The sequence below is a fragment of the Klebsiella sp. 141203 genome (assembly GCF_032601985.1).
GTDB lineage: Bacteria > Pseudomonadota > Gammaproteobacteria > Enterobacterales > Enterobacteriaceae > Klebsiella > Klebsiella aerogenes.
In genome coordinates this window covers 113,125-169,678 of sequence record NZ_JAQIRL010000003.1, presented here as the reverse complement: position 1 = coordinate 169,678, position 56,554 = coordinate 113,125, and the positions used below count along the sequence as shown (strand labels likewise).

The window sequence follows — 56,554 nt, the reverse complement described above, 5'->3', positions numbered from 1 at the left end:
AGCTTTTCGACGCAGGCTAAATAGTGCGGCGTCTTCTTATGCGCCAGCACCGCCTCATCGTCTTTATAGGCTTCGTAGATAAAAAAGCGGGTTTTCACCTCGGGATCCTGCAGGACATCAAAGCGCAGGTTGCCTGGTTCCCGCAGCGCGCCCTCGTGGTTGGCGCGAAACACCTCGAGAAACTCATCCACCCGCTCGGGTTTAATATTGATCTCCACCAGCGTCACGTTCATTTCAGCTCTCCCTGTTTCTCTTCCTGCCAGAACTGATACGCTTCGCGGGCGTTCAGATTCTCATGCACCACCTTTTTCACCGCCTTCAGCATCGCGCGCGGGGCGCTGGACTGGAAGATATTGCGCCCCATATCCACCCCGGACGCCCCCTGGTCGATCGCCCGCCAGCACATCTCCAGCGCCTCATGCTCCGGCAGTTTTTTACCGCCTGCGATGACGATCGGCACCGGACAGCTGGCGGTTACTTTTTCAAAGCCTTCCTCAACGAAATAGGTCTTCACAAACTGCGCCCCCATTTCGGCGGCAATCCGGCTGGCCAGCGAGAAGTAGCGCGCGTCGCGGGTCATCTCTTTGCCGACGCCGGTAACCGCCAGAACCGGCATACCGTAGCGATTACCGGCATCCACCAGTTTGATGATGTTATTGATCGACTGATGTTCGTATTCGCTGCCGATATAGACCTGCGCCGCCACCGCGCAAACGTTGAGACGCAGCGCGTCTTCCATCGCCACCGCCACGCATTCGTTGGAGAGTTCGCTCAAAACCGAATTACCGCCGGAGGCGCGCAGCACCACCGGCTTATTGGTGGCCGCCGGTACCTGGCTGCGCAATACGCCGCGGGTGCACATCAGCACGTCGGTGTCGGCAAACAGCGGCGCAATCGACAGGTCGATACGCTCAAGCCCGGTCGTTGGCCCCTGGAAGTAGCCGTGATCGAAGGCCAGCATCACCGTGCGATTGCTGTGCGGATTAAAGATGCGCGCCAGCCGCGACTGCATGCCCCAATCTAGCGAGCCGCAGCCTTTCAGGGTATACAGCGTGTTCTGCTGCGGGCGGTCGATACCGAAGTCCTTACCCTCTTTGATGTCGTCTAAATCAGCCATCTCATCCTCCGTCAGAAGTCGTAATTGTTGATGTTCTCTTTGCTGAACACCACGCGTTCCGGCAGCAGCACGATACCGTTGCCCTTCGCCTCATACTGGTAACCCTGTACGCTGTTCGGCTCGACCTTAAGCGGGCCGATATCTTTCACCTCAACGCTGTCGCCGACGTTAAGATCGCCCTTTTTCAGCAATCGATCGGCGACGTTAACCGCAATTTTGCCCTGCTGAACCACATCCCACAGACCAAAGGCTTTCACCGTGCCGCGCTCAACGTACGGGCGCATCACGTTCGGTGTACTAAAGCCGACGATCGCCACGCCCTGACGCTTGAGGTTCTCCGCCGCCTGCGCCGCCGCCGGCAGCGCATTGGCATCCGGCGCGATAATGGCATCGAGATCCGGATAGGCTTTTAAGATCCCCTCGGCGGTTTGCAGCGATTTGGGGGCATCGTTATAGCCGAACTGGGTGGTGACGATTTGCCACTGCGGATGCTCTTTTTCGATTTTGGCTTTGGCTTCCTTCACCCACTGGTTCTGGTCGGTCACCGTTGGGCTGGAGTAGAAAAACGCGACTTTGGCGGCAGGTTTGCTGACCTGCTTTTCCGCCATATCTACCAGCAGGCCGCCGAGCTGCTGCGGCGTGCCCTGATTGATATAGATGCTGCGGCACTCGGGTTTGGTATCGGAATCCCAGGTCAGGACCTTGACCCCGCGCTGCATCGCCCGCTTCAGCGCCGGACACAGACCGTCCGGCGAGACGGCGGAAACGATAATGGCGTTGTAGCCCTGGTTGACGAAGTTGTTGATTAGCTGCACCTGGCCGGAGACGCTGGGTTCGGTCGGGCCGTCATAGGTGACATCCACGCCCAGCGCTTTCCCCGCCTCTTTCGCGCCGTTGCCGCCGCTGGTAAAGAAGCCGACGCCGACCAGCTTAGGAATAAAGGCGATGCGGTCCGCCGCCTGGGCGGTGACTACGCTCATCGCCAACGCCAGCACGATCAGTTTTAATTTCATTTTATGCTCCGATTGTTTTATGCGAGAAAAGACGCCGCCAGGTCGCGCGCACCCATTCACGGTGCAGGCTCAGCGAGCGCCCCATCACCACCACAACCAACAGCGCCCCTGACAGCGCGCTCGACACCTGGTTGGGGATGCCGACCATCTGTAAACCCTGTTGCAGATACCCCACCAGCAACGCCGCCAGCGCGGTACCCAGTATCGATCCCGAACCGCCGTATATATTGGCCCCGCCGAGCACCGCCGCGGTCAGCGCCGGCATCAGCAGGTCGCGGCCTAAATCCGAACGCGCCGAACCGAAATAGGAGACCATCACCAGCGCCGCGACCGCCGAGGCGACGCCAACCAGGCCATACAGCACGTACGGGATGCCGTTCACCGACAGCGCGGCATAGCGCGCGGCGCGCGAATTTTGCCCGAGTAAAAAGAGATGGCGGCCAAAGCGACCGCGATGGGCCAGCAGCCAGAAGAAAAAGGTGATAATCGCGAACAGCACCAGCGGTAGCGGCAGTCCGGCGAAAGTTAAATTGGCGAAGGAGGTGAAGCTATCGGGGAAGCCGCCAATCCCCTCGTAACCGGTCGCGCCGGCCATGCCGGAAAGCAGCAGCGCGCCGCCGCCGTACAGATACAGCGTCCCGAGGGTGATCACCAGCGGGCTGATGCCGGTGTAGTGAATCAGCGCGGCGTTGAGTAACCCGCACAGCAGCCCCAATAGCAACGTCAGCGATACCGCGAGCCACAGCGGCCAGCCCGCCTGGGTCATCACCCCGAGGGCGATGGCGCACAGGCCGATGGTCGAGCCCAGCGAAATATCGATCCCGCCGCTGATGATCACCAGCGTCAGCGGCAGTGCGACGATGCCGATGCAGATAAAGTCGCTGGTGCTAAAGAGCAGCATATTGATATCCAGCATGCGCGGATTCAACGCGCCGAATAGCAGGATTTCCGCGATCAGCAACGCCAGCAGCGCGCTTTCCCAGTTAAGCTTCAGCTTCATTTAAGCCACCTCTTTGCTTTTGCGTTCGGGAAAGCGGGCAACCTGTTTGCTTCCTTTGTTACCGGGCTGGAAACGGCTGTACTTTAGCGCCCGTTGATGGCGGGCCAGCGCCTGGCGCAGGCGGCCATCAAGCACCAGCACGCCGAGCAGCACCAGGCCGGCAATAAAGTCATTCCACCAGGCGGGAAGGCGGAACAGCACCAGCACGGTGTCGATTTGGGTGAGGAAAAAGGCGCCGAGAAACGCGCCGAGCAGCGTACCGGTGCCGCCGAGCAGCGAGATCCCGCCCAGTACGCAGGCGGCGATGGCTTTCATCTCCAGCCCGCTGCCGGTCTGATTAGGCACAAAACCAATTTGCGCGGCGAAGACGATCCCAGCGCAGGCCGCCAGCATGCCGTTGAGGGTAAAGGCCAGCATCCGCGTGCGGTTGACCGCCACGCCCAGCTGACGCGCGGCGGCGAGATTATCGCCAACGGCGTAAAAATCACGACCAGAGGCGGTGCGCGACAGCAGCCAGCCGCCCGCCAGCAGCAGCGCCAGCACCAGCCAGCCCAGCGGCGACACGCCAATAAACGCGGGCTCCGAGAGCGATTTCAGGCTGTCGGGCAAGCCCTCGATCCATTTCCCGCCGGTCCACAGCAACATCACTCCGCGATACAACCCCAGCGTGCCGAGCGTCGCGACGATCGCCGGGATGCGCAGCCCCACGACCAGCAGGCCGTTAAAAGCTCCGGCCAGCGCGCCAATCGCCAGCGCGAAGGCGATAGCCGTCGCCAGCCCGTAACCGTTGTTCAGCGCCACGCCGACGGCGATGGCGCACAGCCCAACGGTCGAACCTACCGACACGTCAATATTGCGGGTCAGCATCACCAGCGTCGCGCCCAATGCCAGCAGGCAGAGGATCTGCGAGCTGGCGAAAATCATCGCCAGGGTCTGCAGGCTGAAATAGGCTGGATTGAGCGCCACCAGCACGACAAAGAGCGCCACGATGGCAAAGAAGGCGCTCAGTTCGCGATTCTTCAGTAACGTTTTCATGCCTGTCCTCCGAAGGCCAGGGTCATCATGCGATCGACGGTCACCGCCTGCCGCGCCAGCTCACCGCTGTAGCGGCCCTGATGCATCACCAACACCCGGTCGGCCAGGCCAACGAACTCATCCAGATCGCTGGAGATCATCAGCACCGCCACGTTTTGCGCGGCAACGCTTTTTAGCAGTTGATAGATATCAGCGCGGGCGGAGACATCCACGCCGCGCGTCGGCTCATCGACAATCAGCAGTAACGGATTAGCTTCCAGACAGCGCGCCAGCAGCACTTTTTGCTGGTTGCCGCCAGAGAGCGTGCGCACCGGCTGATCGCCATCGGCCAGCTTGATCCCCAGCGCCCGGTGATAGCGTTCAACCACCGCCGCCTCCCGTTTCCCCTGCTGCCACCATGACGGCTGATTGAACATCACTGTGTTCCAGCGCACCGGCGCATCAAGAAACAGCCCCGAGACCTGACGGTCTTCCGGCAGATAAACCAGCCCGCTGGCCAACCTGGCGCGGGTGCTGTCGCGGCTAATCTCGCGGTTCTCCAGCCAGATCCGCCCGGCGCGCGGTGGGCGCAGGCCGTATAGGGTTTCAGCAAATTCGGTGCGCCCGGATCCTACCAGCCCGGCCAGACCGACGATCTCTCCGGCGCGGATCTCCAGATTGAGATCGATAAAACCTTCTCCGGTGAGATCCTCCACCCGTAGCACGGGAAAGTCCTGCGGTTGCGTACGCCGGTTGCCCGGTAGCGACAGCCACAGCTTTTGCGTGTCGCTCAGCGTATGGTCGCGGCTGACCGGCGTCATCGCGTTAATCAGTTGCTCATCGCGGTATGCCGCGGTCTCGCCGCCCAGCACCACCGCGCCGTCGCGCATCACCGAAATATGGCTGGCAAGCTGGCGGATTTCGGGCAATTTGTGTGAGATAAAGACGATCCCAACGTCCAGCGCCTGTAACGCGCGGATCTGGCTAAAGAGTCTCTCGGTTTCACCCGGCGTTAAAGAGGCGGTGGGTTCATCCAGGATCAGGATCCGTGCCTCGCGCATCAGCCCGCGCAGGATCTCGACCATCTGTTGATCGGCTACCTCGAGCGTGCTGGCGCTGGCATCGAGGTTGATCTGGCAGTTCAGCTGCCGCAGTTTGTCCTGCAACCGCGCGGTGGTATCCGCCCGCTTCGGCAGGCGGAAAAGAATGTTCTCGCGCACGCTGAGGTTGGGAAACAGCATCGGCTCCTGCGGCACCAGATAGATGCCTAACTGATGAGCCAGCGCCGGATTGAGGCGCGCAAACGCGCGTTCGCCGATCGTCAGTTCACCGCTATCCGGCGTTTCGACGCCGGCGATGATCTTCATCAGCGTCGATTTACCCGCGCCGTTGCCGCCCATCAGCGCATGCACCTGGCCCGCGCCTAGCGTGAAATCAATGCCCTTGAGCACCGCAACGCCGGAGAACTGTTTGCAAATCTGGCGAGCTTCAAGCAGTGGCTTCATCATCGCGCCTCGATTGAACAAATGATTTTTAAATTTAATAATGTTCAAAAGCGTAGACGGTGAACTATATTTACAACCGTGCGAAGATCACAGTTTGGCGCTTTAGATCGTCAGGAAAAAAGGCGCCAGCGATGAAAGATCCGTTTTGCCAGTCGGCTCACACTTTCCGACCGCGCAATAGCGAACATATGATCTAAATTTTTATAAGAGTTCAATTTATGAGCGAAAAACGCATTACGGAAGAGAACCGCTACGCCGGGCTGGCGTTAGCCGAGGAAGAGCTGGTGGCGCGGGTGGCGTGGTGCTACTACCACGACGGCCTGACGCAAAATGACATCGGCGAGCGTTTAGGGTTGCCGCGACTGAAGATTTCTCGCCTGCTGGAGAAAGGCCGTCAGTCCGGGGTGATCCGCGTGCAGATCAACTCGCGCTATGAGGGCTGTCTGGCGCTGGAAAGTGAACTCCAGCAACGCTTTGGCCTCAAGCTTGCCCGCGTACTGCCAGCGCTCAACACTCCACCGATGAATACCCGGCTGGGGATCGGCGCGGCGCAGTCGCTGATGGGCATTCTGCAACCGGGGCAATTATTGGCAGTCGGCTTCGGCGAAGCCACCATGAGCTGCCTGCAGCACCTCAGCGGCTTTATTGGCTCGCAGCAGGTGCGGCTGGTGACCCTCTCCGGCGGCGTCGGCCCTTATATGACCGGCATCGGCCAGCTTGATGCCGCCTGTAGCGTCAGCATTATCCCGGCGCCGCTGCGGGTCTCTTCGGCGGATGTCGCCGAGATCCTGCGCCGCGAGTCGAGCGTGCGCGACGTGATGCTGGCGGCAACGGCGGCGGACGCGGCGGTGGTTGGCATTGGCGCCATCGATCAGCGGCGCGACGCCACCATTTTACGCTCCGGCTATATCAGCGAGGGTGAACAGCTGATGTACGCGCGCAAAGGCGCGGTCGGCGACATTTTAGGTTATTTCCTGCAGGCCGACGGCCGGCCGGTAGAAGGACTGGAGATCCATCGGGAACTCCTCGGCGTAACCCTCGATGAACTGGCGCAGCTGCCGACCATCGTTGGCGTCGCCGGGGGAGAACAAAAAGCGCAGGCGATTCATGCCGCTCTGATTGGCAAGCGCATTAATGGCCTGGTAACGGAAGAGACAACAGCACGCGCGGTGCTCGCACTGGCCTCCTGACGGCCTGGCGCCGCGCGACAACAGCGAGGCGCATGTCATGAGTTACCTGTTAGCGTTAGATGCCGGGACCGGCAGCATTCGGGCGGTCATTTTCGATCTTAATGGCCGCCAGTTGGCGGTAGGCCAGGCCGAATGGAAACACCTGAGCGTCGATAACGTCCCCGGCTCGATGGAGTTCGACCTTACCACCAACTGGCAGCTGGCCTGCCAGTGCATTCGCCAGGCGCTCGACGCCGCCCGGCTCTCCGCCGCCGACATTCAATCCATCGCCTGCTGTTCGATGCGCGAAGGGATCGTCCTCTATGACCGCAACGGCGAGGCCATCTGGGCCTGCGCCAACGTCGATGCCCGCGCCAGCCGCGAAGTGGCGGAGCTTAAGGAGATCCACGACTATCGTTTTGAATCCGAGGTGTACGAGGTCTCGGGACAAACCCTGGCGCTAAGCGCCATGCCGCGCCTGCTATGGCTGGCGCACCACCGCCCCGATATCTACCGCAAAGCGGCGACCATCACCATGATCAGCGACTGGCTGGCGGCGAAACTTTCCGGCGAGCTGGCGGTCGACCCGTCAAACGCCGGCACCACCGGCATGCTCGATCTGTTCAGCCGCGACTGGCGCCCGGCGCTGCTGGATATGGCCGGGCTGCGCGCCGATATGCTGTCGCCGGTCAAAGAGACCGGGACCCTGCTGGGCGCCGTCACCGAAGCGGCGGCACAGCAGAGCGGCCTGCGCGCCGGGACGCCGGTGGTGATGGGCGGCGGCGACGTCCAGCTCGGCTGCCTGGGCCTTGGGGTGGTGCGCGCCGGGCAAACCGCGGTACTCGGCGGCACTTTCTGGCAGCAGGTGGTCAACCTGCCGCAGGTGCGTACCGATCCGCAGATGAATATTCGCGTCAATCCTCATGTCATTCCCGGCATGGCGCAGGCGGAATCGATCAGTTTCTTTACCGGGCTGACCATGCGCTGGTTTCGCGACGCCTTCTGCGCTGAAGAAAAACTGATTGCCGAGCGGCTCGGCGTCGATGCCTATTCGCTGCTGGAGGAGATGGCCAGCCGCGTGCCCGCCGGTTCCCACGGCGTGATGCCTATTTTTTCCGACGCCATGCACTTTAAGCAGTGGTACCACGCCGCGCCGTCGTTTATTAACCTCTCCATCGATCCGGAAAAGTGCAATAAAGCGACCCTGTTCCGCGCGCTGGAGGAGAACGCGGCGATTGTCTCCGCCTGCAATCTGGCCCAGATTTCGCAGTTCTCCGGGGTAACATTCGAGAGCCTGGTGTTTGCCGGCGGCGGCTCTAAAGGCGCGCTGTGGAGCCAGATCCTCAGCGACGTCACCGGCCTGCCGGTGCGGGTGCCGGTCGTCCGCGAAGCCACTGCTCTGGGCTGCGCCATCGCCGCCGGAACCGGCGCCGGACTGTATGGCGATATGGCCAGTACAGGAGAACGGTTAGTGAGCTGGCACCGCGAGTTCACCCCAAATCCGCAGCATCGCGAGCTGTATCAGGAGATGATGAGCAAGTGGCAGACGGTGTACGCCGATCAGCTTGGCCTTGTCGATAGCGGGCTGACAACATCGATGTGGCAGGCACCGGGCCTGGAGCGCCGCCAGCGCGTAGCGTCTTCCCCGTCACCCTAACCACCGGTACCGATCCGCCTTTCCCCCCTCTCCCTTTGGGAGAGGGCCGGGGTGAGGGACAACGTGTTCCGTTCTTTGAATCCCATCACAATCACCGCACTCCCCTTTTCCCTTTTTCTCCGCGACGGCTAAATTAGTAACTCATCCGACCACATAACAATAATTTTACATTGGAAGCCACTATGAGCCGCTATCCGTCGCTTTTCGCCCCGCTTGAGCTGGGCTTCACAACGCTCAAAAACCGCGTGTTGATGGGCTCAATGCACACCGGCCTGGAAGAGTTACCGGACGGCGCGCAGCGGCTGGCGGCCTTTTACGCCGAACGCGCCCGTCACGGCGTGGCGCTGATCGTCACCGGCGGCATCGCTCCGGCGCCTTCCGGGGTGACCATGGCCGGCGGCGCGGTACTCAACGATGCCAGCCATCTGGCGCACCATCGCCATATTACCGACGCGGTACATCAGGAAGGCGGCAAAATCGCCCTGCAGATCCTGCATACCGGGCGCTACAGCTACCAGCCCGCGCTAGTGGCCCCCTCGGCGCTACAGGCGCCGATTAACCGTTTTACGCCCCATGAACTGAGCCACGATGAGATCCTTACGCTGATTGATGATTTTGCCCACTGCGCCCAGCTGGCGCGCGAAGCGGGCTATGACGGCGTTGAAGTGATGGGCTCTGAGGGCTATCTGATTAACGAATTTCTCGCCACGCGCACCAACCAGCGCGACGACCACTGGGGCGGCGATTATGCCAGGCGCATGCGTTTCGCCGTAGAGGTGGTTAAGGCGGTGCGCCAGCGCGCCGGCCACGATTTCATTATCATCTACCGCCTGTCGATGCTCGATCTGGTCAACGGCGGCAGCACGCTGGCGGAAGTCATCACGCTGGCCAAAGCGATTGAAGCGGCGGGAGCGACAATTATCAACACCGGGATTGGCTGGCACGAAGCGCGCATTCCGACCATCGCCACGCCGGTACCGCGCGGAGCTTTCAGCTGGGTCACCCGCAAGCTGAAAGGCGCGGTGTCGATCCCGTTGATCACCACCAACCGCATCAACGATCCGCAGGTCGCGGAGGATATTCTCGCCCGCGGCGATGCCGATATGGTATCGATGGCCCGCCCCTTCCTCGCCGACGCTGAATTTATGTCGAAAGCGCAGCGCGATCGCGCCGGGGAGATCAATACCTGCATCGGTTGCAACCAGGCGTGTCTCGATCGGATCTTCGCCGGCAAAGTCACCTCCTGTCTGGTCAACCCGCGCGCCTGTCATGAAACCCTGATGCCGGTCCAGCCCGCCAACGCGCCTAAACGGTTGGCGGTCGTCGGCACCGGGCCTGCCGGTCTGGCCTTCGCCGTTAACGCCGCCGCCCGCGGTCATCACGTCACGTTGTTCGATGCGCTCTCTGAGATCGGCGGCCAGTTTAATATCGCCAAACAGATCCCCGGCAAAGAGGAGTTTCACGAGACGTTGCGTTACTACCGCACCATGCTCGATCTTCATGGTGTCGATCTACGCCTGAACACCCGCGTCACGGCAGACGATCTGCTGGCGTTCGATGAGACGATCCTCGCCACCGGTATCGCTCCGCGCCTGCCGGCGATCGACGGGATCGAACATCCCAAAGTGCTGAGCTACCTGGATGTCTTGCGCGATAAAGCGCCGGTTGGCGCGAAGGTGGCGATTATCGGCTGCGGCGGCATCGGCTTCGACACCGCGATGTATTTAAGCCAGTCGGGTGCGGCCACCAGCCAGGATATCGGCGAGTTCTGCCGCGAATGGGGTATCGATACCAGCCTACAAACGGCGGGAGGGCTGAGTGCTGAAGGCCCACAGTTGAGTAAAAGCCCGCGACAGATTGTGATGCTACAGCGCAAAGCCAGCAAACCGGGCGAAGGGCTCGGCAAAACCACCGGTTGGATCCACCGCGCGACGCTGCTGGCGCGCGGCGTGAAAATGATCCCGGCGGTCAGCTATGAAAAGATCGATGATGAAGGATTACACGTCACTATCGGCGGCGAGCGCCAACTGTTGGCGGTCGATCAGGTTATTATCTGCGCCGGTCAGGAACCGCGCCGCGAGCTGGCGGAACCGCTGCGCGCGGCGGGGAAAACGGTGCATTTAATCGGCGGTTGCGACGTGGCGGCGGAGCTGGATGCGCGCCGAGCGATTGCCCAGGGCACAAAACTGGCGCTGGCGATTTAGCCGTGTCCCGGGGGCGGCGCGATGCGCCTTCCCCGGGCTACCCGCGGTGTCGTTTTTTGTCGGGTGGCGGCTAACGCCTTACCCGACCTACGGTCCTTGCGACCTGCCTTTAATGTCTTCACCACGCTGGCTGAAACTACCAGTCGGTAGCCCGGCTAAGGCGACAGCCGCAAGCCGGGGGAAGCAGCGACATGCATCAGCGCTGCTTACGCACCTTCGTTGCTTTCAAAATGACAAACTTATTGTTCGTCGCAATGGTCGTGCAATTACCAAAAGCGCGCTTCAGCTTACGGAAGTAATCAAGGTGGCGGTTGCCGACGACGTACAGCTCGCCGCCATATTTCAGGCTGCGGCGGGCATCGTTAAACATCTGCCAGGCAATATGGTCGGTAATAGCGTGCTGCTGATGGAACGGCGGATTACACAGAATCGCCGTAAAGCGGTCAGGCTCAATGCCGGAAAGCGAATTGTTGACCATGAATTCACAGCGTTCGATATCGTCCGGCAGATTGCGCTCGACGTTCAAACGGCTGGAAGCCACCGCCATGTGCGACTCATCGGTGAACATCACGCTGGCGTTTGGGTTTTGCGCCAGCGCCTGCAGGCCAATCACCCCATTGCCGCAGCCAAGATCGGCGATCTCGCCTTCTAAATCAGACGGTAAATGCTGCAGGAAGAAACGCGCGCCGATATCCAGTCCGCTGCGGGCAAAAACGTTGGCATGGTTATGGATGGTCCACGGCGTGCCGTCCAGCTTCCAGCTGTAGGTTTGCGGCGCTTCGGCAAGCTTAGGGGCGGTGAAAACGCAGTGGATCAGACGCGCTTTTTTCCACGCCAGCGAAGTGGTGGTGGTACCGAGGATTTTTTCAAACAGCGCCAGCGTCGAGTTGTGCACATCTCGGGCTTTCGCCGCGGCGATAATGCGGGTTTCCGGCGTCACCACTTCGCGCAGCGCGCGCAGCTGCTGTTCCAGCAGCGCCAGCTGTTTTGGCACCTTAATCAGCACCAGCGCCGGCGCGACCGGCAGCGGGCTCAGGCTATCCTGAAAGCGCACGCTCTCTTCATCGATACCGTTCATCCGCAGGTTGTGGCGAGTCGCCAGCTCGGAAATAAAGGAGTCGTTGATGCTGACCGGGTTGCGCTCCGCCAGCGCGCAGGAGAGCGCGCCGAAGCCGTCGTTGAAGATGAGCGTCAGGCCGTCGACGTCATTCACCTGTTGCAGCAGATATTCATCCGCCGCTTCCCACGCCTGAAGCGCTTCTTCTTCAGCGTTAGGTGGGAACCGCTCTAATGTGAATAACTCACCGTTTAACTCTACCTGGCTCATCGCCCCTCCGAAATGCTAAAATTCGCGCGTGTTATCGCTCAATTCTCCGGAGAAGTAAACTTTTTTCACCATGAACACGCTACCTTACCTTCAGGGTTACCCCGAATCGCTGCTGTCGCAGGTGACGACCTTAATCGAGCAAGGTCGCCTCGGCGAGGTGCTGCAAAAGCGCTATCCGCAGGGGCATGATGTCAACAGCGATAAGGCGTTATATCAATATACCCAGGATCTGAAGGCCCGCTATCTGCGCGGGGCGGCGCCAATCAATAAGGTGATGTACGACAGTAAAATCCACGTGCTGAAGAACGCGCTTGGTCTGCATACCGCTATTTCCCGCGTTCAGGGCGGCAAACTAAAAGCTAAAGCGGAAATTCGCGTAGCGACGGTATTTCGCGATGCGCCGGAAGCGTTTCTGCGCATGATCGTGGTTCATGAACTGGCGCATTTAAAAGAGAAGGATCACAACAAAGCCTTCTATCAGTTGTGCTGTCATATGGAGCCGCAGTACCACCAGCTAGAGTTTGATACCCGCCTGTGGCTGACGCATCTTGCTTTACCCTGATTCTGAAAAATTTTTGTCCCGATAGTTTTTTTATACGCTTAAATTTAGAATCAATTAGTTAAAGGAGTTTTCGTTTAATTTCAGCACAGGGAATGTGTCAATGAACTGGATGTTCATAACAGAGTTATATAACAAAATAAGCGGTACTTTTACTATCAGGACGGTCCAACTTATCCGTCGATTTATTTTCGCCGCTTGCATGTTGCTTACCGCCTGCGTGACATTAATCTTTTACGCCGACACGCTCATTATCAAAACAACACAACATCTTATCTGGAACGATATCAACACGCTTCCCTACAATAATGTTGGATTAGTTCTCGGCGCCAAGCCTGGCAATAAATTCTTTGTTCGCCGTATTAATACCGCAGCCGCGCTGTACCATGCCGGAAAAGTAAAGTGGCTACTGGTCAGCGGCGACAATAGCAAAAAAAATTATGACGAACCCTCGGCGATGCAGCAGGCGCTCATCCATCAAGGGGTGCCTGAAGAAGCGATTTTCTGCGATTACGCAGGTTTTTCGACGCTAGACTCGGTAGTGCGCGCGCAAAAAGTTTTTGGCATAACCGATATGACTATTATTTCCCAGGGCTTCCATAACCCGCGGGCGCTGTGGCTGGCCAGAGAATATGGTATTCGCGCTATTGCCGTTAATGCTCCCGATATCCCCCAAAAAGCGCGAATATTCACGCATTTTAGAGAAAAACTAGCACGAGTTAGCGCAGTTATCGATGCAAAGATATTACATCGACAACCTAAATATCTGGGTTCAGTAGTTAGCATAGGTCAAGAGGTTCAGCGAGGATGCCCCACCAAGAACTAGCAATTTACCAGAGTGCGTATTTGCGCACTCGTTTTGTCATCATGGCGTGCTAGAGTGACGAAAGGTCCCCTTTAACGGAGTTCGTCAACGTTTATGATACGTTTCGCAGTTGTTGGCACAAACTGGATTACTAAGCAGTTTGTCGATGCCGCCCATGAAACCGGTAAATTTAAACTCACCGCGATTTATTCCCGCAGCCTTGAACAGGCGCAAGCTTTCGCTAATGACTATCCGGTCGAGCATCTGTTTACTTCGCTCGATGAACTGGCGCAGAGTCCTGACGTTGACGCGGTCTATATTGCCAGTCCGAACTCGCTGCACTTCCCGCAAACTCGCCTGTTCCTGAGCCATAAAAAGCACGTGATTTGCGAAAAGCCGCTGGCATCAAACCTCCAGGAAGTCGAAGCGGCGATTGCCGTGGCTAAAGAAAACAACGTGGTGCTGTTTGAAGCCTTCAAAACCGCCAGCCTGCCCAACTTCCTGCTGCTGCGCGAAGCGCTCGATAAAGTGGGCAAATTACGTAAAGCCTTCATCAACTACTGTCAGTACTCTTCGCGTTACCAGCGCTATCTCGACGGCGAAAACCCGAATACTTTCAACCCGGCTTTTTCCAATGGCTCGATTATGGATATCGGTTTTTACTGCCTCGCCTCGGCGGTCGCGCTGTGGGGCGAACCGCAAGCGGTCCATGCCCGCGCCAGCCTGCTGGCGAGCGGCGTTGATGGCCAGGGTACGGTGGTGCTGAGCTACGGCGATTTCGATGTCACCTTGCACCACTCGAAGGTCAGCGACTCCACTATCCCCAGCGAAATCCAGGGTGAAGAAGGCGCGCTGGTGATTGAGAAAATCTCCGAATGCCAGAAGGTGGCCTTTATTCCACGCGGCGGAAAAGCGCAGGATCTCACCCAGCCTCAGCACATCAATACTATGCTGTATGAAGCGGAGGCGTTCGCGCGGCTGGTGGAAGCCAACGACGTCGATCATCCCGGGCTTGAGGTCAGCCGCATTACGGCAAAACTGCTTAGCGAAATCCGTCGCCAGACCGGCGTGGTCTTCCCGGCGGATACTCAACCTATACCCTAAATAATTCAAGTTGCAGGAAGGCGGCAAGTGCGCGAATCCCCAGGAGCATAGATAACTATGTGACTGGGGTGAACGCACGCAGCCAACGCACCTGCAGCTTGAAGTATGACGGGTATATCGCGTAAAGCAGTGTAAATGGGTCCTCGACCTCCATTGACGCCCTTTATAACTTGTAATACTTTGTTACGTGCAAAGGGGAGTAACTTCCTGGCCGGTCGATCGTCATTACGATGCGTGCAAAACCGCATCCGGTCGCCGGGCAACAAGACCAAGGGTCCAGTTCCCGTCTTGTTGTAAGTGAGACCTTGCCGGAAGGCGAGGTCTATGCATAAAAGCGCAGCGGCTGCCGTCTTCCGACGACAGCCGTTTTGTTTTTATGTAAGGAATAACGCAATGAATAGTGTCGGCACGCCGTTGTTATGGGGCGGATTCGCTGTAGTCGTGGCCATCATGCTGGCTATCGATTTACTGCTTCAGGGAAGGCGCGGTGCGCATACCATGACCATGAAGCAGGCCGCCGGTTGGTCCATCCTGTGGGTCACCCTCTCCCTGCTGTTTAACGCCGCTTTCTGGTGGTACCTGGTGCAAACGCAGGGCCGCGCCGTCGCCGATCCGCAGGCGTTAGCCTTCCTCACCGGTTATCTGATTGAAAAATCACTGGCGGTCGATAACGTCTTCGTCTGGTTAATGCTCTTTAGCTACTTTGCCGTGCCGCCTGCGCTACAGCGCCGGGTACTGGTGTATGGCGTCCTCGGGGCGATTGTCCTGCGTACCATTATGATCTTCACCGGCAGCTGGCTGATTTCGCAGTTCGAATGGCTACTGTACGTGTTCGGCGCGTTCCTGCTGTTTACCGGGGTGAAAATGGCGCTGGCGAAAGAAGATGATTCCGGGATCGGCGATAAGCCACTGGTGCGTTGGATCCGCAGCCATCTGCGTATGACGGATAAAATCGAGAGCGAGCGCTTCTTCACCCGTAAAAACGGCGTACTGTTCGCCACGCCGCTGCTGCTGGTGCTGATTCTGGTTGAGCTGAGCGACGTGATTTTCGCCGTTGATAGCATCCCGGCGATTTTCGCGGTGACCACCGACCCGTTTATCGTGCTGACCTCTAACCTGTTTGCGATTCTCGGTCTGCGTGCGATGTATTTCCTGCTGGCGGGTGTGGCCGAACGCTTCTCGATGCTGAAGTATGGCCTGTCGGTGATCCTGGTGTTTATCGGTATCAAGATGCTGATCGTCGATTTCTACCACATTCCGATTGCCGTTTCCCTCGGCGTGGTGGGCGGCATTCTGGCGGCGACGCTGCTGATTAACGCCTGGGTGAACAAACAGAACGATAAGAAGAAACAGCTGCAATAACTCCCTGCTCCCGGTCATATATCGCGTATCTGGCCGGGATACGCATCACTGCTTCAGGCTTCCCGCGCATAATCTTTATCTATGTCACAAAAACGTTAATACATAGTTAAAAAACAAGATCGGCGCGTAAGAAACAGTAGATTACGCTTCCTCCCTCGCGTTCTTTCCGTATACTCGACCATGCAAACATTCATTTACATCCGGACATAAACGTAACAAATAATACGTCGCCGGGATGGACTGCTACATCACTGGAAGGAATGATTTATGACAACACAAACCCGCCCGTCGGGGCTGCTGCAGCGCCTGGCGCATGGCAGTCTGGTGAAACAAATCCTGTTGGGACTGGTACTTGGCGTGATACTGGCGCTGGTCTCGAAACCGGCCGCTATCGCGGTCGGGCTGCTGGGAACGCTGTTCGTCGGCGCGCTAAAAGCCGTCGCGCCGGTACTGGTATTAATGCTGGTGATGGCGTCGATCGCTAACCATCAGCACGGACAAAAAACCAGTATCCGCCCGATTCTGTTTCTCTATCTGCTGGGCACCTTCAGCGCGGCGCTCACCGCGGTGCTGTTTAGCTTTGTTTTCCCTTCTACGCTGCATCTGACTAGCGCGGCGGACAGCATCACCCCGCCGTCGGGGATTGTAGAGGTGCTGCGCGGACTGCTGATGAGTATGGTGGCTAATCCTATCGACGCGCTGCTGAACGCCAACTACATCGGTATTCTGGTGTGGGCGGTGGGCCTGGGCTTCGCGCTGCGCCACGGTAACGACAGCACTAAAAACCTGATTAACGACGTCTCGCACGCCGTGACTTTTATCGTCAAGATGGTCATCCGTTTTGCGCCGCTGGGTATTTTTGGCCTGGTCGCCTCGACGCTGGCGACGACCGGTTTCGACACATTGTGGGGCTACGCCCAGCTGCTGCTGGTGCTGGTCGGCTGCATGCTGCTGGTGGCGCTGGTGATTAACCCGCTGCTGGTATTCTGGAAAATCCGCCGTAACCCCTATCCGCTGGTGCTGACCTGCCTGCGTGAAAGCGGTGTCTACGCCTTCTTTACCCGCAGCTCCGCCGCCAACATTCCGGTGAATATGGCGCTGTGCGAGAAGCTGAATCTGGATCGCGATACCTATTCGGTATCTATTCCGCTGGGGGCGACCATCAATATGGCGGGCGCGGCGATTACTATCACCGTGCTAACGCTGGCGGCGGTGCATACGTTGAATATTCCGGTGGACCTGCCGACAGCGCTGCTGCTGAGCGTTGTGGCTTCACTGTGCGCCTGCGGCGCTTCCGGAGTGGCGGGCGGTTCACTGCTGCTGATCCCGCTGGCCTGTAACATGTTCGGTATTCCGAACGATGTCGCCATGCAGGTCGTCGCCGTCGGCTTTATTATCGGCGTGCTGCAGGACTCCTGCGAAACGGCGCTCAACTCATCAACCGATGCGCTGTTTACCGCTGCGGCCTGTATGGCCGAAGACGAACAGCTGGCGAAAAACGCCCTGCGTAGTTAAAGCATTGCCTGATGGCGCTACGCTTATCAGGCCTACGGAGCTATTCAGTAGTAGCCCCGGTAAGCGTAAATGCGACCGGGGAGCGTTCAATAGCGGCGCCGTTATTTTGTCGGATGGCGCTGCGCTTATCCGACCTACGGTCCGTGCGGCCTGCCTTTAATTTATTCACCATGCTGGCTGAAACTGCAGGTGTTAGTGGCCTCAAAATCGCTGAGACGTTGCCGGAAGGCCGGGGCAGCCCGCATGGATGCGGGCTGAGGGCCGTGATTTGCAGGGACGCTGCCTCGGCCCGACCCGAAGCCTGCCGGGATAAGTCGAAGGAACCACGAAGTGGCGATTTTGGCGGCCAGAGCCCGGGAGTACAGAGGGCGGCGGCGACTGGCCGCCCTTTGTGCGCTCCCTGCGCCATGAGGGACATAACGCAGAAGAAATATCGGGAGCGCAATCTGCTCTGAAATAATAAAAAACAACTGTTTTTCCCGGACCAAAACAGTTGCAAATCGATAACAGTATCTACGGACCTATTCAGTTGGTAGCCCCGGTAAGCGTAAGCGCAACCGGGGAGCGTTCAATGACGGCGCCGTTATTTTGTCGGATGACGCTGCGCTTATCCGACCTACGGTCCGGTATTCAGTTGGTAGCCCCGGTAAGCGTAAGCGCAACCGGGGAGAGTTCAATATTGTCGGATGGCGTTGCGCTTATCCGACCTTGCAAACACCGCGGTGGTCACTGCCGTTACAGCGTGACGCCGCTTTTAAAGATAGCCAGTTCGCGGAAATCATTGCGTTCGTTGCAGGTTTGCTTGCCGTTGGCGATATCAACGATCAGATCGACAAACTCCTCCAGCACCTGCGGCATCGCTTTCCCGTGAATCAACTGCCCGGCATCGAAATCAATCCAGTGCTTTTTCTTCGCCGCCAGCTCGCTGTTGGTAGCGATTTTTACCGTCGGTACGAAACCACCATAAGGGGTGCCGCGACCGGTACTGAACAGCACCATATGACAGCCGGCGCCCGCCAGCGCGCTGGTCGCCACCGCGTCATTACCCGGCGCGCTCAACAGATTCAACCCGTGGACTTTCAAACGTTCGCCGTAGCGCAGAACGTCAACCACCTGGCTGGAACCGGCTTTCTGCGTGCAGCCAAGCGACTTATCTTCCAGCGTCGTGATACCGCCCGCTTTGTTACCCGGCGACGGGTTCTCGTAGATAGGCTGGTCGTGGGCGATAAAATACTGTTTAAAATCATTGACCATGGTGACCAGTTTGCCGAAGGTCTCTTCGTCGCGACAGTGGCTCATTAGCAGCTGCTCGGCGCCGAACATTTCCGGCACTTCGGTCAACACCGTGGTGCCGCCGTTCGCAATCAGATAGTCAGAAAAACGCCCCAGCATTGGGTTAGCGGTAATGCCGGACAGGCCGTCCGAGCCGCCACACTCAAGGCCAAACTTCAGTTCGCTCAGTTTACCCGCTTCGCGTTTATCATGGCGCATCACTTCATAGAGCTGATGAAGATGCTCAATTCCCGCTTCCACTTCATCTTCCTGATGTTGGCAAATCATGAAGTGCACGCGTTCCGGGTCAAAATCCCCCAGCGTTTCACGGAAGGCATCAACCTGGTTGTTCTCACAGCCAAGACCAATCACCAACACCGCCCCGGCATTCGGGTGGCGGACCATGTTTTGCAGCATGGTACGGGTGTTGATGTGGTCGTCTCCCAACTGCGAGCAGCCGTAGGTGTGGCTGAAAAGGAAGACACCGTCGGTGCCTTCTGCGTCGTTGGTCTCTTTCAGGAAACGGTTCTGGATCTGCCGGGCGATGCCGTTAACACAGCCCACGGTCGGCAGGATCCATAACTCGTTACGCACGCCGACTTCACCGCTGGCGCGACGATAAATCTCAACGTCGCGATCCGCAGGCTGCGCCGGTTGTTCAACCCGGTCAGGTTGATAGCGATACGCGTCGAGATCGCTCAGATTGGTACGCGTATTGTGCGCATGAACATGCTCGCCCGGCGCGATATCCGCCAGCGCATGACCAATCGGCAACCCATACTTAATGACGTTTTCACCTTTCGCAATGGCCCGCAGCGCGAACTTATGACCGCGGACAACATCCTGGCGGAGGGGGACGGTATCGTTATCAATCGTCACTACAGTTCCTGACGCCATATCCGCCAGCGCCACCGCGACGTTATCCTGCGAATGGATTTTAATGTATTGCATATCAACCGACCTCAGGCCTTAGTTCAATTCAATGGCGAAGTAATCACGCGCATTGTTAAAGCAGATGTTTTTCACCATCTCGCCCAGCAGCGCGATATCCGCAGGCGCTTCGCCAGCAGCCACCCAGCGGCCGATCATCTGGCACAAAATACGGCGGAAGTATTCGTGGCGGGTGTAGGAGAGGAAGCTGCGGCTGTCGGTCAGCATACCGACAAAGCGGCTCAGCAGACCAAGCTGCGCCAGCTGGGTCATCTGACGTTCCATGCCGTCTTTCTGATCGTTGAACCACCAGCCGGAACCGAACTGCATCTTGCCCGGCATGCCTTCGCCCTGGAAGTTACCGACCATGGTGCCCAGCACTTCGTTATCGCGTGGGTTCAGGCAGTACAGAATGGTTTTCGGCAGCAGGTTTTCTTCGTTCTGCTTGCTCAGCAGCTTTGATAGCTCTTCAGCCATCGGACGATCGTTGATGGAGTCGAACCCCACATCCGGCCCTAACAGTTTGAACTGACGCAGGTTGTTGTTACGCAGCGCGCCGATGTGGTACTGCTGTACCCAGCCGCGGCGCGCGTATTCCGCACCGAGGAACACCAGCACCGCCGTTTTGAACTGCGCGACTTCATGGTCGCTGAGCGTTTCGCCCGCCAGACGACGCGCCAGAATGCTATCCAGTTCGCTATCAGTGGCTTCAGCGAACAGCACAACGTCCAGCGCGTGGTCGGAAACTTTACAGCCGTGAGCGGCAAAGTGATCCAGACGCTTAGTCAGCGCGCTTTGCAGATCGGCAAAACGGCGAATCTCGGTATCGGAGACTTCGCCAAGCTTGTTCATGTAATCGTTAAAAGTGGCCTGCTCGATATTGAACGCTTTATCCGGGCGCCAGCTCGGCAGTACCTTGATATCAAAGGTGCTATCTTTGGCGACCGCCGCGTGATGCTCCAGCGAATCAATCGGATCGTCGGTCGTCCCCACCATCTTCACATTCATCTGCTTCATGATTCCACGGGCAGAAAACGACTCCTGAGCCAGTAACTCATTACACCGATCCCAGATTTCATCCGCCGTGGCTGGCGACAGTAACTTACCTGTAATACCAAAAGGACGGCGCAGCTCTAAATGCGTCCAGTGGTATAGCGGGTTACCGATGGTATGAGGAACGGTCGCCGCCCAGGCGTCAAATTTCTCGCGATCGGAAGCATCGCCGGTACACAGGCGCTCCGCCACGCCGTTGGTACGCATCGCGCGCCATTTATAATGGTCGCCTTTCAGCCAGATGTCATACAGATTTTTAAAACGGTAATTTTCGGCAACCTGCTGCGGCGGAAGGTGGCAGTGGTAGTCGAAAATCGGCTGATCTTTGGCGTAATCGTGGTAAAGACGGCGGGCAAACTCGGTATCAAGCAGAAAATCTTCGGTCATAAACGGTGTCATTGTCGTGTCCTCTTCGCCCCATCAAGGAGCCCATCAGATGATTGACTCTAATGCTGACAAAGTTATCACACCAATTTCTACAGTCCGAAGTATTTTTCGTGAGTTAGATCAATAAACGTCGACAAAAAAAGCACCACCAAAGGAGTAAACATCGCTGCAAGCCGCGCCAGAACTGGCTTTGATTGCCGCGAATAATGTCCCTACAAACTTTCCCACTTTTGTGACAGTACTCAACTTTTAAAGTTGTATGACAAGTTATCTTTCTGCCGTCGCAACATATAAACCGACGGAATGTATTACCGGTGTGAATGACATCGGCTTAAACGGTAGGGATGCCGGTTTCACTTTAACCACTGATGGCAAGGTTCAGTTCACGTCCTGAACCCTCCGTTTCCCCATCCTGCTCCTCTTAACGAGGGGAAAGATGGCCGCAGACGCTGCGGAGAGACAACAACGATGAGGTTTTACATGCGTAAAATTAAAGGGTTACGTTGGTATATGATCGCACTGGTGACGCTGGGCACCGTGCTGGGTTACCTGACTCGTAACACCGTAGCGGCGGCTGCGCCGACGCTGATGGAAGAGTTGCACATTTCAACCCAACAATATTCTTATATCATCGCCGCCTACTCCGCTGCATATACCGTTATGCAGCCGGTTGCCGGCTATGTGCTGGATGTGCTTGGCACCAAAATTGGCTACGCCTTCTTTGCTATCGCCTGGGCGGTATTCTGCGGTTCAACGGCGCTGGCAGGGAGCTGGGGCGGCCTGGCGCTGGCCCGCGGCGCGGTCGGCGCAGCGGAAGCGGCGATGATCCCAGCCGGTCTGAAAGCCAGCTCCGAATGGTTCCCGGCGAAAGAGCGTTCCATCGCTGTCGGCTACTTCAACGTCGGCTCTTCCATCGGCGCGATGATTGCTCCGCCGCTGGTGGTATGGGCGATTGTCATGCATAGCTGGCAGATGGCATTTATTATTTCCGGGGTTCTGAGCTTCGCCTGGGCGATGGCCTGGCTGATTTTCTACAAACACCCGCGCGATCAGAAAAAACTCACCGATGAAGAACGTGACTACATCATCGGCGGCCAGGAATCTCAGCATCAGACCAATAACGCGAAGAAAATGTCGCCGTGGCAGATCCTGCGTAACCGTCAGTTCTGGGGTATTGCGCTGCCGCGCTTCCTCGCAGAACCGGCCTGGGGTACCTTCAACGCCTGGATCCCGCTGTTCATGTTTAAGGTTTACGGCTTTAACCTGAAAGAGATCGCCATGTTCGCCTGGATGCCGATGCTGTTCGCCGACCTCGGCTGCATCGTCGGCGGCTATTTGCCTCCGCTGTTCCAGCGCTGGTTTGGCGTGAATCTTATCGTCTCACGTAAAATGGTCGTAACGATGGGCGCCCTGCTGATGATTGGTCCTGGCATGATTGGCCTGTTCACCAGCCCGTATGTGGCGATTGCGCTGCTGTGCGTCGGCGGTTTTGCTCATCAGGCCTTGTCCGGTGCGCTGATCACCCTCTCTTCCGACGTCTTTGGTCGTAACGAAGTGGCGACCGCCAACGGCCTGACCGGGATGGCCGCATGGCTGGCCAGCACCCTATTCGCGCTGGTCGTCGGCGCGCTGGCGGATACCATCGGCTTCAGCCCGCTGTTTGCGGTGCTGGCGGTCTTCGACTTACTCGGCGCGCTGGTTATCTGGACGGTACTGAAAAACAAATCGGCCGACGATGACTCGACGCCGCTCAATACCAGTAAACCGGTGACGCAAAGCTAGACCGCGAGATGATTGTGCACTGACTAAGCCGCCTTTTTGAGGCGGCTTTTTTTATGCCTTCCAGTGGTGGAAAGCGCGTAAAAGTGGTATAACAAATCGAATATTGTCGCCATCTTCCGGGAGCGAATATGGAAATCAGTGAACCGCGCCGTCTCTATCAGCAGCTTGCCGCTGAGCTAAAGACGCGTATCGAACAAGGCGTCTACCTTGTAGGGGATAAGCTGCCCGCAGAGCGCTTCATCGCCGATGAAAAAAGCGTCAGCCGCACCGTGGTTCGCGAAGCCATCATCATGCTGGAAGTCGAAGGCTATGTTGAAGTCCGCAAAGGCTCCGGCATCCACGTTATTTCCAACCACCCGAAATACCAACAGGTGGTGGATGAATCGCTGGAATTCGCCAACTATGGCCCATTTGAATTACTCCAGGCCCGTCAGTTAATTGAGAGCAATATCGCTGAATTCGCCGCGACTCAGGTGACCAAACAGGACATCATGAAGCTAATGGAAATTCAGGAGAAAGCCCGCAACGAGAAGTGTTTCCGTGATTCCGAATGGGACCTGCAGTTCCATGTCCAGGTCGCGCTGGCCACCCAGAATACCGCCCTTGCCGCCATCGTTGAGAAGATGTGGACCCAGCGTGTGCATAACCCATACTGGAAAAAACTACACGATCACATCGATCTGCGCACCGTCGATAACTGGTGCGACGATCATGACCAAATCCTCAAAGCGCTAATTCGTAAAGACCCTCATGCGGCGAAGCTGGCGATGTGGCAACATCTGGAGAATACCAAGCTGATGCTGTTTAACGAAACCAGCGATGACTTTGAATTCAATGCCGATCGCTATCTGTTTGCCGAAAATCCGGTGGTTCATCTCGATACCGCGGCGAACGGAGCAAAATAACGTATTATCCCCTCCACGGGCAGAACCTCTTTTTCTGCCCGCAAACCCGACAGGGTAAGCAAAGCATATATAGTGTCAGCCTGTGTAAATCCTCTCGCTACTCGTCCACGCAACCCGCAAAATCAATCAGCAACAAACTGCAATTTCTCTGACGGAAAGTCAGCTAGTTTGTTACAATTGGATGCATTTTGCCGTTCTGTAGGTAAGTGTTTACTTACTGTTTAATCAAGGATCCGATCAGAACGTCTCAACAGCGGCCATACTCTAAAAATAATCTAGTCGCTATGTATAAGACGTACCGTTAACCGATGTACCAGGAATCGTGAATGGAACTACTAACCCAATTACTGAATGCCTTATGGGCCCAGGATTACGAAACGCTCGCTAATCCCTCCATGATTGGCATGCTCTATTTTGTCTTATTTATGATTTTGTTCCTTGAGAACGGTTTGCTGCCGGCGGCGTTTTTACCGGGCGATAGCCTGCTGGTGCTGGTCGGCGTTTTGATCGCCAAAGGGGCGATGGGCTTCCCGGAAACCTTACTGCTTCTGACGGCGGCGGCAAGCCTCGGCTGCTGGGTGAGCTACATTCAGGGACGCTGGCTGGGCAATACGCGGATCGTGCAAAACTGGCTCTCGCATTTACCCTCGCATTATCACCAGCGAGCGCATCACCTGTTCCACAAACACGGGTTGTCGGCGCTGCTGATTGGCCGCTTTATCGCCTTCGTGCGTACGCTTCTGCCAACCATTGCCGGTATCTCCGGTCTGAATAATGCGCGTTTTCAGTTCTTTAACTGGATGAGCGGCCTGCTGTGGGTGCTGATTCTTACCTCTCTCGGCTATCTGCTGGGTAAAACACCGGTGTTCCTGAAGTATGAAGATCAGCTGATGTCATGTCTGATGCTGCTACCGGTTGCGCTGCTGGTCTTTGGTCTGATCGGCTCCCTGGTTGTACTGTGGAAGAAAAAACACAGCAGTCGGAGCTGAGCATGGTCATCAAACGTCCTTCCTGGCGCCAGCTGCGGTGGCTGCTGGGCGGCTCACTGCTGCTTTGCGCCATCGTCTGGCTGTGGTTGACCGTCAGTCAGCATGAGTCCACCCTGGCCATCCGTCCCGTCAGCCAGGGCGTCGCTATGCCGGACGGTTTTTCCGTCTGGCATCATCTTGACGCCAACGGCATCCGTTTTAAGAGCATCACGCCGCAAAAAGACGGCCTGCTGATCAAATTCGACTCCAATGCTCAGGGCGCCGCGGCAAAAGAAGTATTGGGCCGAGCTCTGCCTCACGGTTATATTATTGCTCTGGTGGATGAAGAAAATTCGGCCACCGCCTGGTTATCCCGCCTGCGCGATGCTCCGCGCCGTTTGGGATAACGCGTCAAAAATTCCGAATCTTTTCGCACGGTTTGGTGAAGTCTCGCTTTCGTGTCTATTATTAACACTGCGGGAACCGCCTGGCTTGTAATGTTGACTGGATTGGGTATATCACCGATATCCCCTCACACAATGGAAGGTAGAATCCATGAATTACCGCATCGCACTATTACTGGCTCTGACCTCACTTAGCGCCAGCGCCTTCGCAGCCTCTCCTTGTCAGGAAAAAGAACAAAGCATCCAACGGGAGATCAGCTATGCCGAAAAACACCATAATCAGCATCGCATAGACGGCCTGAACAAAGCGCTGCAGGAAGTTCGCGCTAACTGCAGCGACAGCAAAGTCAGGGCTGAACATCAGCAGAAAATCGCTAAACAGAAGGCCGAAGTTGCCGAACGTCAGCGCGATCTGAGCGAGGCGAAGCAGAAAGGCGATGCAGACAAAATTAGCAAACGGGAACGCAAACTGGATGAAGCGCAGCAGGAACTGAAAGCGCTTGAGTCACGCGATTATTAATTGGTAAACGCTACAGGAGAACAAGATGGCTAAAGATAACGTTGCAGAAGATCTACGCGCTGAGCTGAAAAATCTGGCTGACACGCTGGAAGAAGTACTGAACTCCTCCACCGATAAATCGAAAGAAGAACTCGGCAAACTGCGTAGCAAAGCGGAAAGCGTACTGAAAGACAGCCGTGTGCGTCTCAGCGACACCAGCGATGCCATCGTCAAGCAGACGCGTGAAACCGCCGCTCGCGCCGATGAGTACGTCCGCGAAAATCCATGGACCGGCGTGGGTATTGGCGCAGCCGTGGGACTGGTTGTCGGCGTACTGCTGTCGCGCCGTTAATTATGGCAAACTCTCAACACACGCAGGGCCCGGGACAGAGCGTATTCGGCATCGGCCAGCGGATTATCACGCTGCTGGTCGAAATGGTGGAAACGCGCTTGCGCCTGGTCGTCGTGGAGCTGGAAGAGGAGAAAGCGAACCTCTTCCAGCTGTTGCTGATGCTCGGGCTAACGCTGTTATTCGCCGCTTTTGGGCTGATGAGCCTGCTGGTGCTGATCATCTGGGCTGTCGATCCGCAGTACCGCCTGCATGTGATGATCGCGACCACCAGCGTCCTGTTGCTCGCCTCATTGATAGGGGGAATTTGGACCCTCAGGAAAGCTCGCCGCTCAACATTTTTACGTCACACCCGCGATGAGCTGGCGAACGATCGCGCGCTGCTTGAGGACGATCCTCGATGAGCGGCCAACAGGAACGCGACCAGCGAAAAGCGCTGCTGCTGCGCCAAATCCAGCAACAGCGGCTGGATTTGGCCGCCAGCCATCGTCACTGGCTGGAAGCCACCTCGCCTATCGCTCGCGGCTGGCAAACGCTGAAACATCTGCGTTCATGGGCGATGGTCGGCAGCGGGGTAATGGCTATCTGGTCAGTACGCCATCCGCGCTTTTTAATCCGTTGGGGCAAACGCGGCCTCGGCATCTGGAGCACCTGGCGGATGGTCAAAGGGATTCTGCGCCAGTCCGCATCGCGTTAATTGCTCGCTCAGTGCGCCAGCGCGCTGAGCTCTTGTTCGCTTAAACCGGTGGTTTTACTGACCAGCGCGCTATCAACGCCGTTACGAAGCATCGCAAGAGCTATTTTACGCGTCGCCTGACGTTCGCCTTCTTCTCTACCTTCTTCTCTACCTTCTTCACGCCCCTCTTCACGACCCTGTTTTCTTCCCTTTGTGCGCCCACGCTCTTCAAACCATTCTGCTAATGTCATCAGCTGCTCCTTATGTTCAGGCATTCCCTGCGCCAGTTGACGAAAAAATCTGCCAGGGCTGGTCAAATGGCCGGAACGGGCAATGTAGTTCATCAACACGTTAAATTGATGCTCGGTGGTATAACCCGGCAGCAGCAAGGCTACAAGTTGATCTACCAGGTCATTCAGATCGCGCTGGCGAATATTTTTCTGCAGGAACTCCAAAATTGCTATACGCCGATGCTGTTGGATTTCATCGTCCGTGAAGGATGTCACATCAATCAACGGAAAATTATCCCCATATATCTCCCATGCTAACGCGGGTTGCGCAAAACTATCCAGCCAGCACATCGAAAAGGGATAAGGTGTAATCCGCCCATGATAAAACAACATCGGAATAACCAATGGCAGATGTTCATTACCGGCATCCAGATGACGAGCCATTATGGCAAATGCATAGCGCATTAGTCTAAAGGTCATATGTTTGTCTGGCGTGCTTTGGTGTTCAATCAGCGCGTACACATATCCGCTTCCGCTTTGCGTTTTAATTGACCACAACACATCCGAGTACAACGCACGCATATCGTCCTCAATAAAGCTGCCGGACTCTAACTGCAGGGTACTGAGATCGCATTGCATACGTAACGATTCCGGTAGATGGATCTGGAGAAAATCTCGCGCCGTTTCCGGATGAGTGAGAAATGTTTTAAACAACGCATCGTGAGGCGTAGAGCTGAATTGTTTCATGACATCCTGTCTATGCAAAAATAAGTTGGCGACAGATATCCTCTTTTATCCCCGCCACCACAACCGATAGCCACGCACGCTGCGAGGCGCCTCGGAAAATATTTTCACCGATCGCACCAATTGCTCAGAAACTTTGAAAAAGAACTACAGTTTTCCTTGCTAACAATCCCCTCACAAGCTCGCTAATATCCTCTCCATCGACAGCAAGCCCGCGTAACCACGCAGGATTGCACTAAAAAACGAAATCGCCGCCCTTTGGGTTTTCTGGAGTAAGAAATGAAAAAATTAGAAGATGTTGGTGTATTGGTAGCGCGTATTCTGATGCCGATTCTGTTCATTACCGCTGGTTGGGGAAAAATCACCGGGTATGCAGGTACGCAGCAGTATATGGAAGCAATGGGTGTTCCGGGAGCGCTGCTGCCGCTGACTATTCTGCTTGAGTTTGGCGGCGGTCTGGCGATTCTGTTCGGTTTCCTGACTCGCACTACCGCGCTGTTCACCGCAGGCTTCACCCTGCTGACCGCGTTCCTGTTCCACAGCAACTTTGCTGAAGGCGTGAACTCGCTGATGTTCATGAAAAACCTGACCATCGCTGGTGGTTATCTGCTGCTGGCCGTGACAGGTCCGGGCGCATTCAGCATCGACCGCGTGCTGAATAAAAAGTGGTAAGCGCACTATACTGAGTAAAAATCTAAAAAAGCGAGGGGCTATCTCCTCGCTTTTGCTATCTGAAGGAGGAAGTAATGGGACAATTAGTCGACGGCGTCTGGCAAGATACCTGGTATGACACCAAATCCACCGGAGGACGGTTCAAGCGTTCCGTTTCAGCCTTCCGCAACTGGCTCACCGCCGATGGCGCGCCGGGCCCTGCGGGCGAAGGTGGCTTCGCCGCAGAGAAAGACCGCTATCACCTGTACGTTTCACTGGCCTGCCCGTGGGCGCATCGCACCCTGATTCTGCGCAAGTTAAAAGGATTAGAACCCTTTATTTCCGTCTCAGTGGTGAATCCCCTGATGCTGGAAAACGGCTGGACCTTCGCCGACGATTTCCCCGATGCGACCGGCGACCAGCTCTATCATCATCAGTTCCTCTATCAGCTTTATCTGCAGGCCGATCCGCATTACACCGGCCGGGTGACCGTTCCGGTGCTGTGGGATAAAAAACAACAGACCATCGTCAGCAATGAGTCGGCTGAAATTATCCGCATGTTCAATACCGCGTTTGATGGCCTGGGCGCGCGGGCGGGCGACTATTATCCGCCGGCGTTGCGAGAAAAGATCGACGATCTGAATAGCTGGATCTACGACAACGTTAACAACGGGGTGTATAAAGCCGGTTTCGCCACCAGCCAGCAGGCCTATGACGAAGCCGTAGACGCGCTGTTTACCTCGCTCGAACGCCTTGAGCAGATCCTCGGTCAGCACCGCTATCTGACCGGAAACCAGTTAACGGAAGCGGATATCCGCCTGTGGACAACGCTGGTTCGTTTCGACCCGGTGTATGTCACCCACTTTAAATGCGATAAGCGCCGCATCAGCGACTATCTCAACCTGTACGGTTTCCTGCGCGATATCTACCAGATGCCGGGGATTGCGGAAACGGTGAATTTCCCGCATATCCGCAATCACTATTATCGCAGCCACAAAACCATCAACCCGACGGGGATCATCTCCGTGGGTCCGCTGCAGGATCTCAACGAACCGCACGGGCGGGATCGCTTTTCCCGCTGATCGATAAGGCGCCGAAAGGCGCCTTTTATTCAGATAACGGATATTTACCAGTTTGATATTCACGCCTATGATTATTTTGATCGCTTTAAAAACAAGTGATTAATGGTTAACTAAGGCGTGAGAAAATGGACTGGTATCTAAAAGTATTACGAAACTATATTGGCTTTGGCGGTCGCGCCCGGCGCAAAGAGTACTGGATGTTTATTCTGGTCAACATCATTCTCACCGCAGTGCTCAGCATCATTGATAAGATGCTCGGCTGGCAGCGTGCTGGGGGTGAAGGCATCCTGACGACCATTTACGGCGTGCTGGTTTTTTTACCCTGGTGGGCGGTGCAGTTTCGTCGCCTGCATGACACCGACCGCTCGGCGTGGTGGCTACTTCTGCTGCTGATCCCGGTCATCGGCTGGCTGGTGATTTTGATTTTCAATTGCCAGAACGGCACGCCCGGCGACAATCGCTTTGGGCCAAATCCAAAACCCTACTCCTACTGATTTACGCGCTCCTCGCGGCGGAGGAGCGCATCTTACCGTTATCTGCCGGCAAACAGTTTCGGGATCTCCCGTAGACACCACGATTTGGCTTCGCCCATGCTGTCACGGCGCCAGGCCATAATGATATCGATTTCGTTGGTATATTCAGGGCTTACGACCCGCAAACGCCCTTCGGCAATATCTTTCTCAACCAACGGGTAAGGCATGGTTGCAACCCCTAGCCCCGCCAGCAGCGCCTGGCGTTTATCTTCAATGGTGCTGACGGTTAAACGCGGCTGTTTATCCAGCAGTTGCACCGTCAGCACCGGGCGCTCGCGCGCGGTATCCGCCACCGCGACGCCGCGATATTTCACCCGCGTCACCTCAGAAAGCGGTTCTGGCTCCTGATGAATCGGGTGATCCGGCGCGGCAACATAAACACTTAAAACCGAATAGAGCTTACGCGAGTTAATTTCTGACGATGAACGAAAATGCATATCCGGCGCGACGACGATATCAGCACGCCCCTGCTCCAGCCGTTCCCAGGCACCGGCCAGCACTTCGGTAATAATCGACAGCTGGGTATTGGATTTAGTCGCCAGTTTTTCAATCAGCGGAAACAGATCGGTGGTCGGAACCAAGGCTTCGGTCACGATGGTCAGGTGAGTTTCCCAGCCGCGCGACAGCGCTTCGGCGTCGGTGGTCAGCTTGTCCGCCGCTTCCAGCAGCACGCGCCCGCGTTCCAGCAGCATGCGGCCAACGTTCGTAAATTTTGTGCGATGGCCAGAACGGTCAAACAGCACCACATCCAGTTCTTCTTCCAGTTTTTGCATGGTGTAGCTTAGGGCCGAAGGCACGCGCCCCAGCTCGTCAGCCGCAGCGGCAAAGCTCCCGCGTCGGTCTATCGCATCCATTACGCGTAACGCTTCCAGCGTTAATGCTCTCTCTTTCGCCATTTCGCTCTCATTCAGGAATTTTGAACATACCGGGCAGAATATCTGGCTAACAATACAGCGTCCATACCTTTACCATTGATTTAGTGTAAAGAGAGGTCAAGAAAATGATTACAACCCGAACAGCCAAACAATGCGGTCAAGCAGACTTCGGCTGGCTGCAGGCCCGCTACACCTTTTCCTTTGGCCACTACTTCGACCCTAAATTGCTGGGTTACGCCTCGCTGCGCGTACTCAATCAAGAAGTGCTGGCGCCGGGCGCGTCATTTCAGCCGCGTACCTATCCAAAGGTCGATATCCTGAATCTGATTCTGGAAGGTGAAGCGGAATACCGCGATAGCGACGGCAACCACGTACAGGCAAAGGCTGGTGAAGCCTTGCTGCTCTCCACCCAACCGGGGGTCAGCTACAGTGAGCATAATCTCAGTAAAGAGCAGTCGTTGACGCGCATGCAGCTGTGGCTCGACGCCTGCCCGGAACGCGAAAATCCGCTGGTGCAGAAACTCGCGGTTAGCGACTCGTCAATCCAGTTACTGGCTTCACCGGATGGCAGCGGTGACAGTGTACAGCTGCGCCAACAGGTATGGATCCATCATCTGCAGCTGGCGAAGGGTGAAGAGATTAGCGTTCAACTGCACGGTCCGCGCGCCTATCTACAGTCGATTCACGGTACGGTACATGCCGTGGCAAAAAAGGAAGAGAAACAGGCATTAACCTGCGGTGATGGCGCTTTTATTCGTGACGAAGCTAACATTACCCTCGTCGCCGATACGCCGCTGCGCGCTTTGCTGATAGATTTACCGGTGTAACAAGGAAGCCGGGAGTTTGTGAGTGAGCAAGAAAAAGAGCAAAAAGGCGCAACCGTTAGACCAGCCAGTCGCTGTGGAAACCATGAGCCCAATCGGCTTTGGCTATGAAGAGATGCTGAGTGAACTGGAAGCCATCGTGGAAGATGCGCAAACGCGGTTGCAGGACGAAGATAACGCCGCCTGATGAAAATCGGCCCCATAACGGGGCCGACTTTATTACTCGCTCAATGCCTGAGAGAGATCTTTTTTCACCTGAGTACGCTGTTCCGGCGTCAGAACCTGATTTACACCGAAATAGTACTTCACGCGATAATAGCGCACCTGCTGTTCAACCTTGCCAAAGGCCGCCAGCTGATCTTTCACCGCTTTCTCATTCCACTTACCGGAATCGATCACGTCAAATAAAACGCCATCTTTAATATCTTTCTGCGAAACCTGCTGGACGTTCTTTTCCATTTCCTGATGCAGGCTCTTAATTTTAGCGACCTGATCCTGGCTCAATTTTAAATGCTGAACGATAGGATCCTGAGCCGGCGCCGGAGCGGCGTTAACCTCAGCAGCCTGTGCCGCCATGGAGAATCCCGCGGCTGCAGCCGTCATTAATACCATCCGAGAAAGTTTGTTCATCTTGTTATCCTGAATAAGTACGTAGTGATAAGACGCTCTATTATTCCCTGAACAATAATGACGATGTGTAAAAAAGCATGTTCACCAGTGTAAATATTCAGATAATACATTCACCAAATGAATTATCTGAAATATAAAATTCTTCTTGCTTATTGAATACGCACTAAATCCGGCGACGTTAAATTAATATCCATGCGCGGCGCAGCCAGCATGATTTTATTTTCATCGAGCGCATTTTTGATATTTTCCAGAAAATCAAAATAGGTATCCCAATACTCCGCATTTTTTACCCATACGCGAATGGTAAAATTAAGCGAACCAGGAGCCAACTCGATCAGGCGAACCGTGGTACCGCGAGAACGATCGATGCGCTTTTCATTATCGATAAGCGTCTGGATCACCTGTTTAACGTGTGATATTTGGCTATGACATGCCACCCCAAGCGTGAGATCGATGCGGCGATAGGGATGGCGGGAATAGTTAACGATGCTATCGGCAATAATTTTACCGTTCGGGATAATGACTTCTTTATTATCCACAGTCAGCAGTGTGGTGGAAAAAACATGTACCGATTGTACCAGACCGGATACCGCCCCCACCTGCACAAAGTTACCCGCGCGGAAGGGGCGTAACGTCACCAGCAATACGCCTGCGGCAAAATTTGACAGCGAGCCCTGCAGCGCCAGGCCAATGGCCAGACCTGCCGCGCCAAGGACGGCGATAATGGATGAGGTTTCAATCCCTACCCGGCCTAACGCGGCGATAATCGCAAAAGCCATGGTGATATAGCGCACCAGCGCGGCGAAGAAGTGGACGATTGTCGCATCTACGTTGCGTCGCAGCAGAATTTTCTCGAGAGTTTTGCCGAGTAGTTTCGAAATCAGCTTACCAACAAACAAAATGATTAGCGCCGCCGCGATATTCCACGCAAACTGCATAATTGTATCGCCATGGCCGACAAGCCAGGCGAGCGCCGCTTTGATTTGGGGGAATAACACTACATTTTTCACGTCCACCGCCCTGTCTGGATAATACCTAAAACCTGCTATCCATTAAGCTGAATGATGACCGCTGCAAATGAGGGATTGAGATTAATGAATAGAAGATACATTTTCAAAGCGTGACAGTATCAACGAGCGCGGCCTGCAATGCAGCCAGAAAGCTGTTTAAAAGTGGATATCCAGTAATACAGGTTTGTAATGGGCTGAAATCAAAAAAACGTAATGGGATTGAGTTCCAGATAGTAAAAAGGTGAAACTGACCGATAAGCCGCTTTCTTTCTGGTATAGCGTCGTGGACAGTCATTCATCTTTGTTCCACCCTCCGGATAGCAAAAACCCCGCCGGAGCGGGGTTTTTACATTAAATAGGTGAAACTGACCGATAAGCCGGGTTCTGTCGTGGACAGTCATTCATCTAGGCCAGCAATCGCTCACTGGCTCAAGCAGCCTACCCGGGTTCAGTACGGGCCGTACCTTATGAACCCCTATTTGGCCTTGCTCCGGGTGGAGTTTACCGTGCCGCGGACTGTTACCAGCCGCGCGGTGCGCTCTTACCGCACCCTTTCACCCTTACCTGATCCCGCTTGCGCGGGCCATCGGCGGTTTGCTCTCTGTTGCACTGGTCGTGGGCTGTGACACCCCCCAGGCGTTACCTGGCACCTTGCCCTATGGAGCCCGGACTTTCCTCCCCTCCGCCCGTCTCCCCCTAAGAGGACGACGACGAAGCGGCGACTGTCTGGTCAGCTTCGGCGCGAAGTATAGAGGGTTCGCGCGCCTTTGTCACCCCGCACAGCGCATTCCGCTCGCCAGCCTCGCGGCAATCATGGCTTTTACCCTTCCCTCGCCGGCAGAAAGGCTTTGTTTATAAGAGTCTGGGACGAAGAAAATGTTCGTGGTGATGTAGCCTGAAGGCGCTGCTAAAAGTAAGCATAACAGGGCGCAGGAACACGCCCATCTTGTTAGCGAGTGACTTCCACTTTCGCCAGTTTTTCGTAGTAACACGCCAGAGCGCTATGGTCAGCGGTGCCCAGGCCATCCGCCCGCAGCGCCTGCATCATCTCCATCACCGCCGCCGTCAGCGGTAGCTGGGCGCCGACGCCGTGAGAAGTATCCAGCGCATTGGCCAGATCTTTAATATGCAGATCGATGCGGAAGCCCGGCTTGAAGTTGCGATCCATCACCATCGGCGCTTTAGCGTCGAGTACTGTGCTGCCCGCCAGGCCGCCGCGAATCGCCTGATACACCAGGTCCGGGTTAACACCGGCTTTGGTGGCCAGGGTTAACGCTTCCGACATTGCCGCGATGTTCAGCGCCACAATCACCTGGTTGGCCAACTTGGTGACGTTGCCTGCGCCAATATCGCCGGTATGCACCACGGATCCCGCCATCGCTTTCATCAGGTCGTAATATTTATCGAAAATCGCCTTGTCACCGCCAACCATCACCGACAGGGTGCCGTCGATCGCTTTGGGTTCGCCGCCGCTTACCGGCGCGTCCAGCATATCGATGCCTTTGGCCTTCAGCGCTTCACTGATTTCGCGGCTCGCCAGCGGCGCGATGGAGCTCATATCGATCACCACGGTGCCTGGTTTCGCGCCTTCGATAATGCCGTTTTCACCCAGCGCAACGTCTTTCACGTGCGGAGAGTTTGGCAGCATGGTAATAATGACATCGCACTGCTCAGCAATGGCCTTCGCCGTGCTCGCGGTCTCTGCGCCCGCGGCAATCACGTCAGCAATAGCTTCAGGGTTACGGTCGGATACCACCAGCGAATAACCCGCCTTCAGCAAATTTTTGCTCATCGGCTTGCCCATGATGCCAAGGCCAATAAAACCCACTTTGATTGTCATAATATTCTCTCTTAATCCTGGTGATTATTTTTTAAAAGAATCAGCAAGTTTCTGGGTTGCTGAACGGAAGACGCCTAAATCGCTACCGACGGCGACGAAGGTCGCGCCCCACTCCAGATAGCGACGCGCATCGGCTTCTACCGGTGCAAGAATGCCGCTCGGCTTACCGTGTTTCTTCGCGCTGGAGAAAATATGCTGGATAGCACGCTGAACCTCAGGATGGGCGGCGTTACCCAGATGGCCCAACGCCGCGGCAAGATCGCTCGGACCGACGAACAGGCCATCAACGCCATCGGTCGCAGCGATAGCATCAACGTTATCCACCCCGGTCTGGCTCTCAATCTGCACCAGAATGGAGATATTCTTGTTGGACTGAGCGAAGTAGTCCGGCACGGTGCCGAACATATTGCCGCGATGAGAAACCGAAACACCGCGGATCCCTTCCGGCGGATAGCGGGTTGATGCCACCGCCTGCGCCGCCTGTTCAGCGGTTTCGACAAACGGCACCAGGAAGTTATAGAAACCGATGTCCAGCATGCGCTTGATGATAATCGGTTCATTGGTCGGCACGCGCACAACCGGCGCGCTGTGGCTGCCCTTCAACGCCATCAGTTGCGGGATAAGCGTGGTCACATCATTCGGCGCATGCTCCGCGTCAAGCACCAGCCAGTCGAAACCAGCAAGTCCTAATACCTCGGTGCTAATCGGATTCGCCAGGGCGCACCAGCAGCCAATTTGTACCTGGTGGGCCGCCAACGCGGCTTTGAACTTGTTCGGGAAAATTGCGTTATCCATGATTTTTACCTTGGGTTAATCGTTGCTTACTTCTGTTGCTCTATACGTTTCATCTCGCCAATCACCAATATAATTAGCAGAGTTAAATAGCGGGCTGGTACTCCTTTTCTGTGGCCCAATGCAGAATCATTTAAATATTCATCTGACACAGAACACCTTTTATTATTTTCAGCGAGCTATTTATTTTAAGCTATCTATTCACATATCAGATTCCTCAAAAACATGGCTCAGTATAATCAGCCCTCCGCCACCAGACACTATGCATAATCACAATATAAATGCCTAAATAATCATTTTAGTTATGCAAATGCCATAGGCCATGGGCGCTAATCCACAGTTCTCAGGATTACTCATCTATGTGTCATGGCCGGCGCGGCAAGGAGTGACGTAGATCACATCCTAACGCGATAACTCCTGACATTCTTTATTTCATCATTCTGCTAAGCAGAAATTTAATTAGCGTTTTATTTTATTATTAGCACCGGTTTGGAGAGCACTGGACAATGGCTGACATTGAAATTCGACAACAGTCGCCGACGGCGTTTTATATAAAAGTACACCCTACTGATAATGTGGCAATTATTGTTAACGATCGCGGTTTAACCGCCGGAACGCGTTTTCCGGATGGCCTGACCCTCGTTGAACATATCCCGCAAGGCCATAAAGTCGCTCTTGTCGATATTCCTGCCCATGGTGAAATCATCCGCTATGGCGAAGTGATTGGCTTCGCCGTTCGCGATATACCAAAGGGAAGCTGGATTGATGAGTCGTTGGTCGAACTGCCGACCGCCCCACCGCTGAACACCCTACCGCTGGCGACTAAAGTCCCCGAGCCGCTACCGCCGCTGGAAGGATACACCTTTGAAGGGTATCGCAATGCCGATGGCAGCGTGGGAACCAAGAATTTGCTGGGGATCAGCACCAGCGTGCACTGCGTCGCCGGCGTGGTGGATTATGTGGTCAAGATCATTGAACGCGACCTGCTGCCGAAATACCCCAATGTCGATGGCGTGGTGGGATTAAACCACCTCTACGGCTGCGGCGTGGCGATTAACGCCCCGGCGGCCATCGTGCCGATTCGCACCATCCACAATATCGCGCTGAACCCCAACTTTGGCGGCGAGGTAATGGTGGTTGGTCTTGGCTGTGAAAAGCTGCAGCCGGAACGTCTGCTGCAGGGAACCGAAGACGTGCAGCCGATCGCCGTCGATAGCGCAAGCGTAGTGCGCTTGCAGGATGAACAGCATGTCGGTTTTAAATCGATGGTCGATGATATCCTGCAGGTTGCCGAGCGCCACCTGGCGAAGCTAAACGCCCGCCAGCGTGAAACCTGCCCGGCTTCGGAATTAGTCGTCGGTATGCAGTGCGGCGGCAGCGACGCCTTCTCCGGCGTGACCGCCAACCCGGCTGTGGGCTATGCCTCCGATCTGCTGGTACGCTGCGGCGCGACGGTGATGTTCTCGGAAGTGACCGAGGTACGCGATGCTATCCATCTGTTAACCCCGCGAGCCATCAACGAAGAAGTTGGCAAGCGCCTGCTGGAAGAGATGGCCTGGTATGATAACTATCTGGAGCTGGGGAAAACCGACCGCAGCGCCAACCCGTCACCGGGCAATAAGAAAGGCGGTCTGGCGAACGTAGTGGAAAAAGCATTGGGTTCGATTGCCAAATCAGGCAAAAGCGCCATCGTCGAAGTCCTTTCGCCGGGTCAGCGCCCGACGAAACGCGGGCTTATCTATGCGGCGACGCCGGCCAGCGATTTTGTCTGCGGCACTCAACAGGTGGCTTCCGGCATTACCGTTCAGGTGTTCACCACCGGGCGCGGCACCCCTTACGGGCTGATGGCGGTCCCGGTGATTAAAATGGCGACCCGTACCGAGCTTGCCAACCGCTGGTATGACTTAATGGACATCAATGCCGGTACCATCGCAACCGGCGAAGAGACGATTGAGGATGTCGGGCTGAAACTGTTCGAGTTCATTCTCGACGTCGCCAGCGGACGTAAGAAAACCTTCTCCGATCAATGGGGTCTGCATAACCAGCTGGCGGTGTTTAACCCGGCGCCGGTGACGTGATATGCCCCCGTCCAACTATAATAATAAGCCCGGAAAATCCGGGCTTATTATTAGTTGTGTTGCGCTGCCAAAAAGTTTTTGATTTGCGCCTGCGTCGAAGTGCCTTCCATGGGGCCACGCTGACCGATCGCCAGTGAACCGCTGGCGTTTGCCCATTTCAGCGCTTCCTGCGGCGAGGCGCCGCTGAGGAACAGGCTAACGAAGGTCGCGCCGAAACAGTCGCCTGCGCCAGTCGGATCGACAACCGGCACGTTAAAGCCGGCGACGTGGTGTGTTTCAGCGGCGCTAAAGTAGCTCGCGCCACGCGGGCCGCGTTTAATCACCACGTGTTTAACACCGCGTTTCAGCAGCTTATCAACCAGCACCTGCTCATTTCGCCCCGGATTCAGGCCAAAGTAGTCCAGTTCACCGTCGCTTGGTAGAAAGATATCGGTGTAATCGAGAATGTATTCAAACGCCTGCGACATCTCGGGAATATTCAGCATCTCTTTGCGAATATTAGGATCGAACGACACCGTGCCGTTGCGCGCTTTAATGTTTTCAATCGCTTTACGCATCGCATCGATAATGCGAAATGAGAACAGCGATGACCCCATAATGTGGAAGTGCTGGCACTGGTTAAGCAGCCCCTCGTCGATGTGGTCCGCGGTCAGTAATCCGCAGGCGCTGTTAGGCATATTAAAAATAAAATCGCGCTGCGCCTGGCTACGATAGCTGACGAACGCGCTGCCGGTCGTCGCTTTATGCAGCATGGCAATGCCGTTAACGTTAACGCCATCTTTCTCCAGCCGCGCAATATTCATTTCGCCAAATGCGTCGCTACCGACACAGCTAAACAGCACGGAGCCAAAACCCAGCTTCGCCACCTGATCGGCGAAAATTGCCGGCGCGCCGCTGGGATAGGGACCCCAAAATTCACCGGGGCGGGAAAATCCCTGATTTTCTTCCTTGGCGAGAAATTCCACCAGCAGCTCGCCGATGGTGCAAATGGTTACGTTCATCACCGCTCCTGGTTTGTCTTCTGCAAAGCCGTGTTGAGCCATGTCAGGCATTCATTGTTGGTGTAGCTGTTAGTTAAACCCGCGGCGAGGAAACGGGCATGATATTCCGCGGCGACAACCTGCGGCGTCACCACGCTACTCATTTGCTGAAGTTCGCCGATGGCATAGCGTTTTTCACCATAGACCGGACGGGAAGCAACAACCGCGATAACCCGCTCGCTCTGCGCCACGACTTCGCTCAGCAGGCGAGCGCTAGTTTCGTTGCGTACGCTCAGGGTGCCGTCTTCAGCGACGTGATCAACCGCAATCAGCGCACGTGATGGCCGATAATGGCCTAACGCTTTCAGCGCCAAATCACCTTCGACTATCTGCCCGTTGCCGCCAAGCACGCCGCCGAGCAGCACCGTTTCCCCATTCAGGAACTCCTGCGCCAGCGCAACGTGGGCCAGATCGTTAAGCAGCAGGCAAAGTTCCTCACTGTTAGCCAGAAACGGGATCACTTTACGCAAAATGGAACCCTGGCCTAAAAATAGCGTTTCGCTATCTTCAATTTGCACCGCCACCTGACGCGCCATTTCCGTTTCCAGCGCTTTGTCCGTCACCTGTGGAGCGTCGCGAACCGTAGCGACCGGCGTGCCGGCCTGAGCCGTGTAAATCGCCCCGCCGAATGAACGCTTCAGATACCCCTGCTGCTCCAGATAGTTAAGATCGTTACGAATTGTCACTCCGGAAACGGCCAGCATTTCAGCCAGATCGTCGACTTTAATCTCGCCGTTCTTACGAACGATCTCCGCGATGTCCAAGCGCCTTTTCAGCAGGCTGGTTGACGGTTTTGCCACGGGTTATGCCTTTTTATTTTCTCCTGGAATAACTTTCATTTTTAAATTTCCCCATCGTAATGTCAAACCACGCCAGTTATCCCCGTGAAGAAAAATCAATAAAGACAATAAAATTCAAATAGATAACAACACCCTATCGCTTCATTTATATTTTAAAAAAGAAACATAAAAAAGATTATTAACTTTCATTTTAAAAATCAATTCCCCATTGTGTGCGATGGATCACACCTAAACGCGGAAACGATCGTTACATTACTTTCAAATTGAAGGTTTAATTGAACCAATTACTTACAAATTGAAAATAGAGGGTTAGAATGTACATCATTTCCAGTAAAAACATGTTGTTAAAGGCCCAGCGTCATGGTTACGCAGTCCCCGCTTTCAATATTCATAACCTTGAAACCATGCAGGTGGTGGTGGAAACGGCAGCAGAGCTCCGCTCGCCGCTGATCCTCGCCGGCACGCCGGGAACCTACAGCTATGCCGGCACCGGCAATGTGGTGGCGATCGCCCGCGATCTGGCGAAAATATGGGATCTCCCGCTCGCCCTGCACCTCGATCATCACGAGGATCTGGTCGACATCACGCACAAAGTTCAGGCGGGCATTCGCTCAGTCATGATCGATGGATCTCATTCACCGTTCGAAGAAAACGTAGCGCTGGTGAAAAGCGTGGTGGAATTAAGTCATCGCTACGATGCCAGCGTGGAAGCCGAGCTGGGCCGACTGGGGGGCGTGGAAGACGATCTGGTGGTTGATGCCAAAGATGCGCTCTATACCAACCCGGAACAGGCCCGTGAATTCGTCGCCCGTACCGGTATTGATTCGCTGGCCGTCGCCATCGGCACCGCGCACGGGCTCTACACCGCCGAACCGAAACTTGATTTTGACCGCCTGGCCGCCATCCGCGACTGCGTTGACGTTCCGCTGGTACTGCACGGCGCTTCTGGCCTCCCGGATAGCGATATTCGCCGCGCCATTTCTCTGGGCGTCTGCAAAGTCAACGTCGCCACCGAACTGAAAATCGCCTTCTCTGATGCGTTGAAAACCTACTTCCTGGAAAATCCGGGCGCCAACGATCCGCGTCACTATATGACGCCGGCGAAAGCGGCAATGAAAGAGGTTGTCCGCAAAGTGATTCACGTTTGTGGCTGCGAAGGGCAACTATAATCCGCGGATCGAAGGAGCAATGTCGTGATCCATACCCTGACACTGAATACCGCGATCGATATGAATATCTTTTGCGATCCGCTTCGGCCTGCGGCCGTCAACCGCACCCGGCAGACGGAATATTGCCCAAATGGCAAAGGGGTGAACGTTTCGCTGGTATTAGATCATTACCTACAGCCCACCCACGTCATGGGGATATTTGGCGGTTTTACTGGCCGCTATATAGTCGAAGAGCTGCGCAGACAGCATATTAAAGTGACTCCGGCATGGGTCGCCGAACCCACCCGTATTAATGTTTTTATTAATGACGGACACGAAGAATATAAGTTAGTAAATCCCGGCTCTCGTATTAATGATGAAGGCAAAGAGCAAATTATTCATCATTTACAGTGCGTCGAACCCGGTGATTATTTGGTAATCAGCGGCAGTTTGCCGCCGGGAATTGAAAGCCGGTTCTATAGCGAAATAATGGCCTTGTGTCAGCAAAAAGGCTGTGAAGTTATTTTAGATATCAGCCACCCGGCGCTGCGGCAGTTGCTCGAGCTACGCCCGCTATTGATTAAACCCAATGACGACGAACTCAAAGAGATCTTCGATCTCGACGTCGGCAGCCCGCAGCAGGTACATGACGCAATGCGCACGCTCCACCAGCTCGGGGCCCGAAACGTGCTGCTCACCCTGGGCGCGCAGGGGCTCTACTTTTCAAACGGCGAGCAACTGTGGTTCTGCTCGGCGCCGAAAATCAAACTGGTTAGCTCGGCCTGCGCCGGCGATGCCGCGCTGGGAGCATTCCTGAGTAAATGGCTTAACGAAGATGATGTCGTTCCCGCTCTGGCGCTGGCCAGCGCCACCGGCGCCGATGTTGCCGCCTCCGCCGGGCTTGGCAAATTAAACCGTACACAAGAATTATTACAACAACTTCAGATCGTCCAATTATAAAGGTCCGATTATGAAAAAGATTATTGCCGTTACCGGCTGCCCTACAGGTATTGCCCATACATTTATGGCTGAAGAAGCCTTAAAGACCGCAGCAAAAAAATTAAACGTTGAGATCAAAGTTGAAACCAACGGCGCTTCCGGGGTAGAAAATGTCATTACACCGGAAGATCTGAAAGATATTTATGGTGTTATTATCGCTGCCGATAAAGATGTTAATGCCGAACGTTTTAATGGTTTGCCGGTCATCGAAGTGCCGGTTAAAGAGGCCATTCATCATCCGGCAGAATTAATTAATAAAGTCGTCAGCGGCCAGGCGCAACGCCGTCAGGGGATCTCCGCTACAGCGGATCCTGCGGAGAAATATGAGCAGGAATCATTCGGCCGGCAGATTTATAAACATCTGATGAGCGGTGTTTCCAATATGCTGCCCTTCGTGGTGGCCGGCGGGATCTTAATCGCCATTTCTTTCCTGTGGGGTATCTACTCCGCCGATCCAAATTCAGCGCAGTACAACGTGATTGCCGCCACCCTGATGAAAGTCGGCCAGCAGGCGTTCTCGATCATGGTACCGGTGTTCACGGCCTACATTGCCTGGTCCATTTCCGGCCGTCCGGGGATGGTCGCCGGGTTTGTCGGCGGCCTGCTGGCAAACGCCACCGGCGCCGGGTTCCTCGGCGGGATCATCGCCGGTTTCGCCGCCGGTTACTTTATGCTACTTATCCGCCGCCTGCTCGACGGCCTGCCGCGTCAGTACGAAGGACTAAAGTCGATCTTTATTATGCCGCTGATTGGCGTACTGGTGATTGGCGTGATGATGGTGCTACTTGGCCAACCGGTGGCGGCGATCAACAACGGCATGATGAACTGGCTTAGCTCTCTGCAAGAAGCCAATCCCATTCTGCTGGGGATTGTGGTCGGGGCAATGTGTTCATTCGACTTCGGCGGCCCGGTCAATAAAGCGGCCTACGTCACCGGAACGCTCTTGCTAGGACAGGGCAACTATTTCTTTATGGCCGGCGTCTCCGCTGCCTGCATTACCCCGCCGCTGGTGATTGCGCTGGCAACCACGTTCTTCCCGAAAGGCTTTAGCGAAGAAGAGCGCGCCGCCGGGATGGTGAACTATATCCTCGGCTGCACGCACATCACCGAAGGCGCGATTCCCTTTGCCGCTAAGGATCCGCTACGGGTGATCCCGATGATGATGATCGCCTCTTCAATCTCGGCCGTCCTCAGCTACAGCCTACATATTCAGGTCCCGGCGCCGCACGGCGGCTTCTTGATCCTACCGCTGGTCAGCAAACCGCTGGTGTGGGTGCTGTGCATTCTTACCGGCTCCGCCTGCGGCGCGCTCATGCTGGGATGCTGGCGGTTGTGGCAAAAACGCACTCAGGAAGCGACGGCGCTTGCCGGCGCCATTAAATAAGGAGCGAACTATGCAGCTGACTTCCGCAGACATTCATTTCGACCATCAGGTCAAAACGAAAGATGAAGCGCTACAGCGCGTGGTCGGTTCCCTGACCGCAGCCGGGCATACACAGATGGCCTATCTGGAGGGAATGCGCGAACGCGAGGGGCAAATCAGTACCTATCTGGGCAACGGCATCGCCATTCCTCACGGCACGCCGCAAAGCCGCGATGCGGTGCTAAGAACCGGTGTGAAGGTGCTAGCCTGTCCGCAGGGGGTGGACTGGGGCGAAGGGCAAACCGCCTATTTGATTGTTGGTATCGCCGCACAGGACAACGAACATCTCGATATCTTACGCCAGCTCACTCATGCGCTAGGCGACGATCGGGTGCCCGCCGCACTGTCGCGGGCCGATACTCCGCAGGCGGTGCTGGAGATACTTGCCGGCGATATCGCGCCGGCGCAAGGCGAAGAACCGGAACCGCCGCCGCGCTTTGATGAAGAGGCAATCTTTACGCTGCGCAATCCGCACGGCCTGCATGCCCGGCCCAGCGCGGTACTGGTGAAAGCCGTCAAGCAGTGGCAGTCGCAAATCCAGGTCGAAAACCTCGATACTCGATCGTCAATTGTCGATGCCAAAAATCTGATGCGCGTCGTATCGCTTGGCGCCAAACAGGGTCATCGTCTGCACTTTATGGCCAGCGGCAGCGATGCGCATCAGGCGCTGAAAGCAATTGGCGACGCCTTTAACGCCGGGCTCGGCGAGATCGCCGCCCAACCGCAGCAGGTCTCTCAGGCGGCAGAAAAAAGCAAACGCAGCTGGCTGTCCCGGTTATTCAGTTAATTTTCAATTAATTAAAAACGCTCTGCCGTGTTGGTCAGGGCGTTTTTTTTGCCAGTAAGACACCCTGTTCAACGCTTGCACAGCAATTTATCGATACAGATCACAATTCAAAACAAAGACATTTGCGACCAAAACAAAACATAACGAATATATTCGAAAGAAAACGGAGGTTGTAAATGAAAGATATTATCTCTCGCCATAAGTCCGGCGAACACATCGGCATCTGCTCAGTTTGTTCAGCCCATCCGCTGGTTATCGAAGCGGCGTTACGTTTCGATCTGCCGACCAACAACAAAGTGCTGATTGAAGCAACATCAAACCAGGTCAACCAGTTTGGCGGCTATACCGGTATGCAGCCGGCCGATTTCCGCGACTTCGTCTACAACATCGCCCACACCGTCGGTTTCCCGGCAGAACGCATTATTCTTGGCGGCGATCATCTGGGCCCAAACTGCTGGCAAGACGAACCGGCTGCCGACGCGATGAAAAAATCCATCGACCTTATCAAAGCCTATGTCGCCGCAGGCTTTAGTAAGATCCACCTGGATGCATCAATGTCCTGCGCCGACGACCCGATACCGTTGAACCCAAGCGTGGTGGCAGAGCGCGCCGCCCGCCTCTGTCAGGCTGCTGAAGAGACCGCCAGCGATGAACAAAAGCGCCAGTTGACCTACGTTATCGGAACAGAAGTACCGGTTCCCGGCGGCGAAGCCAGCACCATCGGCAGCGTACATGTCACCCGGGCGCAGGATGCCGCCGCCACCCTCGAAACCCATGAAGCGGCGTTCCGCAAGCTGGGGCTCGACGCCGCGCTGAAGCGCGTCATCGCCATCGTCGTGCAGCCGGGCGTGGAGTTCGACCACACGCAAATCATCCATTACCAACCGAAGGAAGCGAAAGCGCTGTCCACGTGGATCGAAAATACCCCGATGGTGTACGAAGCCCACTCCACCGACTACCAATCCCGCCAGGCCTACCGCGCGCTGGTCCGCGACCACTTCGCCATTCTGAAAGTCGGCCCGGCGCTCACCTTTGCCCTGCGCGAAGCCATTTTCGCTCTCGCACAGATGGAAAATGAGCTCATCGCGCCCGAGTCCCGTAGCCGAGTGATGGAAGTGATCGACGAGGTGATGCTCAACGAACCGGGCTACTGGAAAAAATACTATCGCCCGACCTGGAGTCAGGCGATGGTCGATATCCACTTTAGCCTTTCCGACCGTATCCGTTACTACTGGCCGCATCCGCGTATTCGGCAGAGCGTTGAGAAACTTATCGCGAACCTGACCGACGCTAAGCTGCCGCTGGGGCTTATCAGCCAATATATGCCGGTGCAGTTTGAACGACTGTCGCTGAATGAACTGAACGCCGTGCCGCACGAGCTCATCCTCGACAAAATCCAGGATGTTCTGCGCGCCTACCGCTACGGCTGTTCTTCTGAAACCGCGTGAAATAAAGAGGATCTATGAGTCAATTGTTTGTTCGTACCGGCATTCATTTCAGCTCCAGCCAGCAGGCGCTGGAGCATATTGGCGCGGAGATGCTGGCGCGAGGTGTTGTGCATGATAGCTATCCGGCAGCCCTGCTCGAACGCGAAGCAACTTTTCCGACCGGCATCGCGCTGGAGCAACACGCCGTGGCCATTCCCCATTGCGAAGCCATGCACGCGAAGTCACCAGCGATTTACCTGATTCGCCCGGACGCGCCGGTCCCTTTTCAGCGCGCTGATGACGATGGCGATATCGACGTTTCGCTTATCATCGCGCTGATTGTTGAAAACCCGGCGGCACAGCTGAAGCTGCTGCGCCGGTTATTTAGTGAGCTACAAAATCCAAACACGCTGGAGGTTCTGCTCTCCGCTTCCGACGAGCAGTTACCGGTGCTGTTCCAGCAATTTATCCTTGAGCCCGAGCTTAGCGCCCAGGCTTCATAACATACTGATAATAAAAGGGGTACCCTATGAAACGCAAAGTAATCGTCGCCTGCGGCGGCGCCGTCGCCACCTCCACGATGGCCGCAGAAGAGATTAAAGAGCTGTGCGCAGACCACAACATTGAGTTGGATCTGGTGCAGTGCCGAGTCAATGAAATCGAAACCTACATGGACGGCGCGGACCTTATCTGCACCACCGCCCGCGTGGACCGCGCCTTCGGCGATATTCCAGTGGTTCACGGCATGCCGTTTGTCTCCGGCGTCGGCATTGAAGCCTTACAGCAGAAAATCCTCGGCATCCTCGCGGAGTAAACGCCATGTTCAGCGAAATCATGCGTTATATCCTCGATCTTGGTCCGACGGTGATGCTGCCGATCGTGATCATTATCTTCTCCAAACTGCTGGGGATGAAGCTCGGGGACTGTTTCAAATCCGGTCTGCACATCGGGATCGGTTTTGTCGGCATTGGCCTAGTTATTGGCCTGATGCTCGACTCCATCGGCCCGGCGGCAAAGGCGATGGCGGAGCATTTCCAGATTAACCTTCACGTGATTGATATCGGCTGGCCGGGGTCATCGCCGATGACCTGGGCGTCGCAAATCGCGCTGGTAGCCATTCCGGTCGCCATCGTGGTCAATATCGTCATGCTGGTCACCCGCATGACCCGCGTGGTGAACGTCGATATCTGGAACATCTGGCATATGACCTTTACCGGCGCGATGCTGCATATCGCGACCGGTTCCTACTGGATAGGGATTCTCGGCGTCGTGGTTCATGCCGCCTTCGTTTACAAACTGGGTGACTGGTTTGCCAGGGATACCCGCGATTTCTTCGGCCTTGATGGCATCGCGATACCGCACGGCAGTTCGGCGTACTTAGGGCCGATTGCGGTGCTCGTCGATACCATCATCGACAAAATCCCCGGCCTTAACCGCATTCACTTTAGCGCCGATGATATCCAGAAACGCTTCGGCCCCTTCGGCGAACCGGTCACCGTCGGTTTCGTCATGGGGTTGGTGATTGGCGCGCTGGCGGGTTATGACCTGAAAGGCATTCTGCAGTTGGCGGTGAAAACCGCGGCGGTGATGCTGCTGATGCCGCGGGTGATCAAACCCATTATGGATGGCCTCAACCCGATAGCCAAACAGGCGCGTAAACGTCTGCAGGCTAAATTCGGCGGCCAGGAGTTCCTGATTGGTCTCGACCCGGCGCTGCTGCTTGGCCATACCTCGGTGGTATCCGCCAGCCTGATTTTCATCCCGCTGAGCATTCTGATCGCCGTCGTGGTTCCAGGCAACCAGGTCCTGCCGTTCGGCGACCTGGCGACCATTGGTTTCTTCGTGGCGATGGCGGTAGCGGTGCATCAGGGCAACCTGTTCCGCACCCTGATTTCCGGGGTCATCATTATGGGTATCACCCTATGGATCGCAACCCAGACCATCGGCTTACACACGCAGCTGGCGGCAAACGCCGGGGCGTTAAAAGCGGGCGGTATGGTGGCTTCGATGGACCAGGGCGGCTCGCCGATTACCTGGCTGCTAATCCAGCTCTTCACCTGGCAGAACGTGGTCGGCTTCGCAATTATCGGCATCATCTATCTGGCTGGCGTCCTGCTGACCTGGCGTCGCGCCCGCCGCTTCATGGCGGTAGAGAAAGCAGAGAAAAGCGCCGCCGCGCAACAGCATCCAACCGCATCTTAAGCATTAGGGGAGCGCCGCTCCCCTGAACATTTCTGGAGAATGGTATGAAATCAGTGGTAATCCATGCTGAGGGGAACGTCTGCGTTGAAGAACACCCTATCCCCACGCTGCAAACGGAAGACGATGTCCTGGTCAAAGTGGTCAGCTCCGGGCTGTGCGGCTCCGATATCCCGCGCATTTTCGCAAAAGGCGCGCACTACTACCCTATTACGCTTGGGCATGAATTCAGCGGCTATGTCGAGTCCTACGGCGCGGCGGTGACCGATCTACAGCCCGGCGACGCTGTTGCCTGCGTGCCGCTGCTGCCCTGCTTCCAGTGTCCGCAGTGCCAGCGCGAATATTTTTCTTTATGTAAGCAGTATCAGTTCGTCGGCTCCCGCAGCGAGGGCGGCAACGCCGAATACGTGGTGGTGAAGCGCGCCAACCTGTTCCGCCTGCCGGATCAGATGCCCATTGATGACGGCGCGTTTATCGAGCCAATAACCGTTGGCCTGCACGCTTTTCATCTGGCGCAGGGCTGCGAGGGTAAAAACGTCATTATTATCGGCGCCGGCACCATCGGCCTGCTGGCGCTGCAGTGCGCCCGCGAGCTAGGAGCCAATAGCGTCACGGCTATCGACATTAATCCACAGAAGCTGGAGCTGGCCAAAACCCTTGGCGCGAGCCGGGTGTTCAACAGCCGCGAGATGAGCGGCCAGGCGATTCAACAGGCGCTGGAGGAAATCCAGTTCGATCAGCTCGTCCTCGAGACCGCCGGTACGCCGCAGACCGTCGCATTAGCAATTGAAGCCGCCGGGCCGCGGGCGCAGCTGGCGCTGGTCGGTACCCTGCATCACGACCTAACGCTGCCTGCCGTCACCTTCGGGCAAATTCTGCGTAAAGAGCTGAATATCGTCGGCAGTTGGATGAACTACTCAGGCCCGTGGCCGGGAGAAGAGTGGCAAACAGCAACCCGCCTGCTGACGGAAAAACGCCTGCAGTTGGCGCCGTTGATAGCTCATCGCGGCGATGCCGAGAGTTTTGCTCGCGAAGTTCAGGCGCTAAACGGCGCGCCGATGCAGGGTAAAATCCTACTTAAACTTTCCTGATCGCTTGAGCCAGCAATCTGCGCTGGCTCACATTACCTTTCGAAAATTATCGTTCAACTTTCGTTATCCTTCGATTAAACTAAGTTGAGTTAATTATCAGGCAAATCAAGATGAACTCATTTGAACGAAGGAACAAAATCGTCGATATGGTGAATACGCAGGGCAGCGTATTGGTTTTAGACCTTTCGAATCTCTTTGGCATCTCTGAAGTCACCATTCGCGCCGACCTCCGTATGCTGGAAGAGAAAGGCCTGGTGACCCGTTTTCACGGCGGTGCCGCCCGCCCGGGTAGCGATCTGACCGAGAGTGATAACCTGGAAGTGGTACTGGAAGATCGTTACCAGCTCGCCAGCGATCCGAAAAAGCGCATCGCCCAGGCCGCCGCGGCAATGATCCATGAAGGCATGACGGTGATCCTCGATAGCGGCAGCACCACGCTGCTGATAGCCGAGGCGCTGGTACGAATGACCAATATCACCGTCATCACCAATAGCCTACCCGCCGCGTTTACGCTGTCGGAAAATAAAGATATTACGCTGGTGGTATGCGGCGGTACGGTTCGGCACAAAACGCATTCAATGCACGGAACCATCGCTGAACGTTCGCTGCAGGGGATTTGCGCCGACCTGATGTTCGTTGGCGCCGATGGTATCGATGCGACCAACGGCATCACCACCTTTAATGAAGGCTATTCGATCAGCAGCGTGATGGCCGCCGCCGCGCATAAAGTGATCGCCGTGCTCGATGCCAGCAAATTCAATCGCCGGGGCTTTAACCAGGTCCTGCCGATGGACAAAATTGACTGCGTGATTACCGACGACGGCATCAGTGACGCCGACCGCGCGGCGTTAAATAGCAAGAAGGTGGAATTGAAGATCGTGTAATTGCGCGCGAATCGGCGATTTTATTCCGACATTTATTCCGACATTTATTCCGACATTTATTCCGACATGTAGGATGAAATCCAAGGTGCCCTTCAACATCAGAAGGGCACCTTGCTGTCCTCAGCTACACCTGACAGGCTTACTCCCCCTGCTGCTCCAGCGCGTATTTATACAGCGCGTTCTTCTTCACGCCGTGGATTTCCGCGGCCAGCGCGGCGGCTTTCTTCAACGGCAGTTCCGCCTGTAGCAGCGCCAGAGTCCGCAGCGCGGCTGCCGGCAGTGCCTCTTCCTGGGCCTTAAAACCTTCGACGATCAGCACCATCTCGCCTTTGCGGCGATTTTCGTCTTCCTTCACCCATGCCACCAGCTCGCCAATCGGCGCGCCGTGGATAGACTCCCAGGTTTTGGTCAGCTCGCGCGCCAACACCACGTAGCGGGATTCGCCCAAAACCGCGCAGATATCTTCCAGACTCTCCACCAGGCGGTGCGTTGACTCATAGAAGATAATGGTGCGCGGTTCTTCTTCCAGCGCCTTCAGGGTATCGCGGCGGCCTTTTGATTTCGCCGGCAGGAAACCTTCGTAGCAGAAACGATCTGACGGCAAACCGGCGGCGCTCAGAGCGGCAATCGCGGCACATGGGCCCGGTAGCGGCACCACGCGGATATTGGCTTCACGGCAGGTGCGCACCAGATGGTAGCCGGGATCGTTAATCAGCGGCGTGCCGGCATCGGACACCAGCGCGATGTTTTGTCCTTCTTTTAATTTCGCTAAAAGTGTTTCGGCCTTTTGCTGCTCGTTATGGTCGTGAAGGGCAAATAAACGGGCGTTAATCGCAAAATGCTGCAGCAGCAAACCGGTATGGCGGGTATCCTCAGCAGCAATTAAATCAACAGCTTGCAACACTTCCAGTGCGCGCTGCGTGATATCAGACAGATTCCCTATCGGAGTGGGCACAATATACAGTTGCCCCTGAGAATTATCCGCTGATTCGTGTTGTTTCATTGTCTCGTCCGTATTGCCGATTTAATATTGAGCATTGAGCCAAAAAAATATCACTGGATACATATGGTACCGTCAACATTTCTTCGTTCTAAGCCCGCGCGCTGTCTGCCCGTATTGCTGGCGACTCTTCTTTTTGCTGGCTGCGGCACCCACACGCAGGATCAAAGCACGGCGTTTATGCAGGGTACGTCGCAGGCCAACTCCAGTTTCTACCTACAGCAGATGCAGCAAAGCACGAATGATAGCAAGACCAACTGGCAATTACTCGCCATTCGTGCACTGCTGCAGGAAGGTAAGAAGCAGCAGGCTATCGACCTGTACAACCAACTGCCGTCGAACCTGAACAGCACGCAGGCCCGCGAACAGTCGCTGCTGGCGGTGGAAGTCAAACTGGCGCAAGGCGATTACCAGGGCGCGAAGGCATTACTGAGCAAACTCGACCCTCTCAGTTTTGAGAAAAATCAGCAGCCGCGCTACTGGCAGGCGCAAATTGACGCCAGCCAGGGGCAGCCCTCTCTGGCGCTGCTGCGCGCGCTGATTGCCCAGCAGCCCCTGCTAAGCCAGGCGAAACAAAAACAACAAAACATCGACGCCACGTGGAAAGCGCTGACGGCGATGACCCCACAGCAGGCCAACGCGCTGGTGATCAATGCCGACGAAAACGTGCTGCAGGGCTGGCTGGATCTGCAGCGGATGTGGTTCGATAACCGCAACGATCCGGCGATGCTGAAAGCGGGCGTCAAAGACTGGCAAATCCGTTATCCGCAGAACCCGGGGGCGCAGATGCTGCCCACCGCGCTGGTGAACATGCAAAACTATAAACCGGCCTCGACCAATAAAATCGCCCTGCTGCTGCCTCTGAACGGCCAGGCGGCGATTTTCGGCCGCACTATCCAGCAGGGTTTTGAAGCGGCGAAGAATGGCGCCCCAGCGGTCCAGGGCAACGCAGTGCCGGCGCAGGTCGCCCAGGCGGCGAATGTTGCCGGCAATAATGATGTGGTGAGCCCTTCGCAGGCGGAAGTCGGCGATCTCACCGCCACCGGCAGCCAGGCCGCACCGGTGCAGGCGCCAGCGGAAACGCAGGCCGCGCCTGCCGCAAAACCAGCAGCCGCTCCGCTACCCGCCCCGGTTGCCGCAACGCCGGCAGCACAGCCAGTAGCACAACCGGTGAGCGCGCCAGCCGCGCAGCCGCAGCCCGCGGTGGCGGCAACCGCCAATCCTGCCGCTGAGCTGAAAATTTACGACACCACCAGCCAGCCGATGAGCCAGCTTCTGGCGCAGGTACAGCAGGACGGCGCGACCATTGTTGTCGGCCCGCTATTGAAAGAAAACGTCGAAGAGGTGATGAAAAGCAACACCTCGCTGAACGTGCTGGCCCTTAACCAGCCGGGGAAAGTCGAGAACCGCCCGAACCTGTGCTACTTCGCGCTCTCCCCGGAAGATGAAGCCCGCGACGCGGCGCGTCATATTCACGATCAGGGCAAACAAACGCCGTTACTGCTGGTGCCGCGCGGCGCGCTTGGCGACCGCGTGGTCAGCGCTTTCGCCGACGAGTGGCTGAAGCTGGGCGGCGGTACGGTGCTGCAGCAGCGTCTGGGATCGACAGCGGAGCTGAAATCCGGCGTCAACGGCGGCGGGATCTCACTGACCGGCAGCCCGGTATCGACGCTGCCGTCATCTGTAGATAGCTCGCTCGGCAGCCCAAGCGACGTTCCGGTCAGCAGCGGCGGCAGCATCGATGCCGCCTATATCGTCGCCACCCCGGAACAAATTGGCTATATCAAGCCGCTGATCGCGATGCGCAACGGCAGCCAGAGCAACGTCACCCTGTACGCCAGCTCCCGTAGCGCGCAAGGCACCTCTGGCCCGGATTTCCGTCTGGAGATGGAAGGCCTGCAATATAGCGAAATCCCGATGCTGGCCGGCAGTAACCCGGCGCTGATGCAGCAGGCGCTCTCCACCGTGCGTAACGACTACTCGCTGGCGCGGCTGTATGCAATGGGCGCCGATGCCTGGTCGCTGGCGAATCATTTCGCGCAAATGCGCCAGAGCCCAGGTTACCAGCTGAACGGCAATACGGGCGATCTGACGGCCACGCCGGACTGCGTGATAAACAGGAAGTTATCATGGCTCAAGTACCAACAGGGACAAATCGTCGCAGCCAACTAAGTAAACAGACCGGCGACGCCTGGGAAAGCCAGGCGCGTCGGTGGTTAGAACGGCATGGACTGCGTTTTATCGCCGCCAACGCCCGCGAGCGCGGCGGCGAGATCGACCTTATTATGCGCGACGGCGCGGTTATCGTGTTCGTCGAAGTGCGCTACCGGCGCAGCGCCAGCTACGGCGATGCCGCCGCCAGCGTCACGCCGCAAAAGCAACAACGCCTTCTCAAGGCCGCTCGTCTGTGGCTCTCCCGACAGAATGGGAGTTTTGATACTGTGGATTGCCGTTTCGATGTGGTAGCCTTCACCGGCAACGACATCCAATGGCTGAAAAACGCCTTTGGCGAATAGCGTATTATCAGATTTAAGGGATCCCGTGCTCGACAGAATTAAAGCCTGCTTTACCGAAAGCATTCAAACCCAAATCGCCGCCGCGGAAGCGCTCCCGGACGCCATCTCGCGCGCGGCAATGACGCTCGTTCAGTCGCTGCTTAACGGCAACAAAATCCTCTGTTGTGGTAATGGCACCTCCGCCGCCAACGCACAGCATTTTGCTGCCAGCATGATCAATCGTTTCGAAACAGAGCGCCCTGGTTTACCCGCCATTGCACTAAATACCGATAATGTGGTCTTAACCGCAATCGCCAACGATCGCCTGCATGATGAAATCTATGCTAAGCAGGTGCGCGCGCTGGGACACGCCGGCGATGTACTACTGGCGATTTCTACGCGCGGAAATAGCCGGGATATCGTGAAAGCCGTGGAAGCGGCGGTCACCCGCGATATGACTATCGTGGCGTTAACCGGTTACGACGGCGGCGAGCTGGCTGGCCTGTTAGGTCAGCAGGACGTTGAAATCCGCATTCCTTCACACCGCAGCGCGCGGATCCAGGAAATGCACATGCTCACCGTCAATTGTCTGTGCGATTTGATTGATAACACGCTTTTTCCACACCAGGACGAATAAGGAGAACACATGAAGGCTCTCTCGCCCCTCGCCATCCTGCTTTCTGCGCTACTGCTACAGGGCTGCGTCGCCGCAGCGGTAGTCGGTACGGCAGCCGTCGGCACCAAAGCGGCAACGGACCCGCGTACGGTGGGTACGCAGGTTGATGACAGCACCCTGGAGCTGCGCGTTAACAGCGCCTTAGGGAAAGATGAACAGATTAAGAAAGAAGCGCGTATTAACGTCACCGCTTATCAGGGCAAAGTCCTGCTGACCGGCCAGTCGCCGACCGCCGATCTCTCCTCTCGCGCCAAACAAATTGCGATGGGGGTTGAAGGGACTACCGAAGTCTTCAATGAAGTACGTCAAGGCCAGCCGATTGGCTTAGGCACCGCGTCGTCGGATACCTGGATCACCACCAAAGTTCGTTCCCAGCTGCTGGGTAGCGATCAGGTGAAGTCTTCGAATGTGAAAGTGACGACCGAAAATAGCGAAGTGTTCCTGATGGGCCTGGTCACCGACCGTGAAGGCCGCGCAGCGGCGGATATCGCCAGCCGGGTTAGTGGCGTGAGCCGCGTCACCACCGCCTTTACCTATCTTAAATAAACGTTATCTAACCCGGCTGGCGCTTCGCTAAGCCGGGCTACCCAATAGCACTACGCTGTAGGCCGGGTAAGGCGTAGCCGCCACCCGGCACAAAATCCGGCGCCGGGGCTACAGCCCCGCCCCGGAAAATTACACTAGCGCCAGCGCGCCAACGATCGCCCCGCACAACGCCACCAGCCCGCCGGTTAGCCACAGCGCTTTAGCCGGGAACGCCTTACGCAACATAATCAGCGACGGCACGCTCACCGCCGGCAAAGTAATCAGCAGCGCCAGCGCCGGCGCGGTGCCCATTCCGGCCAGCATCATCGTCTGCACAATCGGGATTTCTGCCGCCGTCGGGATAACGAACAGGCAACCGGCTATCGCCATTGCGATCACCCAGAACAGCGTGTTATCGACCGCGCCCTCAGCGTGCGGGAACAGCCAGACCCGCGCCGCGCCCAGTACCAGCACCGCGAGGATGTAAACCGGGATCGTACTCCAGAACAGCGACCACAGCGCGCGCAGCCAGCGGCTGATAAAACTGCCCTCATCGCGCTGCAGTTGGCTAATGTCTTCTGTCGCCACCGGCTGCGTCGCCGCCTCTTTTACCCATTTTTGCACGAGCGTCGCCACCACTAGCACCGTCGCCAGCCCGGCCACTAGTCTGATCAGAGCAAACTGCCAACCTAGCACGAAGCCCATGAAGACCAGCGTTGCCGGGTTCAGCAGCGGGTTGCCCATCCAGAACGCCAGCGCTCCGCCCATCGACACCTGCTGTTTACGCATACCGGCGGCGACCGGCGCGGCGCAGCAGGTACACATCATCCCCGGTAGCGAAAAAATCGCTCCCAGCAGCGTGCCCTGAAAACGAGATTGCCCAAGCGTGCGCAGCAGCCAGTCGCGTGGGATCAACACCTGAATAAGCGACCCGAGCAGCACGCCGAGCACCGCCGCTTTCCAGACCGCGAGGAAGTAAACCATCGCGTAATCCCATGCCGCCTGTAGCGGGTTTACATCAGACTGCGCGAGAATAGATTTACCGATACTGTGGGTTTCCGCGGCCGTAAAGGCTTTACCGTAATACGGCTGCCATTTGACGTACCACAGACCAACGATAACGACGAGAAAGAACAGCGCGGGTTTCCACCATTGAAATGGTGATGCCGCCTGAGATGAAGACTGACCAGCCATAGCATTCCCCAGGGAGAAGTGATAACAAATAAGGAGGTGAATACTACGCCTGCCGTCCAAATTTGAAAATGGTTAATCCACCTGCCGGGCAGCGCGCTCCCGTAGCTGAGACGAGGTAAGGATCTGGACGCCTTCATGGCTCGGCGCCAGCGCCTCCGCGAGCAGGGCAGTCGCTACATCGCGAGCCTGAATAGCTTTCCAGTCTCCAGGCAGAAAACGAAATAGCGGTGCAAAGAGCGTTTCATTGGCGCGTTTGTGCTCCCGATCCCCCAGCAACATTGAAGGACGGGCAATGGTCAGCCGCGGCCACTCCTGCGCCATCAGCGCCTCTTCCATTTCCCCTTTCACGCGGTTATAGAAGAAGGGCGAATGCGCATTGGCGCCCATCGCGCTGACCACCAGCATATGTTGCGCCCCAAGGCGCTTCCCGACCAGTGCCGTATCCACCACCAGCGTATAGTCAGCATGCACAAACGCTTCTTTACTCCCCGCTTCCCGTCGCGTGGTGCCCAGGCAGCAGAAAACGATATCGACAGGATCAACCACCTGCGCCAGTGCATCGGTCAACTGCGGATCGTAAGGATTAAAGACCCCTTCCGCGGGCGGGAGTGGGCGGCGAGTCGGCGCAGTAATCGCGCTAATGCCCGGCTCACTTTGCAGCAAACGAAGTAAGTGCCCACCAACCAAACCAGTCGCGCCGGTTAATAATACCTGACTCATCGAATCTCCTTTGCAGAATTGTCTGCCTTGCACTTTGCCCCACATGTTCCAGGCTTAATAGCTTACGAGGTAAGTATCCACCATCATCATGGAAATGCCTCATTCACTGCCAAAAGATCGGAGGAAGAATGAGTAAAAAGATTGCCGTACTAATCACCGACGACTTCGAAGATTCTGAATTCACCTCACCTGCCGAGGCCTTTAAACTTGCCGGACATCAGGTCGTGACGATTGAGAAACAGGCAGGAAAAACGGTAAAAGGGAAACAAGGCGAGGCTGAA

The 56,554-nt window shown here is 56.1% G+C and carries 56 protein-coding genes, 1 other RNA gene and 1 pseudogene (2 of these 58 running past the window's edge); 37 read left to right on the top strand and 21 right to left on the bottom strand.

Annotated elements, in window-relative coordinates:
* The 6 genes in view from lsrG to lsrA are tightly spaced (at most 11 nt apart) and all read right to left on the bottom strand, a layout consistent with a single transcriptional unit that may run on beyond the window.
* Nucleotides 1-233 carry the 5' portion of a (4S)-4-hydroxy-5-phosphonooxypentane-2,3-dione isomerase gene (gene lsrG, locus PGR29_RS13425; protein ID WP_004181386.1) on the bottom strand. It extends 64 nt beyond the left edge of the window, so the window shows 233 of its 297 coding nt (coding positions 1-233); it begins with the start codon at nt 231-233; its stop codon lies beyond the left edge, outside the window.
* The gene (gene lsrF, locus PGR29_RS13420) at nt 230-1,117 is read right to left on the bottom strand and encodes a 3-hydroxy-5-phosphonooxypentane-2,4-dione thiolase (RefSeq protein ID WP_316424682.1); all 888 of its coding nucleotides are present in this window, start codon (nt 1,115-1,117) and stop codon (nt 230-232) included. Before lsrF ends, lsrG begins: the two co-directional genes overlap by 4 nt.
* Before the next feature lie 11 nt (nt 1,118-1,128).
* Nucleotides 1,129-2,130 (bottom strand): autoinducer 2 ABC transporter substrate-binding protein LsrB, encoded by a 1,002-nt coding sequence (gene lsrB, locus PGR29_RS13415; protein WP_316424681.1) that lies wholly within the window; start codon nt 2,128-2,130, stop codon nt 1,129-1,131.
* A 1-nt stretch (nt 2,131) separates the two neighbouring features.
* Nucleotides 2,132-3,130 carry an autoinducer 2 ABC transporter permease LsrD gene (gene lsrD, locus PGR29_RS13410; protein WP_316424680.1) on the bottom strand — a complete coding sequence of 333 codons (999 nt, stop codon included), beginning with the start codon at nt 3,128-3,130 and terminating at the stop codon, nt 2,132-2,134.
* The gene (gene lsrC / locus PGR29_RS13405) at nt 3,131-4,165 is read right to left on the bottom strand and encodes an autoinducer 2 ABC transporter permease LsrC (protein ID WP_316424679.1); all 1,035 of its coding nucleotides are present in this window, start codon (nt 4,163-4,165) and stop codon (nt 3,131-3,133) included. It abuts the gene before it with no gap.
* The gene (gene lsrA / locus PGR29_RS13400; RefSeq protein WP_316424912.1) at nt 4,162-5,649 is read right to left on the bottom strand and encodes an autoinducer 2 ABC transporter ATP-binding protein LsrA; all 1,488 of its coding nucleotides are present in this window, start codon (nt 5,647-5,649) and stop codon (nt 4,162-4,164) included. Before lsrA ends, lsrC begins: the two co-directional genes overlap by 4 nt.
* 218 nt (nt 5,650-5,867) lie before the next feature.
* Here lsrA and lsrR point away from each other — a divergent pair, with 218 nt between their 5' ends.
* The 3 genes from lsrR (at nt 5,868) to PGR29_RS13385 (ending at nt 10,679) form a co-directional block, all read left to right on the top strand.
* Nucleotides 5,868-6,839 carry a transcriptional regulator LsrR gene (gene lsrR, locus PGR29_RS13395; protein WP_087859881.1) on the top strand — a complete coding sequence of 324 codons (972 nt, stop codon included), beginning with the start codon at nt 5,868-5,870 and terminating at the stop codon, nt 6,837-6,839.
* Nucleotides 6,840-6,876: 37 nt separating this feature from the next.
* The gene (gene lsrK, locus PGR29_RS13390; protein ID WP_087859882.1) at nt 6,877-8,475 is read left to right on the top strand and encodes an autoinducer-2 kinase; all 1,599 of its coding nucleotides are present in this window, start codon (nt 6,877-6,879) and stop codon (nt 8,473-8,475) included.
* Between the two features lie 182 nt (nt 8,476-8,657).
* On the top strand, nt 8,658-10,679 hold the full coding sequence (locus PGR29_RS13385) for an NADPH-dependent 2,4-dienoyl-CoA reductase (RefSeq protein ID WP_316424678.1): 2,022 nt from the start codon (nt 8,658-8,660) through the stop codon (nt 10,677-10,679).
* A gap of 196 nt (nt 10,680-10,875) precedes the next feature.
* Here PGR29_RS13385 and rlmG read toward each other — a convergent pair whose 3' ends face one another.
* Entirely contained in the window at nt 10,876-12,006 is a 1,131-nt protein-coding gene (rlmG, locus tag PGR29_RS13380; RefSeq protein ID WP_087859884.1) for a 23S rRNA (guanine(1835)-N(2))-methyltransferase RlmG, read from the bottom strand.
* 70 nt (nt 12,007-12,076) lie between these two features.
* Between rlmG and PGR29_RS13375 the strand changes: the two genes are divergently transcribed.
* The 5 genes from PGR29_RS13375 (at nt 12,077) to sstT (ending at nt 17,351) form a co-directional block, all read left to right on the top strand.
* A complete protein-coding gene (locus PGR29_RS13375; protein WP_308958046.1) occupies nt 12,077-12,568 on the top strand; it encodes a M48 metallopeptidase family protein in 492 nt (163 codons plus the stop codon).
* 109 nt (nt 12,569-12,677) lie between these two features.
* Nucleotides 12,678-13,391, top strand: a complete 714-nt coding sequence (locus PGR29_RS13370; RefSeq protein ID WP_375372111.1) for a SanA/YdcF family protein — start codon at nt 12,678-12,680, stop codon at nt 13,389-13,391.
* A gap of 93 nt (nt 13,392-13,484) precedes the next feature.
* Nucleotides 13,485-14,474 carry a Gfo/Idh/MocA family protein gene (locus PGR29_RS13365; RefSeq protein WP_316424677.1) on the top strand — a complete coding sequence of 330 codons (990 nt, stop codon included), beginning with the start codon at nt 13,485-13,487 and terminating at the stop codon, nt 14,472-14,474.
* A 393-nt stretch (nt 14,475-14,867) separates the two neighbouring features.
* The gene (locus PGR29_RS13360; protein WP_045359748.1) at nt 14,868-15,836 is read left to right on the top strand and encodes a TerC family protein; all 969 of its coding nucleotides are present in this window, start codon (nt 14,868-14,870) and stop codon (nt 15,834-15,836) included.
* A gap of 267 nt (nt 15,837-16,103) precedes the next feature.
* Complete coding sequence (sstT, locus tag PGR29_RS13355; RefSeq protein ID WP_087859887.1) at nt 16,104-17,351, top strand: serine/threonine transporter SstT; 1,248 nt, start codon at nt 16,104-16,106, stop codon at nt 17,349-17,351.
* A 735-nt stretch (nt 17,352-18,086) separates the two neighbouring features.
* Here the strand turns inward: sstT and PGR29_RS13350 are convergent.
* On the bottom strand, nt 18,087-19,574 hold the full coding sequence (locus PGR29_RS13350; RefSeq protein WP_316424676.1) for a UxaA family hydrolase: 1,488 nt from the start codon (nt 19,572-19,574) through the stop codon (nt 18,087-18,089).
* A gap of 18 nt (nt 19,575-19,592) precedes the next feature.
* Entirely contained in the window at nt 19,593-21,005 is a 1,413-nt protein-coding gene (gene uxaC, locus PGR29_RS13345; RefSeq protein ID WP_316424675.1) for a glucuronate isomerase, read from the bottom strand.
* Between the two features lie 468 nt (nt 21,006-21,473).
* Here uxaC and exuT point away from each other — a divergent pair, with 468 nt between their 5' ends.
* The 8 genes from exuT (at nt 21,474) to PGR29_RS13305 (ending at nt 26,597) form a co-directional block, all read left to right on the top strand.
* Entirely contained in the window at nt 21,474-22,775 is a 1,302-nt protein-coding gene (gene exuT / locus PGR29_RS13340; RefSeq protein WP_015703568.1) for a hexuronate transporter ExuT, read from the top strand.
* A gap of 128 nt (nt 22,776-22,903) precedes the next feature.
* Nucleotides 22,904-23,680, top strand: a complete 777-nt coding sequence (exuR, locus tag PGR29_RS13335) for a transcriptional regulator ExuR (protein ID WP_015369577.1) — start codon at nt 22,904-22,906, stop codon at nt 23,678-23,680.
* A 326-nt stretch (nt 23,681-24,006) separates the two neighbouring features.
* On the top strand, nt 24,007-24,669 hold the full coding sequence (gene yqjA, locus PGR29_RS13330; RefSeq protein WP_015369576.1) for a DedA family general envelope maintenance protein YqjA: 663 nt from the start codon (nt 24,007-24,009) through the stop codon (nt 24,667-24,669).
* An 8-nt stretch (nt 24,670-24,677) separates the two neighbouring features.
* Nucleotides 24,678-25,055, top strand: coding sequence for an EnvZ/OmpR regulon moderator MzrA (gene mzrA / locus PGR29_RS13325; protein ID WP_162750128.1), 378 nt, complete (start codon nt 24,678-24,680; stop codon nt 25,053-25,055).
* Nucleotides 25,056-25,203: 148 nt separating this feature from the next.
* Nucleotides 25,204-25,572 carry a DUF1090 domain-containing protein gene (locus PGR29_RS13320; protein ID WP_047044796.1) on the top strand — a complete coding sequence of 123 codons (369 nt, stop codon included), beginning with the start codon at nt 25,204-25,206 and terminating at the stop codon, nt 25,570-25,572.
* 25 nt (nt 25,573-25,597) lie between these two features.
* Nucleotides 25,598-25,903, top strand: a complete 306-nt coding sequence (locus PGR29_RS13315; protein WP_015369573.1) for a DUF883 family protein — start codon at nt 25,598-25,600, stop codon at nt 25,901-25,903.
* A gap of 2 nt (nt 25,904-25,905) precedes the next feature.
* Nucleotides 25,906-26,304, top strand: coding sequence for a phage holin family protein (locus PGR29_RS13310; RefSeq protein WP_316424674.1), 399 nt, complete (start codon nt 25,906-25,908; stop codon nt 26,302-26,304).
* Nucleotides 26,301-26,597 (top strand): YqjK-like family protein, encoded by a 297-nt coding sequence (locus tag PGR29_RS13305; protein WP_316424673.1) that lies wholly within the window; start codon nt 26,301-26,303, stop codon nt 26,595-26,597. Before PGR29_RS13310 ends, PGR29_RS13305 begins: the two co-directional genes overlap by 4 nt.
* 8 nt (nt 26,598-26,605) lie before the next feature.
* On the opposite strand, the gene PGR29_RS13300 is transcribed toward PGR29_RS13305, so the two are convergent.
* Nucleotides 26,606-27,553 carry an Rpn family recombination-promoting nuclease/putative transposase gene (locus PGR29_RS13300; protein WP_316424672.1) on the bottom strand — a complete coding sequence of 316 codons (948 nt, stop codon included), beginning with the start codon at nt 27,551-27,553 and terminating at the stop codon, nt 26,606-26,608.
* A 276-nt stretch (nt 27,554-27,829) separates the two neighbouring features.
* Between PGR29_RS13300 and PGR29_RS13295 the strand changes: the two genes are divergently transcribed.
* From PGR29_RS13295 to PGR29_RS13285, 3 genes are all read left to right on the top strand, one after another.
* Nucleotides 27,830-28,222, top strand: coding sequence for a DoxX family protein (locus PGR29_RS13295; protein ID WP_015703571.1), 393 nt, complete (start codon nt 27,830-27,832; stop codon nt 28,220-28,222).
* 74 nt (nt 28,223-28,296) lie between these two features.
* Nucleotides 28,297-29,283: a glutathione S-transferase family protein gene (locus PGR29_RS13290; protein ID WP_087859894.1), complete on the top strand. Its 987-nt coding sequence runs from the start codon at nt 28,297-28,299 to the stop codon at nt 29,281-29,283.
* A gap of 125 nt (nt 29,284-29,408) precedes the next feature.
* The gene (locus PGR29_RS13285; protein ID WP_087859895.1) at nt 29,409-29,777 is read left to right on the top strand and encodes a DUF805 domain-containing protein; all 369 of its coding nucleotides are present in this window, start codon (nt 29,409-29,411) and stop codon (nt 29,775-29,777) included.
* Between the two features lie 38 nt (nt 29,778-29,815).
* On the opposite strand, the gene PGR29_RS13280 is transcribed toward PGR29_RS13285, so the two are convergent.
* On the bottom strand, nt 29,816-30,712 hold the full coding sequence (locus tag PGR29_RS13280; protein WP_045377888.1) for a LysR family transcriptional regulator: 897 nt from the start codon (nt 30,710-30,712) through the stop codon (nt 29,816-29,818).
* Nucleotides 30,713-30,816: 104 nt separating this feature from the next.
* Here PGR29_RS13280 and PGR29_RS13275 point away from each other — a divergent pair, with 104 nt between their 5' ends.
* Entirely contained in the window at nt 30,817-31,518 is a 702-nt protein-coding gene (locus PGR29_RS13275) for a pirin family protein (RefSeq protein WP_087859896.1), read from the top strand.
* A gap of 22 nt (nt 31,519-31,540) precedes the next feature.
* The gene (locus tag PGR29_RS13270; protein WP_087859897.1) at nt 31,541-31,702 is read left to right on the top strand and encodes a hypothetical protein; all 162 of its coding nucleotides are present in this window, start codon (nt 31,541-31,543) and stop codon (nt 31,700-31,702) included.
* Nucleotides 31,703-31,734: 32 nt separating this feature from the next.
* Here PGR29_RS13270 and PGR29_RS13265 read toward each other — a convergent pair whose 3' ends face one another.
* The 5 genes and pseudogenes from PGR29_RS13265 to garL all read right to left on the bottom strand — a co-directional run bounded on the left by PGR29_RS13265 (nt 31,735) and on the right by garL (nt 35,790).
* Complete coding sequence (locus tag PGR29_RS13265) at nt 31,735-32,145, bottom strand: Spy/CpxP family protein refolding chaperone (RefSeq protein ID WP_087859898.1); 411 nt, start codon at nt 32,143-32,145, stop codon at nt 31,735-31,737.
* A gap of 149 nt (nt 32,146-32,294) precedes the next feature.
* The gene (locus PGR29_RS13260) at nt 32,295-33,155 is read right to left on the bottom strand and encodes a mechanosensitive ion channel domain-containing protein (RefSeq protein ID WP_087859948.1); all 861 of its coding nucleotides are present in this window, start codon (nt 33,153-33,155) and stop codon (nt 32,295-32,297) included.
* Between the two features lie 357 nt (nt 33,156-33,512).
* Nucleotides 33,513-33,893, bottom strand: an RNA gene (gene rnpB / locus PGR29_RS13255) — RNase P RNA component class A.
* 211 nt (nt 33,894-34,104) lie between these two features.
* On the bottom strand, nt 34,105-34,995 hold the full coding sequence (gene garR / locus PGR29_RS13250; RefSeq protein ID WP_045394913.1) for a 2-hydroxy-3-oxopropionate reductase: 891 nt from the start codon (nt 34,993-34,995) through the stop codon (nt 34,105-34,107).
* Nucleotides 34,895-35,790, bottom strand: a pseudogene (garL, locus tag PGR29_RS13245) (2-dehydro-3-deoxyglucarate aldolase). Before garL ends, garR begins: the two are co-directional and overlap by 101 nt.
* Nucleotides 35,791-36,293: 503 nt before the next feature.
* Between garL and garD the strand changes: the two are divergent.
* Complete coding sequence (gene garD / locus PGR29_RS13240) at nt 36,294-37,865, top strand: galactarate dehydratase (protein WP_113373125.1); 1,572 nt, start codon at nt 36,294-36,296, stop codon at nt 37,863-37,865.
* A 50-nt stretch (nt 37,866-37,915) separates the two neighbouring features.
* On the opposite strand, the gene PGR29_RS13235 is transcribed toward garD, so the two are convergent.
* Complete coding sequence (locus PGR29_RS13235) at nt 37,916-38,866, bottom strand: sugar kinase (protein ID WP_087859903.1); 951 nt, start codon at nt 38,864-38,866, stop codon at nt 37,916-37,918.
* Nucleotides 38,866-39,669: a DeoR/GlpR family DNA-binding transcription regulator gene (locus PGR29_RS13230; protein WP_316424911.1), complete on the bottom strand. Its 804-nt coding sequence runs from the start codon at nt 39,667-39,669 to the stop codon at nt 38,866-38,868. The genes PGR29_RS13235 and PGR29_RS13230 overlap by 1 nt, the downstream gene beginning before the upstream one ends.
* Before the next feature lie 350 nt (nt 39,670-40,019).
* On the opposite strand from PGR29_RS13230, the gene PGR29_RS13225 reads away from it, so the two are divergent.
* The 10 genes from PGR29_RS13225 (at nt 40,020) to PGR29_RS13180 (ending at nt 49,663) form a co-directional block, all read left to right on the top strand.
* The gene (locus PGR29_RS13225; protein WP_087859905.1) at nt 40,020-40,874 is read left to right on the top strand and encodes a tagatose bisphosphate family class II aldolase; all 855 of its coding nucleotides are present in this window, start codon (nt 40,020-40,022) and stop codon (nt 40,872-40,874) included.
* Between the two features lie 24 nt (nt 40,875-40,898).
* A complete protein-coding gene (pfkB, locus tag PGR29_RS13220) occupies nt 40,899-41,813 on the top strand; it encodes a 1-phosphofructokinase (RefSeq protein WP_316424671.1) in 915 nt (304 codons plus the stop codon).
* 10 nt (nt 41,814-41,823) lie between these two features.
* A complete protein-coding gene (locus PGR29_RS13215; protein ID WP_087859907.1) occupies nt 41,824-43,236 on the top strand; it encodes a PTS fructose transporter subunit IIC in 1,413 nt (470 codons plus the stop codon).
* A gap of 10 nt (nt 43,237-43,246) precedes the next feature.
* Entirely contained in the window at nt 43,247-44,062 is an 816-nt protein-coding gene (locus PGR29_RS13210; protein WP_087859908.1) for an HPr family phosphocarrier protein, read from the top strand.
* A gap of 176 nt (nt 44,063-44,238) precedes the next feature.
* Nucleotides 44,239-45,510: a tagatose-bisphosphate aldolase subunit GatZ gene (gene gatZ, locus PGR29_RS13205; RefSeq protein WP_316424670.1), complete on the top strand. Its 1,272-nt coding sequence runs from the start codon at nt 44,239-44,241 to the stop codon at nt 45,508-45,510.
* Between the two features lie 14 nt (nt 45,511-45,524).
* Nucleotides 45,525-45,992, top strand: coding sequence for a PTS galactitol transporter subunit IIA (gene gatA, locus PGR29_RS13200; RefSeq protein ID WP_087859910.1), 468 nt, complete (start codon nt 45,525-45,527; stop codon nt 45,990-45,992).
* A 26-nt stretch (nt 45,993-46,018) separates the two neighbouring features.
* Nucleotides 46,019-46,303, top strand: a complete 285-nt coding sequence (gene gatB, locus PGR29_RS13195; protein ID WP_020077852.1) for a PTS galactitol transporter subunit IIB — start codon at nt 46,019-46,021, stop codon at nt 46,301-46,303.
* 5 nt (nt 46,304-46,308) lie between these two features.
* Nucleotides 46,309-47,691: a galactitol-specific PTS transporter subunit IIC gene (locus PGR29_RS13190; protein WP_087859911.1), complete on the top strand. Its 1,383-nt coding sequence runs from the start codon at nt 46,309-46,311 to the stop codon at nt 47,689-47,691.
* A gap of 44 nt (nt 47,692-47,735) precedes the next feature.
* On the top strand, nt 47,736-48,779 hold the full coding sequence (gene gatD, locus PGR29_RS13185; protein WP_316424669.1) for a galactitol-1-phosphate 5-dehydrogenase: 1,044 nt from the start codon (nt 47,736-47,738) through the stop codon (nt 48,777-48,779).
* 110 nt (nt 48,780-48,889) lie between these two features.
* Entirely contained in the window at nt 48,890-49,663 is a 774-nt protein-coding gene (locus PGR29_RS13180; protein WP_316424668.1) for a DeoR/GlpR family DNA-binding transcription regulator, read from the top strand.
* 139 nt (nt 49,664-49,802) lie between these two features.
* On the opposite strand, the gene rsmI is transcribed toward PGR29_RS13180, so the two are convergent.
* Nucleotides 49,803-50,666, bottom strand: a complete 864-nt coding sequence (gene rsmI, locus PGR29_RS13175; protein ID WP_047044743.1) for a 16S rRNA (cytidine(1402)-2'-O)-methyltransferase — start codon at nt 50,664-50,666, stop codon at nt 49,803-49,805.
* Between the two features lie 63 nt (nt 50,667-50,729).
* Here rsmI and PGR29_RS13170 point away from each other — a divergent pair, with 63 nt between their 5' ends.
* From PGR29_RS13170 to dolP, 4 genes are read left to right on the top strand one after another with little or no spacing between them, the layout of a single operon-like run.
* Nucleotides 50,730-52,835: a penicillin-binding protein activator gene (locus PGR29_RS13170; RefSeq protein WP_087859914.1), complete on the top strand. Its 2,106-nt coding sequence runs from the start codon at nt 50,730-50,732 to the stop codon at nt 52,833-52,835.
* Nucleotides 52,793-53,179 (top strand): YraN family protein, encoded by a 387-nt coding sequence (locus PGR29_RS13165; protein WP_045394928.1) that lies wholly within the window; start codon nt 52,793-52,795, stop codon nt 53,177-53,179. The genes PGR29_RS13170 and PGR29_RS13165 overlap by 43 nt, the downstream gene beginning before the upstream one ends.
* A 25-nt stretch (nt 53,180-53,204) precedes the next feature.
* Nucleotides 53,205-53,795 carry a DnaA initiator-associating protein DiaA gene (diaA, locus tag PGR29_RS13160; RefSeq protein WP_015369544.1) on the top strand — a complete coding sequence of 197 codons (591 nt, stop codon included), beginning with the start codon at nt 53,205-53,207 and terminating at the stop codon, nt 53,793-53,795.
* 9 nt (nt 53,796-53,804) lie between these two features.
* Nucleotides 53,805-54,380, top strand: coding sequence for a division/outer membrane stress-associated lipid-binding lipoprotein (gene dolP / locus PGR29_RS13155; protein WP_045394929.1), 576 nt, complete (start codon nt 53,805-53,807; stop codon nt 54,378-54,380).
* A 129-nt stretch (nt 54,381-54,509) separates the two neighbouring features.
* Here dolP and PGR29_RS13150 read toward each other — a convergent pair whose 3' ends face one another.
* Nucleotides 54,510-55,553: a permease gene (locus PGR29_RS13150; RefSeq protein ID WP_113373131.1), complete on the bottom strand. Its 1,044-nt coding sequence runs from the start codon at nt 55,551-55,553 to the stop codon at nt 54,510-54,512.
* 72 nt (nt 55,554-55,625) lie between these two features.
* Nucleotides 55,626-56,273, bottom strand: coding sequence for an NAD(P)H-binding protein (locus tag PGR29_RS13145; protein ID WP_271032068.1), 648 nt, complete (start codon nt 56,271-56,273; stop codon nt 55,626-55,628).
* A 128-nt stretch (nt 56,274-56,401) separates the two neighbouring features.
* Between PGR29_RS13145 and PGR29_RS13140 the strand changes: the two genes are divergently transcribed.
* A protein-coding gene (locus PGR29_RS13140; protein WP_020077844.1) for a type 1 glutamine amidotransferase domain-containing protein crosses the window boundary here: on the top strand, nt 56,402-56,554 show its start. Its footprint extends 366 nt past the window's final position; the window shows 153 of its 519 coding nt (coding positions 1-153); the start codon lies at nt 56,402-56,404; its stop codon lies beyond the right edge, outside the window.

Excerpts from the sequence above, each read along its gene's own strand:
- gatB (WP_020077852.1), top strand. The coding sequence starts at position 46,019 with ATGAAACGCAAAGTAATCGTCGCCTGCGGCGGCGCCGTCGCCACCTCC.
- sstT (WP_087859887.1), top strand. The coding sequence starts at position 16,104 with ATGACAACACAAACCCGCCCGTCGGGGCTGCTGCAGCGCCTGGCGCAT.
- PGR29_RS13275 (WP_087859896.1), top strand. The coding sequence starts at position 30,817 with ATGATTACAACCCGAACAGCCAAACAATGCGGTCAAGCAGACTTCGGC.
- PGR29_RS13265 (WP_087859898.1), bottom strand. The coding sequence starts at position 32,145 with ATGAACAAACTTTCTCGGATGGTATTAATGACGGCTGCAGCCGCGGGA.
- lsrC (WP_316424679.1), bottom strand. The coding sequence starts at position 4,165 with ATGAAAACGTTACTGAAGAATCGCGAACTGAGCGCCTTCTTTGCCATC.
- PGR29_RS13305 (WP_316424673.1), top strand. The coding sequence starts at position 26,301 with ATGAGCGGCCAACAGGAACGCGACCAGCGAAAAGCGCTGCTGCTGCGC.
- exuT (WP_015703568.1), top strand. The coding sequence starts at position 21,474 with ATGCGTAAAATTAAAGGGTTACGTTGGTATATGATCGCACTGGTGACG.
- dolP (WP_045394929.1), top strand. The coding sequence starts at position 53,805 with ATGAAGGCTCTCTCGCCCCTCGCCATCCTGCTTTCTGCGCTACTGCTA.
- yqjA (WP_015369576.1), top strand. The coding sequence starts at position 24,007 with ATGGAACTACTAACCCAATTACTGAATGCCTTATGGGCCCAGGATTAC.
- PGR29_RS13375 (WP_308958046.1), top strand. The coding sequence starts at position 12,077 with ATGAACACGCTACCTTACCTTCAGGGTTACCCCGAATCGCTGCTGTCG.
- uxaC (WP_316424675.1), bottom strand. The coding sequence starts at position 21,005 with ATGACACCGTTTATGACCGAAGATTTTCTGCTTGATACCGAGTTTGCC.
- PGR29_RS13370 (WP_375372111.1), top strand. The coding sequence starts at position 12,678 with ATGTTCATAACAGAGTTATATAACAAAATAAGCGGTACTTTTACTATC.
- PGR29_RS13225 (WP_087859905.1), top strand. The coding sequence starts at position 40,020 with ATGTACATCATTTCCAGTAAAAACATGTTGTTAAAGGCCCAGCGTCAT.
- PGR29_RS13280 (WP_045377888.1), bottom strand. The coding sequence starts at position 30,712 with ATGGCGAAAGAGAGAGCATTAACGCTGGAAGCGTTACGCGTAATGGAT.
- PGR29_RS13350 (WP_316424676.1), bottom strand. The coding sequence starts at position 19,574 with ATGCAATACATTAAAATCCATTCGCAGGATAACGTCGCGGTGGCGCTG.
- garD (WP_113373125.1), top strand. The coding sequence starts at position 36,294 with ATGGCTGACATTGAAATTCGACAACAGTCGCCGACGGCGTTTTATATA.
- exuR (WP_015369577.1), top strand. The coding sequence starts at position 22,904 with ATGGAAATCAGTGAACCGCGCCGTCTCTATCAGCAGCTTGCCGCTGAG.
- PGR29_RS13300 (WP_316424672.1), bottom strand. The coding sequence starts at position 27,553 with ATGAAACAATTCAGCTCTACGCCTCACGATGCGTTGTTTAAAACATTT.
- PGR29_RS13165 (WP_045394928.1), top strand. The coding sequence starts at position 52,793 with ATGGCTCAAGTACCAACAGGGACAAATCGTCGCAGCCAACTAAGTAAA.
- PGR29_RS13145 (WP_271032068.1), bottom strand. The coding sequence starts at position 56,273 with ATGAGTCAGGTATTATTAACCGGCGCGACTGGTTTGGTTGGTGGGCAC.
- garR (WP_045394913.1), bottom strand. The coding sequence starts at position 34,995 with ATGACAATCAAAGTGGGTTTTATTGGCCTTGGCATCATGGGCAAGCCG.
- PGR29_RS13320 (WP_047044796.1), top strand. The coding sequence starts at position 25,204 with ATGAATTACCGCATCGCACTATTACTGGCTCTGACCTCACTTAGCGCC.
- PGR29_RS13310 (WP_316424674.1), top strand. The coding sequence starts at position 25,906 with ATGGCAAACTCTCAACACACGCAGGGCCCGGGACAGAGCGTATTCGGC.
- lsrD (WP_316424680.1), bottom strand. The coding sequence starts at position 3,130 with ATGAAGCTGAAGCTTAACTGGGAAAGCGCGCTGCTGGCGTTGCTGATC.
- rlmG (WP_087859884.1), bottom strand. The coding sequence starts at position 12,006 with ATGAGCCAGGTAGAGTTAAACGGTGAGTTATTCACATTAGAGCGGTTC.
- lsrF (WP_316424682.1), bottom strand. The coding sequence starts at position 1,117 with ATGGCTGATTTAGACGACATCAAAGAGGGTAAGGACTTCGGTATCGAC.
- PGR29_RS13315 (WP_015369573.1), top strand. The coding sequence starts at position 25,598 with ATGGCTAAAGATAACGTTGCAGAAGATCTACGCGCTGAGCTGAAAAAT.
- lsrK (WP_087859882.1), top strand. The coding sequence starts at position 6,877 with ATGAGTTACCTGTTAGCGTTAGATGCCGGGACCGGCAGCATTCGGGCG.
- rsmI (WP_047044743.1), bottom strand. The coding sequence starts at position 50,666 with ATGAAACAACACGAATCAGCGGATAATTCTCAGGGGCAACTGTATATT.
- lsrA (WP_316424912.1), bottom strand. The coding sequence starts at position 5,649 with ATGAAGCCACTGCTTGAAGCTCGCCAGATTTGCAAACAGTTCTCCGGC.
- PGR29_RS13235 (WP_087859903.1), bottom strand. The coding sequence starts at position 38,866 with ATGAACGTAACCATTTGCACCATCGGCGAGCTGCTGGTGGAATTTCTC.
- PGR29_RS13295 (WP_015703571.1), top strand. The coding sequence starts at position 27,830 with ATGAAAAAATTAGAAGATGTTGGTGTATTGGTAGCGCGTATTCTGATG.
- PGR29_RS13360 (WP_045359748.1), top strand. The coding sequence starts at position 14,868 with ATGAATAGTGTCGGCACGCCGTTGTTATGGGGCGGATTCGCTGTAGTC.
- PGR29_RS13290 (WP_087859894.1), top strand. The coding sequence starts at position 28,297 with ATGGGACAATTAGTCGACGGCGTCTGGCAAGATACCTGGTATGACACC.
- PGR29_RS13190 (WP_087859911.1), top strand. The coding sequence starts at position 46,309 with ATGTTCAGCGAAATCATGCGTTATATCCTCGATCTTGGTCCGACGGTG.
- gatD (WP_316424669.1), top strand. The coding sequence starts at position 47,736 with ATGAAATCAGTGGTAATCCATGCTGAGGGGAACGTCTGCGTTGAAGAA.
- lsrR (WP_087859881.1), top strand. The coding sequence starts at position 5,868 with ATGAGCGAAAAACGCATTACGGAAGAGAACCGCTACGCCGGGCTGGCG.
- PGR29_RS13170 (WP_087859914.1), top strand. The coding sequence starts at position 50,730 with ATGGTACCGTCAACATTTCTTCGTTCTAAGCCCGCGCGCTGTCTGCCC.
- PGR29_RS13385 (WP_316424678.1), top strand. The coding sequence starts at position 8,658 with ATGAGCCGCTATCCGTCGCTTTTCGCCCCGCTTGAGCTGGGCTTCACA.
- PGR29_RS13365 (WP_316424677.1), top strand. The coding sequence starts at position 13,485 with ATGATACGTTTCGCAGTTGTTGGCACAAACTGGATTACTAAGCAGTTT.
- PGR29_RS13285 (WP_087859895.1), top strand. The coding sequence starts at position 29,409 with ATGGACTGGTATCTAAAAGTATTACGAAACTATATTGGCTTTGGCGGT.
- gatA (WP_087859910.1), top strand. The coding sequence starts at position 45,525 with ATGAGTCAATTGTTTGTTCGTACCGGCATTCATTTCAGCTCCAGCCAG.
- PGR29_RS13150 (WP_113373131.1), bottom strand. The coding sequence starts at position 55,553 with ATGGCTGGTCAGTCTTCATCTCAGGCGGCATCACCATTTCAATGGTGG.
- PGR29_RS13180 (WP_316424668.1), top strand. The coding sequence starts at position 48,890 with ATGAACTCATTTGAACGAAGGAACAAAATCGTCGATATGGTGAATACG.
- gatZ (WP_316424670.1), top strand. The coding sequence starts at position 44,239 with ATGAAAGATATTATCTCTCGCCATAAGTCCGGCGAACACATCGGCATC.
- lsrB (WP_316424681.1), bottom strand. The coding sequence starts at position 2,130 with ATGAAATTAAAACTGATCGTGCTGGCGTTGGCGATGAGCGTAGTCACC.
- PGR29_RS13215 (WP_087859907.1), top strand. The coding sequence starts at position 41,824 with ATGAAAAAGATTATTGCCGTTACCGGCTGCCCTACAGGTATTGCCCAT.
- PGR29_RS13210 (WP_087859908.1), top strand. The coding sequence starts at position 43,247 with ATGCAGCTGACTTCCGCAGACATTCATTTCGACCATCAGGTCAAAACG.